This window comes from Kordiimonas pumila (genome assembly GCF_015240255.1).
Taxonomy (GTDB): domain Bacteria; phylum Pseudomonadota; class Alphaproteobacteria; order Sphingomonadales; family Kordiimonadaceae; genus Kordiimonas; species Kordiimonas pumila.
This window is the reverse complement of record NZ_CP061205.1, coordinates 2,060,244-2,117,914: the sequence shown is the minus strand read 5'-3', so window position 1 is coordinate 2,117,914 and position 57,671 is coordinate 2,060,244. Positions and strand designations below refer to the sequence as shown.

Sequence of the window (57,671 nt, the reverse complement as noted above, 5' to 3'; positions counted from 1 at the left end):
ATACATTCAGTACTCCCGGCTATAAAACGCCTGCAAGATTTATACAGCAAATGCAACCTGATGGTGGCGAAATTATGTCCCATATGACCTTAAATCATGTATAACACAACATGCATTTGCCGTGTTTGGCGCCACAATGAGCTAAAAAGACACTTGAATCAATCCTGTAACCGGTGTAGCGCCAACATATGTTTACAAAAATAGACCGATATCTCTTGCGTCAGGTAATGATGCCTTTGTTGTCTACCTTAGGCGTAGCGGCTCTATTGTTGATTCTTGAGAAAATGCTCAAGTTGTTTGATTTTGTCGTTAATCAAGGCGGACCCGCGAACATTGTCTTTCAAATGCTGGCAAACCTAACGCCGCACTATTTAGGCCTTGCTCTGCCTGTTGGGTTATTACTGGGCATTTTACTCGCATTCCGAAAAATATCACTATCAAGTGAATTTGATGCCATAACATCGTCGGGTATTGGCCTGATGCGGTTGATGCGCCCTCTTTTATTGTTGGCCATGTTCCTTGCCGTTATTAACACTATTCTTGTCGGCTGGGTTCAGCCCTATAGCCGCTATACATATAGAGGTTTGGTCTTCGACCTAAGAAGCGGTGCCCTTGGTGCCAGCATCCGTGTTGGGGAGTTTATCGACCTTGGTGACGACATCACCTTGCTTGTTGAAGAATCCCATAAAAAAGGTGCTGAACTGCACGGTATTTTCATGGAACGGCGCAATGAACGTGGCAGCATGGCAATAACCGCCGAACGAGGTGGTTTTTATGCGACAGGGGACGATCAAACCATTCTGTTACGCCTTTATAACGGTAGACTTGTAGATTTAAACGAACGACAAAACAAACCACGTGTCTTAAGCTTTGATCGACAAGATCTTAAAATTCACCTTCCCGCACGCGATAGTTTTCGCGAACGCGGCGGGGAAGAGCTTGAGCTAACCTTGCCCGAATTATATGTGGAGCGAAATAACCCTCTCCAGTCAGCAGAAATGCGCGCTGCCTTTAATGGTAATTTCCATTGGCGCCTAATGCATAGCTTATCCTTTTTTGTTATTCCTTTTCTGGCAGTACCTATGGGTATTACCAATAAGAGAACAGGCCGGGGAACGGGCATAGTGATAGGCCTGTCACTCTTGATTGTTTACAACGAATTTATGGAAGCAATGGAAACCGCCGTCCATCATGGTGCCTCGCCTTACTCGTCTATATGGCTTCTGTTTGCTGGGTTTGCAGGCCTTAGTTTCTTCTTTTTCCATATTGCTGCATTCAGAGCAGGCGGGGAACCGCTCGCCCTTATTGACAGCATATGGGGAGCTATCAGTGGGCCCATTAAAAAGCTTAGTAAAAAAATCATGGGGATGGATGATTTATGACCCTTATCCGTCAAATAAGACGTCTATTTTTCCCGTCCCGTACCATCGCTCGCTATATGGTGAAAATGTACCTTGGCCGCTTTCTGGGCATGCTCATTGGCCTCACTGCAGTTTTGCAATTCCTCGACCTGCTCGCCACCTCCGATGATATCATGAAGGCAGACGGTGCCACATGGACCTCGCTTGTCTCATACGTAAGCCTCAGAGCCCCGCAGTTAATCTCACAGTTTTCACCGTTCACTGCATTGCTGGCAACACTTCTCACCTTGGCGACACTCAACCAGCACAGCGAAGTTATTATTATGAAAGCGAGCGGGCTATCTGCACACCGTATTTTGCTACCTCTGGGCCTTGCCTCCCTTATTGTTGCCCTGTGCCATTTTGCCTTTAATGAAACAATTGTCGTCAAAGGCAATGCTGCGCTCGATTACTGGCAAGATAATAACTACGCCGTTGACCTTCCCCCCAGCACCGCGCTTTCTGGTCGCGTCTGGGTTAAGGAAGATAATAATATTATTATGGCACAGGCTGTAAGCCGCCACGGCGAACGCCTTGTACTCGATAAAGTATTTATCTTCGAGCGCGACCAAAACCGCAAACTCACTGCCATGGTTAGCGCTGATTTTGCATGGTATCAGGACCGTGTGTGGACCTTGCACGAAGTGCGCAGGTTTAATGCAGACTCCCACGAACTAACAATACACCCCACCATGACATGGGATATCAAAAGCCAGCCAGACCGTTTTCTGGCCCTTACAGTAAAAGCTGACCATGTTTCTTTTGTTGGGTTGTGGCGATCCATGAACCGGCTGAAGCAAGAAGGCCTGCCAACAGACAGGCTGATGTCGAGCTTTTTGCAAAAATTTGCAGGCCCGGCCTCAACCCTACTGATGCCTTTGCTTGCCGCTGTTGCAGCCTTTGGCATTCAGCGCGCTGGCAATCTTGCTGTCCGGCTGGTGTTTGGCATGGCCTTAGGCTTTAGCTTTTTTGTCGCTGACAATTTCATGCTGGCGATGGGAGAATTTGGCGTTGCACCACCATTTCTAGCATCATGGGCGCCGTTCTTCTTATTCCTGCTGGTTGGATACTCGGTCATCTTTCATACCGAAGAAGGCACCCGTCCAAGAGGAAAGCATCACGCCTCCCATGACTGACCCCCTAAACAGCGCCCCCCTTAAAAGCCACGAAGAACGAATTGCAGGCGGCGCGGGCCTCGCTTTTGTCGGCCGCATGGGGGCGCTTATTGAAGTTGCTTCCGTTATTGCTTTTACATGGGCATACGGCGCAGCCACCTTTGGTCTCTATGCCGTACTCTGGAGCTATATAAAGGTCGCGACGGGTATAGCCGAGGCTGCAATGCCAACAGCCTTGCAGCGTTACATCCCAAAAGCAGGAGCAGATGCAGACAACATTACAGGCTTTGCCCTAAAAATAAGCTTTTTCTTTGGCTGCATTATTGCGCTGCCTATAACTCTTTTTGCCCCCTACCTTGCCGGTTTCATTAGTGCCGCTGATGCAGACGCTGAAAAGCTGGTCACTGTCATGCGCCTCTATGCATGGGTTTTGCCGTTCTGGACTGTGGTTGAGGTAGCAACCGCTGCTGTGAGAGCAACACGAAACTTTGGCCCTGAAATCAAGGTGCGTATTTTTTATGAACAGGGCATACGGCTTGTTGCAGCGATGGCGTTTGCAGCCCTTGGGCTTTTCACATACGGTCTTTTTCTGGCACACCTTCTCAGTGTTATTGCCGCCGCCATACTTGCGCTCAAACTTGTCGCAAAACATTATAACTTTAGAGCCATTATAAAAGCCCCACTGCAAGGCGAAACGCCAAAGGAAATATTAAAATACTGCTATGCGATTATGCCGGCAAACCTTATCAAGCGTCTGTTTAGTGAATTCCCTGTTATGTTCCTGAACTTCATGCTGCCGGGGGCACAAGGTGCTGCGGCTGGAGGTTATTATTCTGTCGCTCGGAAAATAGCCAGCGCCCTGCAAGCTGTTAGAATGACATTTGAATATGTTATGGCACCGTTAGCGGCAGAAAAGGAAGGCCACGGTGACCGCAAGGCACTTGATAGCATGTATGGCTATGCCACCCGGCTTTCTGTTACAATAGCGCTGCCCTTTGGCGCTGCCCTTATTTTGGCCCGGCATGATATTCTAGCTGCCATGCGCCCAGAATTCGAAGCCGCGACAGCCGCTATTGCCATTTTATGTGCAGGCCGTGTGTTTGAAGCAGCCACAGGCCCCTCGTCTTCCATCATTGAGATGCTGGGTCACCGCCTGTTACCACCCGCAAATGGTATGGCTGGCCTTATTGTGATGCTAGCCCTTGGCTTTCACCTCATTCCACTTTACGGCGTTACTGGCGCAGCAATCGCGGCAGCCTGCGGCCTAAACACCACAGCAGGCCTTAGCCTTATACAAGCCAAATTTCTCTTTGGCCTTACCCCTTATAATCGCCAAATGCTGCGCCCCATGGCAGCAGCCATATTGCTTTCGGGCATCTTGCTAGCGCTTGTGCCCTACAGCTTCCAGTGGCAACCACCTTACGGCATCGTTACAGCCCTTTTCCTGCTCCTTGTGGGCCTTGTTGGCATAATAAGATTTGGGCTAGCGCCTGAGGACGCAGCCGCCTTGGGCAAAATTGGCAAACGTAAAAAAACTAAAAAAACATCATGACCACAAGGCGTTTTATAACTTGCAAAATTTCTTGGCTTCGTTATCCAAGAGTACCAAAGAATAAACTGGGAAGGATACGCCCGTGGGCGAACTGACTATCAGGCAAATAACCGATAAAGATGATCTAAAACAATTCGTTCTGGTGACAGAAACGGTTTATAAAGATGATCCAAACTGGATTCAGCCCTTGATGATAGAACGCATGGACGTTCTACTTCCCGAAAACAACCCCTATTTCAAGCATGCTGATGTCGCCCTTTTTCTAGCAGAACGTGACGGCAAAGCCACTGGCCGAATTAGCGCACAAATCGATTCACTAGCGCAGGAAAAGTGGGGCCCTAATCTGGGGCATTTTGGCTTTTTTGAAGCAGCAGACCAGGAAACAGCCGGCCTCCTTCTGGAAACAGCAGAAAAATGGCTAAAAGAACGCGGCTGTGTTCGCATGCAAGGGCCTTGGTCTTTTTCTGCCAACATGGAAACCGGTACGCTTGTTAAAGGTTTTGATACCCCACCTTGCATACTCATGCCGCACGGCTTGCCCGCTTATGACAGTTGGATCAAGGAAAACGGCCTTGAAAAAGCAAAAGACATGTTTGCCTATTCGCTTGACCTGAACATCCCTCTGCCTGACCGTGCCAAACGCATTGTTAAAATGGCCCAGAAAAACCAGCGAGTAACCTTGCGGCCTATCGATATGAAAAAATATGACGCCGAGCTAAAGGTGATCATGGATATTTTCAACGAAGCATGGCAGGACAATTGGGGCTATGTGCAGTTTACTCAGGAAGAAGTAGACCATACAGCTAAAAGCCTAAAACAGATTGTAAAACCTTACCGCACTTATATCTGCGAGTATGACGATGTACCCGTTGCCTTTATGGTTACAATCCCTGATGTGAACCATAAAATCCGCGATTTGGGCGGTAAGCTATTGCCCTTCGGCATTTTCAAGCTTCTGTGGCGCATGCTGAATGGCCGTGAGGACCGCTGTCGCGTGCCACTGATGGGTGTGCGCAAAAAGTTCCAGCGCGGCCCTCTGGGCGCAGCTATGGCCATGTGGATGATAGATGAAAGCCGCAAGCATGTTGAAAAACGCGGCGCTTACTTCGGCGAACTTGGCTGGATTCTGGAAGACAATGACGGCATGCGCTCTATTCTAGAAGAAATCGGCTGCGTTATTTATAAAACCTACCGGGTGTATGAGAAAAAGATTTAAACGAGATCACATGCCCGCCTAACAGCATCCTCGTATCTGTCAATAAATAGAACATCCAGTGCAGTGGGGCGGATATCGGCCTTTTCCAGAATCTCTTTTGGCTGTGCTTGAAGCCCCGTAAAAATAATCACTGTGCCCTTAGTTTTATAATGCGCCACGAGGTTACCAATCACCCGCACCCCTGCCACATCCATATAAGGCACCAGCTTCATCCGCACAATCAGCACCTTTGGCGCTGTCACCATAGACTGAAACTTATCTGCTAACCTGTCAGCCATGCCAAAAAATATAGGCCCCATAAAACGGAACACTTCAACACCTTCAGGTAACGCGTCCCGCTGGTGAACATCCTCTGGTATCAAAGCCTCATCATCACGAATTTTTCGCCCCTGTACATGCAAGCTTTCAGATTTACTCATCTCATACAGGAACTGCAAAGATGCCAGTGTAACCCCCACCCCAATTGCAACCGTCAAATCAACCAGCACAGTTAAAAAGAAGGTCAGCAGTAAAATGAAACGGTCATTACTCGGCATTTTCAGAATATGCACAAAATGATGCACTTCGCTCATATTCCAGGCGACCACGAATAAAATAGCAGACAATACCGCAAGTGGAATAAAACCCATCACATCACTAGCCAGCACCACAAAAGCAAGTATGAAGGCCGCATGAAACATGCCTGCAATAGGGGTTTTTGCGCCCGATTTAATGTTCACAGCTGTCCGCGCAATTGCCCCTGTTGCGGGTAATCCTGCAAACAGAGCTGAGACAATGTTAGCAACGCCCTGCCCCACCAGTTCCTGTCCCGGCCTGTGCCGGTACCCTGTCATCCCGTCCGCCACCATAGCCGACAAAAGCGCCTCAATCCCAGCAAGGAAGGCAATCGTAAAAGCAGAGGGGATAATTTCCAAAAACTTTGCATAATCCCACGCGGGCAACTGCGGCGTGGGCAACCCCACCGCTATATTCGGGAAACGGTCCGCGATTGTTTCCACCGGCATATGAAAAGCATAAACCCCAAGGGACACAACCGCCACAGCCACCAAATTACCGGGAACAGACGGTGCCCATTTCCTGAACCCCAAAATAATGAAAAGGGCTGAAAGGCCAACAACAACAGCAACCATGCTCATGCTGGGAAAACCATGCACATAAGCAGCCCAGCGGCTCAAAAACTCAGCGGGCACAGCATCAAGTGAAAGGCCAAAAAAGTCCTGAACCTGCGACGAGGCAATAATGACAGCAATACCCGCCGTAAAACCAGTTACAACAGGGTACGGAATATACCGTATAACCTGTCCAAAACGGGCATAACCAGCCAATATCAAAATAAAACCGGCTAGTATTGTTGCCAACAAAAGACCGTCATAGCCATGCTCGGCAATCACATTAAACACAACCACAATGAAGGCCCCCGTTGGGCCACCAATCTGCACACGCGAGCCCCCGAGCAGGGAAATAAGGAACCCGGCCACAATCGCTGTCACTAGCCCCTTATCGGGCGAGGCACCGCTTGCAATCCCAATGGCCATGGCAAGCGGCAAGGCGACCACTGCAACGGTCAGGCCGGCTGTAAAATCCGCCCGCAAGTTTTGCATGCTGTACCCACCGCGCAGAAGCGTCCATAATTTGGGGGTAAAGTCTTGCGAAGCCATGTAAAGATCCATTTTATGCGCGTCAGTATGTATAATTTAAAACCAAACCACTGCTCTCAGCCCTAAGCACTTAGCCCGTACCGGCATCCAGCTTGCGCAAATCGCCAGCAAGCCGTGCAGGCATATCCATTTTTTCATGGAGAATGGCAAGAACCCCCACTTTCCTCGAAGGCAGCTCCCTAAAGAATATAACATGCTTGCCGTAACGGCTCATATATACATCCATATCCAGATCAAGCGGCACGACTAGTTTGCGCGGCAACACGCGCCAAACATGGCGCTTTTCTGCAACAGCACCCAAGTGCGTCATCATCTCTCGAACATAGGTTTCAGCCTGTGCCCTGCCCCATTCAGCTTCTGTATACTGCCAGATTTTATCAAGCGCCTTATCGGCAATTGGTGAAAAAACAAAACGTGCCCCAGAGCTTACCACGGGGCCTAAACCTTATTGCGGCTAATCACGTCATCAGCGCTCACGCTGACAAAATCCTCTTCCGCAAGCCGCAGGGAAGGCTCAAGTTGGCCTTTCAACCACTGCCAGCTTTCCTTGGAACTCATCAGGTCTGCCCGAATAAGGGAGCGAATATATTCACTGGCGTTTTCATAAAGGCCACTTTCGCCAACCTGTTGCTGCAAATGATTTTTAAGCTCACCCGTAACCCGTACATTCACACTGTCTGACATAGTCAACTCCTTCTAATGGATATAGAATACTATGTGTAAACCATATATTCAATATTATTCACAATTAATCCAATGAAGATGCAGAAGGGGTGTGAGTATGTAAGAGATTGCATCCTTAACTATTCATCTTGGTGTTAAATATAGTTACTAGATCATTTAAAAATATCTAACTTCGATCAATATGCTCAACACTAAAATTCATTGTGTAACCTGCAGAGTTTATATTTGACCAATCAATACGGCTTACCATGAGCTTCTTGTCATCAACTTTCTCTTCTTGACCTTTCCCAGCTAAAATGGCTGCTCTTATGTTAAGAGGCATGTCACGCTTTATAGCTTTTGTAGTTAGTAACTCTGATGCCTCTAGTAATCTTTTTTTTGCCTCATCTTCCCTATGTATATCATGGATACTTGTCATAACTTTTAGATTTTTAGCCGCCTTAAGATCACCGGTTATAAAATATGATATACTATTAGACTTTAAGCGATCGCCAAACTTTAAAGGCGGAGATGAAGCACCCCACTCTTCTTCATAATAATATGTGTAACTATTTGTTTCCAAACCTACTATTGAGAGGAATTTTTGTGCAAAATATGGTGACCAACCATCACTATGATGGATAAAGTGCGGCTGCTGTTCGTGTTTATGTAAGACGAACTGTTCATTAATTAACATCATAACTTCTTTTTTGGTAGTCAGCCTACGCAAAACAACTGAATTGCTCCAACGGTCAAGGAGGAAAGTATCAAATTTGAACGCCTTTATTGCCTCTATACATGCCCATCTTCTGAGCTTGTCTGGCATAGTATTCCCTATACGTATCAGAACAATTTCATAAACAACATAAAACCTCAAAATATAAAGAAACGGTAAGAACAACACTGTCATCATTAATGGAAAAACTAAATCATATGCGGTTTCAAGCACTAAACCTGCCTGTTCTTGGTGAATTATGTAATCAACTGAATGATAAAATGAAACACATGCCCATATTAAAAGCAGTGTAATCATCAAGTTTTCTACGGACTTATTTTTGTGATCCTGTGCTGCAACAGCATACCATACCGATATGACTACAACTAAAGGAAATACAATTAGTTCTATACTCAAACTAAATGGCTGAAATGCAACTATATACTCAAACAAAGTAACGGCACTAACATTTGCCCACACTTGTTTTTTAAAAAACTGTTCATCGGTGCGTATTGCGTCAGTCTTGCTACATACCACTATACCCGATGTCATAACCCATAGGACCGTCACTTTTAAACCGGAGGATTCCCACAAACCTATAAGGCTGAGGCCATATACTAGCAGAGCAACATAAAGGCATATGAGCAACACCAACTTAACTAAGGTCGGTGTCATAGCACTTTTAAGAGCAGCCCAAATACTGTGACGAATTTCAGTTTTAGCGAGGCAACAAAGTAAAAAAATACCCAGCCAAATGACTAAAGCTAATTCACGATTATTAAGTGTAAACACAACTTCATGCCCCAACATACACTAAGATTTAGTAAGTAAGCTAACCAGACCCCATCAATCTTATGCCTTCATCGCGCTCGAACAGATAGAGCAAATGCCGCAACGCCTTGCCGCGCTCCCCCTTTAACTCAGGGTCTTTTGCCACAATCAGCTTAGCATCGTCGCGGGCCATGGCGATCAGGTCTGCGTGCTCGGCAAAGTCCACCATTTTAAATTCCGGCAGGCCGCTTTGCTTGGTGCCTAAAATTTCGCCGCCGCCGCGCAGCCGCAAATCCTCTTCCGCAATCAGGAAGCCATCCTCTGTGTCGCGCATAATCTGCAACCGCGCCCGCGCCACCTCGCCCACCGCGTTGGTGCGCAGCAAAATGCAGCTTGATTTATCTGTCCCTCGGCCCACACGGCCCCTTAGCTGGTGAAGCTGCGCAAGGCCAAAACGCTCTGCATGCTCAATCACCATAATGGTGGCCTCCGGCACATTCACGCCCACCTCAATCACGGTAGTGGATACAAGCACGCTGATTTCGCCGCTGGCAAACTGCGCCATAACAGCATCTTTTTCTGTGCCCTTCATTTTACCGTGCACAAGGCCCACACGCCCGCCAAACAGCTTTTTAAGGGCAACAAAACGTTCTTCCGCAGCCGCGACATCCAGCAGTTCGCTTTCTTCCACTAAGGGGCACACCCAGTACACCCGCGCACCAGCGCTTATTGCACGGCTAATACCCGATACCACATCAGAAAGCCGGTCCAGTGACACAACCCGCGTATCCACCGGCAAACGGCCAGGTGGTTTTTCGCGGATAAGCGAGGTGTCCATATCGCCGTAAACCGTGAGCGTAAGGGTGCGCGGAATGGGGGTTGCTGTCATCCCGAGCACATCAATGCCCGCCGTTGCTTTCGCTGACAAAGCCAAACGCTGCTGCACCCCAAACCTGTGCTGCTCGTCAATCACCGCAAAACCAAGGTCTTTGAACACCACATCATCCTGAATAAGGGCATGGGTACCAATAAGTATATCAATGTCACCATTTGCAAGCGCCTCTAGTATGGCTTGCCGGGGCCTACCTTTATTGCGGCCTGTAAGCAACGCTACTTTAAGGCCTCCAGCCTCTGCCAGTGGCTGAATAGTGGCTAAATGCTGGTTTGCGAGAATTTCAGTAGGGGCAAGAATAGCAGACTGTACGCCTGCTTCCGTGGCAGCGGCGGCGGCCATAAGCGCCACCACCGTTTTACCACTGCCCACATCACCTTGCATAAGGCGCAGCATGGCACGCTCGCTTTCCATATCGCTGACTATCTCTGCAAGCGCTGTTTGCTGATCACCTGTAAAGTTGAATGGCAGGGCCGCCATAATTTTTTTGCGGATGCGCCCATCACCTTTCAGCACCCTACCCCGTTTACGGCGGGTACGGTCGCGCACCACCATAAGCGCAAGCTGGGTCGCAAGAAGCTCGTCCGCCGCAAGCCGCCTGCGGGCCAAACTGTTTGGTGCAATATCTTCTAACGTATCAGGGCTGTGAAGCTGCTTTAAGGCCTCCAGAAAACTTGGCCACTTTTCCCGCGCCAGCAAGGCACTGTCATGCCACTCAGGCAGCGCAGGCACAGTTTCAAGCGCTGCCAAAATCGCTTTTCGCAGCATTTTAAGCGAAACACCCGCCGTTAAAGGATAAACAGTTTCAAGGAGCGGCAGATCAGCCGGACTATTCGGGTCTACCATATAGTCAGGGTGCGTGATCTGGGCCTGATCACCGTAATGTTCCAGTTTGCCACTAATGATGCGGGTTTCACCTTCTGGTAGCTGTTTTTTAATCCAGTCTGGCCGGGGATGGAAAAAAACAAGGATCACATCACCGCTACTGTCACGGCATACCACCCTGTAAGGTGTGCGCTTGTTCAGTGCAGGTCTGTGTTCAACGACAGTAACCTCAAGTGTAACAATTGACCCCGGCACAGCATCTGCAACTTTGGGCCGGTAGCGCCTGTCAATGAGCCCCACTGGTCTATGGAGCAGCAGGTCAACTGTTCTGGTACCGGCAAGACGCTCCAACGCAGGTTTCGTGCGTTTACCAATACCCGGCAAACGTTCAATATCCGCAAAATAATCAAACAGTAATTCAGGCCGCATGCGGCATTTTCCCCAAAATAGACAAAAGTTTCGCTTTAATGATGCATGACCATAGCCTATGGTGTGCCGCCCGAAAAGAAGCTAGATAAGAAATACGATAAACTGGAAAGAAATAATGGTTACTCCAGACTATAACCCCCACGGTGAACTTGACCTTGAAAACCGCAAGCGCAGGCTTTTGTTTCGGTCATGGCATCGCGGCATTAAAGAACTGGACCTTATTTTTGGTAACTTTGTCGAGGCCAACCATGCAAGCTTTACCCATGAAGACTGTGAATGGTTTGAAAAGCTGTATGAAGAGCAAGATCATGAAATTTTAGGTTGGGTTACCTCTGGCGAGAATGTACCACAAGAATTTCAAGGTGCGCTGATGGACCGCCTGCAAAAGCTTGATTTCATGATCCTGAAGGCAAAGTAAAGTTCCCTGCCCATGCCCCTAGACGCATTTATTACTGAAGATTACCCACTTCTGGCGGGCGGTATACCCGGTGGTTATGATGCTATGCTGCTTGCAACCAGCGCTGGCCGACTGTTCGCCGACAAAAAACTCCCCATTCTGCATATCGCCCGCGATGATGCGCGCATGACGGCCCTTGAAAGCGCTATACGGTTTTTTGACCCAGATATAGATATTATCAGCTTTCCCGCATGGGACTGTTTGCCTTACGACCGGGTTAGCCCGCAAGGTGATATTGTTGCCCGCCGTATGGCTGCACTTTCAACCCTTGCCAGCAGCCGACAAAAAGGCCCGCGCATTATTCTCACCACCGTGAATGCAGTTTTACAGCGCGTACCACCCCTATCCGCCGTGAGAGATGCAACGTTTGATGCCAAACCCGGTGATACAGTTAGCATGCAGGCACTGGCAAGCTTTCTGGCGGCAAACGGCTATAACCGTACAGGCCAAGTTATGGAGCCGGGCGAATTTGCCGTGCGTGGTGGCCTTATTGATATTTTCCCTTCAGGCTACGAACACCCTTTAAGGCTCGATTTTTTTGGCGATGATCTGGATACTATCCGCCTGTTTGACCCGCTTGACCAGCGGACCATAGGCAAGGCTGACCGACTTCACCTGAAACCTGCAAGCGAATATGCTCTCTCGGAAGATGCTATCACGCGGTTTCGTAAAAACTATACAGCCACATTTGGTCCTGCCAAGGGGAACGACCTTCTATATGAAGCCATAAGCGAAGGCCGTAAATTTCAGGGCGCTGAACACTGGCTGCCTTTTTTTCATGATACTATGGCCACCCTGCTGGATTACGTTGGTAACGCGCTTCTTAGCATGGACCATCAGGCCGATGAAGCGGCCCACGAACGCTTCAAAGCGCTTGAAGATTATTACACAGCCCGTAAAAGCGCCCATGACATGCACAGTGCACAAAAGGCACAACACAGTGCCATCAGTGCGCCGCCTTATAAACCAGTGCCTATCAGAAGCCTTTATATACAAAAAGGCGAGTGGGATAGCTTCCTTGAAAAGCTTAATGCGCGCCGGTTTTCACCATTTGAAGAGCCCCCAGCACTTGGTGTTGTTAGTTTTGGCGCACGGCAAGGCCGCAGTTTTGCACCAGAACGTAATGCCCGCGATATAAACATCTATGATGCGGTTCGCAGCCATGTAGAAGATACCCGAAAAACTGGCAAGCGCGTTGTGTTTGCCTGCTATTCTGCGGGCTCTGCCGACCGGATGAAAGGTGTTCTGGAAGATCACGACCTAACGCCTGTTGGCATAGCGGCTACTTGGCAGGATATTCGAACGGCGCCAAAACATATTATTGCCGTAACCGTCCTTCCTCTTGAAACTGGATTTGAAACCAATGATTTAACTGTTATTTCAGAGCAGGATGTGCTTGGCGACAGGCTTGTTCGAAAGTCACGCCGTAACAGAAAAGCCGATAATTTCCTAAAAGAAGCCTCTGGCCTTAATCCCGGTGATCTGGTTGTTCATACCAGCCACGGCATCGGCCGGTTTGAAGGCCTTGAAACCGTAACGGTATCAGGTGCACCGCACGACTGCCTGCTCATAACCTATGCGGGCGGTGACAAGCTTTTTGTCCCAGTTGAAAATATCGAAACCCTATCCCGCTATGGCAGTGAGGATGCTGAAGCTCAGCTTGACAAACTGGGCGGCGTTGCATGGCAGGCGCGAAAAGCACGGCTTAAAGAGCGCATCCGCATTATGGCAGACCAGCTTATTAAGCTTGCGGCTGAACGCGCCCTTAAAGAAGGCCTAACCATCATAACACCTGAGGGCATGTATGATGAGTTTTGCGCCCGCTTCCCTTACACAGAAACCGATGATCAACTTCGTGCAATCGCTGATGTTGCAGGTGATTTGGCATCTGGTAAACCGATGGACCGGCTGGTGTGCGGTGATGTTGGCTTTGGTAAAACCGAGGTCGCCCTGCGGGCAGCCTTTCTTGCTGTTATGGCCGGGCATCAGGTCGCTGTTGTTGCCCCCACCACCCTTCTCGCTCGCCAGCATTATCTTAATTTTACCGAGCGTTTCAAAGGCTTGCCTGTGCGCATTGGCCAACTTTCCCGGTTGGTTTCTGCCAAAGACACCAAGGCAACCAAAGATGAAATGACCAAGGGCACGGTTGATATTATCATTGGCACTCATGCCCTGCTTGCAAAAGGCATTGAATTCCGAGATTTAGGGCTTTTGATTGTTGATGAAGAACAGCATTTTGGTGTGGGCCACAAAGAAAAGCTTAAAGAACTAAAAGCCAATGTGCATGTTCTAACCCTGACAGCCACACCAATTCCGCGCACGCTGCAAATGGCCATGTCGGGCATTCGTGACCTCTCTCTTATCGCAACGCCGCCTGTAGATAGGCTTGCTATTCGGACCTACGTGATGCCATTTGATCATGTGGTTGTGCGTGAGGCCTTGCTGCGCGAACATTATCGTGGCGGCCAAAGCTTTTATGTCTGCCCCCGTATTGCCGACATTGAAGAAGCCGCTGCTTATCTGCGCGATCATGTGCCTGAGGTAAAATATGTTATCGCCCACGGACAAATGACACCAACAACAATTGAAGACGTGATGACAGCCTTTTACGAAGGCCGTTATGACGTGCTTTTGTCTACCACTATTATCGAATCCGGCATTGACATACCAACTGCCAACACCATGATTGTACACCGAGCAGATATGTTTGGCCTTGCTCAATTGTACCAACTTCGGGGCCGAGTGGGCAGGTCAAAGACCCGTGCATATGCTTACCTCACAACACCGTCTGGTCGCATTTTAAACGAAAATGCTACCAAGCGTCTTCAGGTTTTATCTGCTCTCGATACGCTCGGTGCAGGTTTCACTATTGCCAGCCATGATATGGATATTCGGGGGGCTGGTAATTTGCTTGGTGACCAGCAATCAGGTCATATCCGCGAAGTGGGTGTTGAGCTTTACCAGAAAATGCTTGAGGAAGCCGTTGCTGAAGCACGCGCTGGTAGCAGCGATGATGATTTGATGGATAGTGACTGGTCACCGCAAATTAATCTTGGGGCTACGGTTATGATCCCGGAAAAATATGTGCCGGACCTCACGCAGCGTATGGCCCTCTATCGCCGGCTTGCTGATTTGGTTACCCGAGAAGATGTGGATACCTTCTGCGCTGAGTTAATAGACCGTTTTGGCCCGCTTCCGGGTGAAGTAAAGCAACTTGCCGCGGTTATGATCATTAAAGGCTATAGCAAACGTGCCGGCATTGAAAAGCTGGAAGCGGGCCCCAAGGGCGTTGTTATCAGCTTTAAAGATGATAAATTTGAAAACCCGGCATCCCTTATTGAGTTCATATCTGCAACAGGAAATACCGCAAAAGTTCGCCCAGATCAAAAGCTGGTTTATTATGCTAAAATGGAAAAAATTGGTGTCAGATTAAAGACCATTGCAGCTTTAACCAGAAAGCTGGCTAGCATAGCAGAAGAAAACCGTTAGCAACTATACCGATTTTATTTGAAAAACGGGTGTTGCATCCCAATATGGACATTACAATATTGGGAGATATCGATGAAATTGAACTTATCCGCTGATGCTATCAGTGGACTGATGCTTATTGCAGCAACTGCTTTAGCCCTAATCCTTAATAACTCAGCCGCCGCCCCGCTTTATGATTCCCTGCTTGGCATGCAAGGCACTATATCAATTGGGAGTTATGGCCTTTCAAAGTCTTTGCTGCTGTGGATCAATGAAGGCCTTATGGCCATTTTCTTTTTACTGGTTGGCTTAGAACTAAAAAGAGAAATGGTTTATGGTTCGCTGGCGAACCCTAAAAACATCATATTACCTGGTATGGCCGCAATTGGCGGCATGGCAATTCCTGCACTTATCTATTGGGCTGCTGTTGCCGGTGATGTTTCAGCTATGGCAGGGTGGGCAATTCCAACAGCAACAGATATAGCATTTGCTATTGGCGTTTTGGCCTTCCTCTCAAAACGCGTCCCAACTGAGTTAAAGGTTTTTCTGTTAACGCTTGCTATTTTAGATGACCTAGGCGCGGTTATAATTATTGCAGCTTTTTATACAGATGACCTGTCAACTTTGTCCCTTACCCTTGGGCTTGCTGGCTGCGCAGCCCTGTTCCTGTTAAATCGGTTTAATGTACGCAGCGTTCCGGCCTATATGTTTATTGGTATTATTGTTTGGGTCTGCGTGCTCAAATCAGGTGTGCATGCAACGCTTGCTGGCGTTGCTGTTGGCTTTGCCATTCCCGCCTGTAAAGACCAAGAGGGCCATTCCATTCTGGAAGATCTGGAACACAGCCTCCATGCACCTGTTTCCCTAATGATACTACCTCTGTTTGCGCTCGCAAACGCAGGAATTTCTCTTACAGGCTTCAGCTTCGCAAGCTTAGCGGAAGGTATCAGCTTTGGTGTTCTAACAGGGCTTGCTATCGGCAAACCCATAGGTGTATTAGCGGGCTCCTTATGCGCTATATATCTTTTCAGAGCAGCTCTACCTGGCACTCTGAAGCTTCGCCACATCTGGGGGGCTGGCCATCTAGCCGGCATTGGTTTTACCATGAGCCTGTTTATCGGCAGTCTTGCTTTTGAGGCACCTGAAACAAATGCGGATGTACGCATTGGCGTACTGGCAGCCAGCACCCTATCCGTTATTCTTGGGTGGGTTGTCCTTTCTTGGAAAAAACCAGCTACTATAACCTAAAGTTATAATGAAATATCAATACCTTAAGGAGGCCTAGCGCCTCCTTTTTTTATGAATAGATCTCTGTTCATCTACCTGCCCTAATATGCCTTAATGTTTCACTTTTCTGACACATATCCTCCTCTCCACCGCCTTAGTTCGAGGCCAAATTCTGTTTTGTCGACACCGGAAATTATCGCTGGGTCGCATTAACACTGGAGGAATCTATGTCTATTACAAAAACAATTATTGCAGCATCAATCGTCTCTTTGACTGCAGCGACAGCCACACTTGCACAAGACGGCAAATACTTTGATGGATCATATGTTGGTATTGAAGGTGGCTTGGACTGGACTGAACTCGCAATCGATTCAAATAGCGACAACAGCCTTTATTACGGCGGCGTCATAGGTTTTCGCAATCAAATGGATAGCGGTATTGTGACCGGCATTGAAGGTAGCTTCGGTGACACAGGCTACAAGAACGACCTGACTGGCACACATTCTAATTATGAATGGAGCGCTTCCCTAATACTTGGTAAAGCATTCGGTCAGGACGGCACAAACCTACTATATGGTAAAGCTGGTTATGTACGAACAAATTTTGACGCCACCCCTGCTGATGATGACAGCTACGGTGAAGGTGGCTGGCGCTTTGGCGGCGGCTACGAGCGTGCTGTTAACGAGCGTCTAAGCATGCGTCTTGGCGCTGATTATACAACATACGGCAATGATGAAAATGCGTGGCAAACAAAAGCTGGCGTATTGGTAAGCTTCTAATATGAATAGCTCTCAATTCACTATGGCCTGCGTTTTGAGTATGTGATTTGAGAAAGAGGATGGTGCAAGCCATCCTCTTTTCTATTCTTTAAGCTTATCTATCATATCTGTAATAGCATCTACCCCTTGCGCCCCTGAAATGGCAGCCTTACCGTCAATGATAAACACCGGCACTCCCTGCACCCCAAGCTTGCGCGCCTGTGCAATCTCACTTTGTACCAAGTCATTATCTCTCTCCGTATTTAAGAGATCGGCAACAACCTTGGCATCCATGCCTGCTTTTGCAGCAACGTCGACCAGAAGCTCATGCGCCCCTAAAAAAGCGCTATCTTCAAAATAGCGCTGCATTAAATCTGTTACCACAGCATCCTGCACGCCGTCTGCTCGCGCCCAGCGTATCAGACGGTGCGCATCAAGTGTGTTGGCAATCAGGCACTCTGATTCAAAATCAAATGTAATGCCCAGTGATTTGCCTAAATCGCTTAAGTGTTCGCGCATCTGGGCTAACCGAGCTTGGTCGGGAAACTTTTTGGCATAATAGCTTTTCCTGTCGATACCTTCTTTGGGGGTATCTGGTCCTAACTGATAGGGCCGCCACCATACATCTGCCTTTAGGGAAGGTCGCGCCGAAAGCGCAAGGTCAAGCTGGCGCTTACCAACATAACACCAAGGACATACGACATCGATCACAGCGTCAATTTTCATGGTTTTGGCCTCGCAGGGTACATTAGATAAAATTGTATCTATATTTTTACAGCTTTTTCAGGGGTTGAATCTATAGTAGTTTCCTGTAACGGGGTAAAGAAGATGCTTGATGCACTGAAAACAACCACAACTGGTCTATTGCAGTCTGAAAGACGGGCAACTGATATTGCCAAGGAAATTTTAACCGCAAGTGCTGCAGCAGCGTCGTTCACGCTTGAAAGCGATGTACCAAACACGCCCACCTCCACTATTACTGAAACAGAATCAAGCCAGGCTTTTGGCCTCAACACTGCATCTGCAGGCTACGGCGATATTCTACAGCATCTTGTCGATTTAAGAGCCGAACAACAGGCTTTCAAAGCAAACGCCGAGGCCTTTAAACGCATAGATGAAACACTAGGCACCCTTCTGGACGATAATGGATAAGTGAAACTTATGTCTGAGCAATACATAAAGTAATTCTATCCATCAATTATACAGCAATATCTTGACTTCCTCCCTCAGGATGCTGACATTAGCCATATGCCAGACAATGCCGTAAATATCAAATCGCCCAAAACATTACGTGACCAGTTTGGTCGCAAGATTACCTATTTGCGCCTTTCTGTCACGGACCGGTGCGACCTTAGATGCACATACTGCATGGCAGAACAAATGACCTTTCTACCTAAGTCAGAAGTTCTAAGCCTTGAAGAGATGCTAGAGCTATGTACAGCCTTCATTGCACGTGGTGTTCGGAAAATCCGTCTTACTGGCGGCGAACCACTTGTTCGCAAAAACATTCTCTGGCTTGTTGACCGCCTTGGTTACTGTGTTGGCAATGGCTCGCTTGATGAATTAACACTTACGACAAACGGCACACAGTTACCCAGCATGGCGGTAGACCTCTATAAAGCAGGTATTCGCCGCGTGAATATTTCACTGGATACATTGCAAAAAGATCTGTTCCATAAAATAACGCGCCGCGATCAGTTGGATACTGTACTAGACGGTATTGAGGCCGCGAAATCTGCAGGTCTTAAAGTCAAAATCAATACCGTTGCCATGCGCGGCATGAATGAAGATGAAATTCCCGATATTCTTAATTGGACCAGCCAAAACGGTATGGATGTAACCCTTATTGAAACCATGCCCCTCGGTGACACCTCTGACCCACGCGAAGACGGATACCTGCCGCTAACTGCCGTAAAAGAAAAACTTGATACAGTGTTTGACCTGACACCAAGCGACAAACGCACAGGCGGGCCTGCTCGCTATTTTACCGTTGGTAACACGGGCCAAAAACTTGGCCTTATTACACCGCTGACAAATAATTTCTGCGATGGCTGCAACCGTGTGCGCGTTACATGCACAGGGCGTATTTATATGTGCCTAGGACAAGATGATCACGTTGACCTTCGCGCAGCCCTTAGGTCGGATGCCCCCGAGCAGGCCTTATCTGCCTGCCTCGACCTTGCCATGGGCCTAAAACCCAAGGGCCATGATTTTGCCATGTCTAACGGTAAGATGATAGGCAAGGTGAACCGCCATATGAGCCAAACTGGCGGATGACCCCCTACTAAAATAATCTACTCGCACAAGTTAGCATTTCAATTATACTGTCCGCCAATAGTAGGAGCGACACAATGAAAATAGCTATTATAGCTAGTGAATTTGGTGAAGGATCACAGGCTGCAAAAACACTGCGCAGCCGCTACCGTGCGGTTAGTGCACGTGAAGCAGACGTGATCGTAGCGCTTGGTGGTGATGGTTTTATGTTGCAAACGCTGCATACCTATATGGGGCATACCAAACCTATCTACGGCATGAATAAAGGCACTGTTGGTTTTCTGATGAACTCTTTTTCTGAAGACAACCTTATTGAACGTATTGAAAACGCTGATACTTTCACGCTTCACCCGCTAAAAATGCGGGCAACACGCTGCGACGGCGAAGTCGTTGAATATCTGGCTATCAACGAAATTTCTCTTCTCCGGGAAACCCGGCAAGCTGCAAATATTCGGGTCGCGATTGACGGCAAGGTACGCTTGCCTGAATTGGTTGGGGACGGTGTTCTTGTCGCGACACCTGCCGGTAGCACCGCTTATAACCTGTCCGCGCACGGGCCTATTATTCCGCTTGAATCAAACCTATTGGCCTTAACGCCGCTTTCAGCTTTCAGGCCTAGGCGCTGGCGCGGAGCTTTGCTGCCGCATGACGTAACAGTTGAGCTAACGATAAACCAGCCTCAGAAACGACCTGTTTCAGCCGTTGCTGATATGCACGAAGTGCGCGATGTGCGCCATGTTATTATTGAAGAAGATAGAAGCAAAGACCTACCCATTCTGTTTGACCCAGAACATACACTGGCTGAACGTATCTTTACCGAACAGTTTGTATATTAACATCTTCTCCTCGTTCTGCCTGAAATCAAACAGGCCTCCGCACAATAAAGTACGAAGGCCTGTTCACCCGTCCCTTATGGGATTATTTTTAAATAAAGTTGCCATCCCCTGCTGTTCCATCCGCAAGAGGGACCGTTACAGTAAACCTGCTACCAGCACCTGCCTTGCTTTTAACCACAATATCGCCCCCCATCATGCGGGCAAGCTCACGTGATATATGCAGCCCAAGGCCAGTGCCCTCTTGTGTACGGGAATATATATGCTCTGTTACCTGATGGAATTTTTCAAAAATATTAGACTGATGCTCTGGCGGAATGCCAATCCCTGTATCCCAGACTGTTACAGCGATTTGGTCGTCATCAGCGCTTGAAACCTCCATACCAATAGCGCCGCCTGTCGGCGTAAACTTCACTGCATTGGACAATAGGTTTACTAAAATTTGTGTCATCCGGCGGTCATCAACCTTAACTAAAGCCTCGGTTTTCACAGCTAAGGCATCAACACTGATACCCTTGCTCCGCGCAGCAGCTATATTCATTTGCGTTGCTTTAAGAATAATCTGGTTAAGATCCAGCTCATCTACCTGCAAAGAAAGGCCGCCACTTTCAATAACTGCAACATCCAGAATATCATTGATCAATTCCAGCAAATGCTGCCCTGATTTGTGGATATCCTCAGCATAACCAATGTATGTTGCATCAAGCGCACCAAAAGTTTGGCGCACAAAGGCTTCAGCAAAGCCAATAATAGCATTAAGCGGCGTCCTAAGCTCATGGCTCATTGCTGCCAGAAATTCATTTTTGGCACGCAGAGCACTGGTTGCCTGCTCGCTTGCAATATCGAGCGCCATATTTTTACGTGTTAGCTCGGTTAACAGTGCTTCAAGATTAACCCTAACAGCAGCAGCTTCATCAGCCTGCTTATACCGTGTGGTTACATCCATCCCAACACCGCGATAGCCCCGGAAGTCGCCAGATTGCCGGTCAAAAACCGGAACGGCTGACAAATGGAATTTCAATTCCTTACCGCTTGGCTCTGATACAATAAATAGCTGCTCGCGAAACGGTTTTCGCATTTGAATAGCACGAGGGCCTTCCTGTTTATCGTTGAGGTTTTTCTCTAAACGGCCAAATTGCTCGAACCGCGAACCAATAAACAGGGATGCAGGCTGGCCAACGATCGCTGTAAAACGCTCAGAAAGGGAACGGATACGCATATCGCTGTCGCATTCAAAAAACCAGTCAGAGCTTGCTCGGGTAAAATCCTGAAATTGTGCCTGAGTTTTATTCGCTTCTTCAATACCCCGCACCTGTGCGGTAACATCTTCATAAGTACCCGCAATCGCGATCATATGGCCTTCACGATTTCGTACAGGAGAATGCCGCCCCAGAAAAATACGGTCCCTGCCATTTATGCGCACAACCTCTTCTGCGCGCACAGTAGTATTACATGCTAGAACATCATCAATCACGGGCATTAAAGATGGAATCTGGTGTTTGCCCGCGTGCGCTGCGCTTCCTGCAGCCAACGGCTTATCCACGAGTGCGGCATCAAGTACCGTATAATGATCATTCACATGAATAACTGTACCATCAAGGGATGCCATATAAAACGGCAAGGCCTCGTCAACCACAATGGTTTCAAGCATAGCCAATATAGTCTCATTGGCGGCTACAGCGTGGCCTGCAAACCGTTGTATGGAAACACCAAATGCTTCCCGGTCTGGCTGCCCTTCAGCTCTGTGGGTTGCCAAATCCACAACCTTGTCATCTTTCATTGGTCTTTCAACCATAGCGGGCCTCCCTACAACCCTCGTCACATATCTGTGATCGATTAACTCACCTTATCCAGTTCTTCTATTGCTTCCTGATAGGCATAATCCCGCTGCCACACCTGCAAAGCCCCCTTCGCATTTTCCTCAGAGGTGGAATCAAAAAGTTCAAGAATCTCTTTCAGCACACCGGGGGCTTTCACACTGCCCCCTTCTCTCGCCTGTACAACAAGCAAATAAATATTAGTAAACTGTGAGCGGTCTATACCCACCGCCTTCGCCAAAACGGCAAAGCTTTCACCGCCTTTATCAGAAAAAATACGCCATGAAACACGGAAGCTAACGCCCGAAAGTTCAGCCATTCCCGCCACAAAAACTGCAATCCGTTGCTGTCGCAGTGCCGTTAGCAAAAACTGCACACTCAGTTCGCCGTTTTCCAGCATGCGCCTAACCAGTTTTTGTGCCCGAATATAGGCACTTTGATCGTCCATTTGCTCAACCATCGCTGTACGCGCGGCTCGCTTCACGGCTGTTTCAAAAACAATCGGGTCAACATTATATTCGGTCAAAATCTTTTTTCTGAGCGCGGCTGAAACCCACCAATACATTCGGAAAGCCAAATCGCCCGGCAAATCAGTGCGGTTCAAAAGCGGCTCCTGAAACCTGTCTACCCGGCGAGATTCCGCAACCAAATATTCCATCGCACGTTTCGACAGATTACTGTCATGATTATTAAGAAGCGCCTCGATGACATCTTCACTACCATACTCAACAAGAGCATTACTTACCTGTTCAGAAACTTCATCCCGCATAGCGATGACCATCCGGTGCTCATCTGTCCGCATGCGAATGATTTCAATAAGTTCGGGGTCTTTTAAAAGATTACTGCGCTCCAACAGAGGGCGGGCAATTTCTATTTCATCACTCGCTAGAAACTTTGCAATTTCAGCAAGTTCAATATCGGAGTTCGCAAGTGTATGAGCAAGCTCTTTCCTAATCTCAACCTCAACCTGGCTAACAAGCTTACCAAGGATGTCTGACATTAAGGCGCGTTCATGCTCACTCAGACGACCATCATCTGATAAAAATAGATCTGTAATATTCTCTACAAGACGTGACCTGGCATCCGACGATTTTTCTTTCGCCAACAACAGTAAATCCTGCAGCTCCTTACTGACCACGGGCCATCTCCTAGCCGGTTAAATCTGCTTCACGGGTTCCTTTTAAACCCGCTTTTACCCCTTCACCGGACACGTAACTCTATAGTTTATAGATTCTATACTAAGAATCAACACTTTAGCAAGGTTATGCACAGACACCCTGTGGATAACCTTGTCGCAAAACACAAGATATCGAATCTATTTGATTCGCAGAGTCAACATATTGCGATTCGAAAGGTTAAAAAAAAGATTAATTTTTTATTAAACATGCACTTTTTTGCACGTAACCGACAAATATTAGGAAAAATTGGTCATGGTTGCCCAGTCACCATCCAAATAACAGAGCGGTGTGTCACCGGAATTGCCGCCAACAACAATAGAGCGGATTAGGCCAATAACAATGCCGTGACTGCCGGCATCTAAAATGCTCTCAACTTCACAGTCGAAACTGACAAGAGCGTCAGGCAATAGCGGTGCACCACCCACGCCAACATTCCATTCAATCGAGGAAAAACGCTCAGTTTCCGGCTGCCCACTTAACCCTGCAAATAGAATTGCCAGATCTTTATGCTGAGTTCCTAGAACATTAATCGCAAGACTACGGCCTTTTGAGATGGTTTCATACGTTACACCAGCCCTGTTAATGCAGGTTAAAAGTCTTGGAGGCTCCGCAGAAAGAGAGGTGACGGCGGTTGCTGTAAGGCCTGCATATATACCTTCATGGGCGCTGGTTACAATATTAACAGCACCGCCCAAGCGGCGCATCCCTTGGCGAAATTGCTCTGCATTTACAGTCATTATTTTAGGCTCCAGACTAACGTCGCAACAATTTAAACAGGTTAGCTGGAAATACAACGCCTTTCATCAAGTGCAAGCCGTGCTCGTGAATACTGTTATAAAAACTTCAACAACGATAGATTACTAAGAGAAGAAATTGCTTGATAAGAGGCTTCAAGTGCAACCTGATCGTTATTGAGACGCGTAACAGCCTCTGCAATATCAACATCTTCCATATCAGCAATAAAGGTTTCAAGAAAAACAAGGCTATCAGCATGCTGGTCAGCCACGACATCAAGACGCTCATAAGCAAGACCGTTTGACACCTGAACCTGCCGCACATCATCAATAGCAGCGCTAAGCGATGTTAGCTTGCTTTGCAAAAAAGCAAACTGGGTCGCATCAAGTTCACCTTCATAAGGGCCATTAGGGCCATTAATTTCATTGTAAATGTCGAGCATTTCTTGAAAAGCAGACCCACCCACTTCATTGGCAAGTAACCCAAAATCAAGACTAACACCGTCTGCAATCCGCGCTTCAAAAGACAAGGAAGCATTATCGAAAGCCTCATTTACAGAGCCAAGCGCCGCCAGTTCAGAAAGTGACGTAATATTCACTGGCTTTGTGCCAGTTTCCGCACCAGAAAACAGATAGGTTCCATCAAAATTGGTATTGAGTGCATTAACAATAAATTTAAATGTCTGATCCAGCGTTTCAGCAAAACCTTCAGCCTGATTATTAGCAAGGCTATCCTGAATAGTTTTCTGGAAAGATTCCATACTTCCAATAACGCCGTTGACCTGAACATCATTAGCATCCAGCTTCCCGCGAATAGTAGCAATGGATTGCTGATATGTTTCTATACGTGACATGAAAGAGCGCGCACCAAGCACAGTGTTTGTTTGCCCTGCCAAGCCACGGTATTCATCGGTTTTTTTACCCGTTGAAATTTGCCGCTGTGCTTCAAAGACGCTTTTCTGATTATCCATGATGGACCGCAGAAGAACCTGTTGTTGACCAAAACTTGATACTCTTGTCATTTCACTCTCTCCTTACACTGCAGCCAGCAGGGAATCGTAAAGTTCTTGCACACTAGACAGTATGCGCGCCGCCGCGTTATAGGCGTTCTGATAAATAACCAGATTGGCAAGTTCCTCATCCAGATTAACCCCCGAAACATCAGAGTTGCGCTGCCCAATTTCTTGAAGCAATGCCATGTTATCTTCTTCAAAGTTTGAAGCACGGCTAGCCTGCAACCCAGCATTACCCAAAAAGCGGGATACATACTGGGTTAGTGTAACGTTCGATGCCTTAAGTTCACCAGCATCACTGAAACCAACAAGGGTTGTCTCCAGCGCCTGCAAGGCAAGAGCACCGCGTTGATCACCGTTTGTAAGCACGATATCACCGACGCTGCCACTTAGATCAAAAACGCTTAAAGCTAAAAGATCAGGGTCTTCAGCAATAGCTTCAACAATATTAATGTTTCTGGCAGCATTTACTCTGTATTGATCACCAACACCAAAGGCCGCTGTAAACGACAAGCCCGTGTTTGCAATCTGTGTGGTGTCAGAAGTAACCTCAAGCTTTATAGAGCTATAATTACTATTGGCTGACCATGAAAGCGCACCTGTGCTGCTATCGAGCGCAAAACTTCCATATGCCCCAAGCCCTGTTGACAGGTTATTTAAGGCGCCAATCATATCGTTATATGTTGTACCGGTAACTGGCACTGTTACCGTTGTAACTTCACGGCCGGACGCATCTGTTAGTTTGAATTGAATAGTTTCACCAGACCCCATACCGTGGGCCTCTGTGCCGTCTAGGCCAGTTTCATATATTCCGGGCACATCTGATGTAATGAGGTCGTTCATGCCGAAGAAGTGGCTGAATGTGCGCCCCGCTCGGTCGCTTGGTGTATCAGGGTCGTTGGCAATCACAACGCCGTTAGATGCATTTGTTGCGGTCAGAGACATCACACCATCAACAAGGCTTAAAGTGCCATTGCCGCCAAGGCCTGCATTTACTTGCGCCACAAGGGCATCAAAGTCTGCTGGGGGGCTACTGTCAAAATCTACTGTAGTTGTTGCCACCAGTTCATTATCACCGTCAACCACAGCAAAGGTCACAACGCCGGTAAAGTTTGTTGCGTAGCTACCATCCACCAGTGTTTGTTTGCCCGTTAAGCTATTTGGGGGTGGTGCTGCAGAATATTCATTCTGAATGGCGTTAAATTCATCAGCAACATGGGCTGCAAGTTCGCCCAAGGAAACAGAAAGCTCCGTCAACTGATTGTCTCTCATATCAAGGAGACCCGCCAACCGGCCTGATTGTATGTGCGCACTAAGGTCTGTCACAGAAGATATAGCCTCTAATGTATCTTTATCCACCCTACTAACCGTGATGGGTGGGAAAACAGTACCTGCACCCACAATACCTGGCGCATTATATTTAAGCTGGGAAAGTGTTGTATCCACAAGCGGATAGCCACTTGCCGTAGAAATATACAAAGCGCCCGTTGGCTGCTTATCAACCCTGATATCGATATAAGAAGCAAGTGTGGCGAGCGCATCAGACATCTGCCCTTCAACACCCCCCGTGTCCTGCCCTAAAGCCTTTTGCTTAACCAGCAAAGGATTAAGGTCGTTAATACGCTGCAGTTGCTCGTTAATGGCATCAACAGTTTCTGATATCTGCTGGCTTGCTTCACCGCGTAAGTTCTGCACTTCCGAATGGAAAAGCTTCAATTGATCCAAAAAGCTTTGCGTTTCAGATAAACTTTGTTGCCGCCGCAGAACATCAGCCGGGTTCAGGCTTAAATCAGCCACGCTTTGGAATATCTGATCCATACGCGCCGAAAGTGAACTATCAGCAGCAGGGTCACCAAGTACACCTTGTAATCTGTCATGGAACTCGCGCTGGGCAGAAAATTCAGACGTGTTTGATTGGGCCTTCCGGTAAGCTGTCGATAAAAACTCATCAATAACCGCTGAAATATTGGCAATGCCAACGCCCGCAGATTGCCCCTGTGTAACAAGCGCCTTTTGTTCAATCACCGAACGGGCATAGTTTGGTGTATTGACGTTTGCAATATTGTTTGATGTCACCTTCATGGCAGACTGATTTACAAACAGCCCGGAAAGCGAGGTGGAAATAATATTACTAAGCGACATATTTTACCTCCCCGCAGTTGCACACATATGCTGAGATCGTTGGCACATATTGCCGAGCAGCCTGAATAGGAAAGGCGGTAGCGGTAAAGAGAAACCCTTCACCCTTAAAACTAACATCGTCAAAACTATATTTTAATTTCAATATGTTAACCCACATGTACCTTACCTGACCGCCTATTATTTTTCGGGCGCTATCGTTATTTCTCACCCTAAATAAGCAAAGAACATGCCAACACAACCGAAGCTTAAAATTAGTAATTTTTAGCCTTTTCTTTTGCCCAAACAGTGGCATAATAAAGAACAAAAGGAGAACAAAATATATGAAACACATAATCCCTGCTTCGAGAATAACACCTTCATATATGCCCGCTCATAAAAGCATAGGGCAACTGTGGCAGCATGGGGCGCCGCACAAATCAATGTTTAGTTCACACAAAGACCTGCCCGTACTTGGCCGCGCTCAAGGCGGCGACAATGGCAACCTAACGATTGAAGAAAACCCGATTGACTGGACCTTTCGCCCTGCAGACCTGCAAGGCGTGCAAGGCGCTTTTGCCGTTTTTGTCACAGGCGATTCAATGGCCCCTAAGTATAAAGACCAAGACCTTGCCTATATTCACCCGACAACCAGCCCTAGAAAAGGCCGTTTTGTTCTGATCGAAACCGCAGAGCATAAAGGCCTGATAAAACAGTTTGTAAAATGGGAAGGTGAAACCCTTTGTCTGCGCCAATTTAACCCTGACAGGCTGCTGTATTTCAAGCGCAGTGAAATCAGGCAAATCATGCTGGTTATTGGCAGTCTCGATGCCTAAAATAAAACAATAGTTTAGTTTTAAAGCCGCCCCTTGATATATGTTATATTATACTATAATAACCGCATAAGATATAAATATCCGTGCGGGAATAGGTAGTAGTGACAAGCGTGCAGCGTAAAAACATTGCATCAAGGTGGCGGCTATACAAAAGCAAGAACACGCTTTTTGTTGCCGTTTTTCTGCTTGCCCAGCTAATTGGCGCGTTTCACACAGCGGCTTACGGTGAAAGCCGCCACAGTCACGGCGGCCAGCCCTGTATTATTAGTGCCACCTGTAGCCAAATACAGCAGCTTGATATTACACCCGCTATTACACTACCCCCCATTGAAGCTGACAATTTTCTCTATGAAATAAGCACTTCTCTACCCCCGCATGTTGTTGTGGCATTAACCACACCCATTCGCGCACCTCCTGCCCTTTCACACCCAACACCATAAAAACAGTCATATTTACAAACACATACATCTGTATGTGGCATGAGCATTAGCTGCATAACCAGCTACGTAATGTTCATGCGTTTTAGGGAACAGGAAACATTATGTTCAGCACTTTTTTTCATATAAAGCGTACACACGCAAAAACCATTCTTGCCACTTCCACCATATTGCTTTCTGGCGTTTATGTGCCTGCACATGCCATAGAAGCCCCACCTAAAAGCAAACAGGTTGAAGAAATTGTTGTATCTGGCGCTTTTGAGGGTCGCAAAGTGGGCGAAACAATCCTTGGTGCCACCGTGATGCGGCAGGAAGAAATTGAACGCCAGCTTGACGGGTCTATTGGTGAAACACTGCGCCGCCAGCCCGGTATTTCATCCACCTTCTTTGGGCCGGGCGCTAGCCGCCCCATCATTCGCGGCCTCGGCGGCGACCGTATCCGCATACTGGATAATGGCCTTGGCTCTATTGATGCCTCTTCCACCAGCCCTGACCATGCAGTTGCGGTTGAGCCTGCCATGGCAGAGCGTATCGAGATTTTACGCGGTACAGCCATGCTTATGTACGGCAGCAGCGCTGCAGGCGGCGTTGTAAACGTGATTGATGGCCGCATACCAACAAGCGTGCCGGAAAACGGCGTCGAGGGTGCCATTCGTTACGGCCACACCACCGTAAACAACGGCGACGAAGTATCAGGTGCTGTGAATGCGCTTTTAAACGAAAAAGGCAAAGCCCAGTTTGTTATTCATGCTGATGGCATGTACCGCACCACTGACGACTATGATATCCCCGGTTACGCTGAATCTGCACAATTCCGCGCTGCAGAAGAAGCAGAAGAAGCCGACGAAGGCGGTGCCCACGAAGAGGAAGAAGAAGCTTACGGCACAGTGCCAAACACCGCCACAAAAACCAAAGGTGGTTCGGTTGGGCTTTCTGCCATCTTTGATAATGGCTTTATCGGTTTTAATGTTCACAAGCTGGACAGTAATTACGGCGTGCCGGGCCACAGCCACGAAGAAGGTGAAGAAGATCATGCAGAAGAAGACCATGAGCATGAAGAAGAATCTGTCGCGATTGACCTTAAGCAAACCCGCTATGACCTGAACGGCGAATATGAGGCTGACATGGGTCTTTTCAAAAAGGCCAAGCTGCGCTTTGGCTATGCTGACTATAAGCATACAGAGCTTGAAGGTGATGAAATTGGCACCGTCTTCCTCAATAAGGGCTATGAGGGCCGCCTTGACATGATCGAAAAGGATCGTGGTAACTGGGGTGGTGCAACAGGTGTGCACGTTAAGTACCGCGATTTTGAAGCGATTGGCGACGAAGCGTTTGTACCTGCCACCATTAGTCGGCAATACGGCCTCTACAGTGTGAAAGAATATTCAACAGGCCCGTGGCAGCTTGATGTAGGCGGTAGGTTAGAGCACACCAAACACACAGCAGACAGCATCAATACAAGCCGCGAGTTCACAAACTTTAGCGCATCAGCCGGTGCAGGCTACGACCTAAGCGAAGCAGCCTTTATTGGCATTACAGTTTCACGCACAGAACGCGCACCATCAACCGAGGAACTTTTTTCAAACGGTGCACACCTTGCGACAAAATCATATGAACTGGGTGATGCAACGCTTGGCAAGGAAACCGCCCTCGGTGTCGAGGCAACCTTTAGCTATGTCGCTGGCCCCATAAGCTTTGTGGTAAATGGCTATGTCACCTCATATGATGACTTCATCTATGAAGCGAACCTCGGCACACAGATAGACGGGCTGGATGTGTTCGAATTTACAGCAAGCGACGCAACCCTCTATGGTTTTGAAACCAAAACAGAATATCACGCAGGTACAGTAAGCACCGAAACACTGGGCGATATTGATATACACCTCGACGGACAGCTTGACATGATACGGGCCAAACTGAAGGGCACAGACGAGAACCTGCCCCGCATTCCCCCCATGAGCGCCTTGTTTGGCGTGGAAGCCCGCACAACCAGCGTTGATGTGCGCACCGAGCTGGAATATGCCGCCAAGCAAACCCGCGTGAGCGACTATGAACTGCCAACAGATGATTATCTGCTTCTGAACGCCTATGTAACGGTGCGACCTTTTGAAAGCCGCAACCTAAGCCTTGAACTGCGCGGTTCGAACCTGACAAACGCTGAAGCACGCCAGCACACCAGCTTCCTAAAAGAACTGGCACCCTTGCCTGGCAGAAATATTAAAGTTTCCATGCGCATGGAATTTTAGACTGCGCTGAAGCTTTATATTTAAAAACTATAACAGGGCTGGGAAACCAGCCCTTTTTAAATAGGCCGTATAAAATAGGTAAAGTTTCTTTGAAGTGGTACCCGCGACCAGCGGGTCAAACAAGAAAGGTAAATTGTAGTTATTTGTATTATTTTCAATAATTTCAAATAGTTACATTTACACACCACCCTCATCTACTAGTATTCTCTATTGAGTCTAAAGCGTAAATATTTGGTCGTATTACGCCAAAATTACGCCAAGATTTGATAGGAGAAAACAATGGCAACGTACAGGAAACGTAGCAACAAATGGCGAGTAGAGGTTCGTAAAAAAGGCCAGTTTGTATCTGCATCCTTTAACACAAAAGCCGAGGCTGTAGAATGGGCAATAATAAAAGAAGCAGAAATTGTTGCCGGAAAAACCTCAAGCATGCCAAAAACAAAAACAGTCAGCGATGCCTTCAAACGATATGGAGAAGAAGTATCCCCTACTAAACTTGGGGGACGATGGGAACAAGTACTCTTTCGATCCATGCAACGTGACCCACTCACCAAGGTACGCCTACACGAACTTACCACCCAGCACGTAGCCGACTACCGTGACCGCCGCTTAAAGAAAGTAAGCCCCGCTACGGTTAATCGTAACCTGAATACAATTTCAGCAGTCTTTACCAAGGCTCGCAAAGAATGGGGCTGGTTGGAGAAAAACCCTGTATCCGAGCTTGATCGCCCCAAACAGCCGCGCCCTCGTGACCGCCTCATCATGCAGGATGAAATGGAGAGGGTCACTCTTGCACTTGGGTATAGCTCTGACGGCCCTATTCAAAATAGTACACAACTGGTCGGGCTTTTCTTTCTGCTAGCGATTGAAACCGGCATGCGACTTGGCGAATTATGTCGTATGGATCATACATCTGTACACCTATCCAAAAAATACATTCAACTTCATCACACCAAGAATGGAGATCGTCGACAGGTACCGCTCTCTTCCAGAGCGATAGAACTCGCACAGCATTTTCTTGAAACAGACCAACGAGTATCGTCTCCCACTGCCTCTGCCTTATTTCGTAACGCCGCACGGCAGGCTGAAATTAAAGACCTTCATTTTCACGACACACGGCATGAAGCCATTACGAGACTTTCCAAAAAATTGGATGTGTTGGCCTTAGCACGGATGGTGGGGCATAGGGACATCAAGAACCTGATGGTCTATTATAATGAAAGCGCGACAGAACTGGCGGCGATGCTGGAGTAAAGTATTAGTAATAGGAGCTAGTGATAGTGCTCTGCATCAGGGTTTCGGATATAGAGGTGTAGAGCGTAATCATCTCGATCAATGAACGGTAAACTTTCTTTCTGGAGCTCTATGACTTTTCCCTGCATATAGGTTTTAAAGGGTTTTCCTGCCTTAATACCCTTTAAAGCTTTAAGGGGAATCTCTTTCATAAATGCCTGAAGAAAAAGGATTGATGATAGGGCGAGATAACGCTCCTTTGCTTCCACTTCAGTCTCTATGTTTTTTATGTAGAGGGATAACTTGAGGGATGTGACGAGGAATTCCGTCCCTGAAACATAATAATATAAAGTACTTTTCGGATATCCGCTATTCTCAATGTAAACTGTGTTTGATCCACTGCACCACCCGAATTCACCGTCCATAACCGCATGGTAGTAGTCTGTTTCAAAGCCACATTCATCAAGATATCGTCGGGCCTGATAAGGTGACCAGCCATCTTCTATATCTATCGGCGAGCTGTTTTTTTCTGCTTGCAGCAGCTTCTTAATTTCTCGAATTTCTTTGGTGATACCTTTTATTGATGAAGCGGCATCTACAGTGAGGTTTGTATTAAGTAACTTAAACGCTTCTTTGTTACCTCTAAAGGATATCAGTGCCTGCCAGAATATGTAATGTAAGGCCGCTTTTGTGTATTCAGTGTCATCTGGTAAGTAGCGTTTGTACTGACACATAAGGGAATCATATTTTAGATATAAGCTTGCTGTATATACAAAAGGTAGAAAAGCAGTTGAGAGCACAAGGGGGATTGTGAACTCGTTTGCCGTATTTTTGGTGAAAAACTGATCTGTATTATTCCATATGTTGGACAACGCATTATAGAATAAAAATATCCCGAAAGCAGTAAATATGAATGAAAGCAGTTTATCGAGACTTTTGCTTTGATCTTTCGCGTGATTATATGCCTGTAACATGGCTAATATTACTGTCACAGGCACAAGTATTAATTCGGTAATGAGTGAGAATGCATATAGGTGGGTTATAAACTCTACTATAGTAATAATCTTAAAATTCTCGATGATAGCTCCCCTAAAAGCACCTCGCTTTTGTGCGAGGGGCTGTATTTTAGAAAACAACACCCCCAATGCTGTCAGAGACCACATTAGTGTCATTTTAAGAAGTGTGATATCCCAATAGCCAACTTTCCGTAGCACTAAAATTACACACAGAATATAGGCGGTCGCTAGCATGATCGTTGTTATGATTGCTGGTTCAAACAAGCTTTGTAGAAATGAGAATACACTCTCAGCGACATCTCTTTTCGTTAAGGCCCAACCCAAGAGAATTAATATCCAAATAGCAATCGCAATTTCGCGGTTATTGAACGTATCTTGTATCTGACTAATCACTGTCACTATGTTCATCGGGAATATCTTCCCCTATAAATTGTCCAGAGATGGTGCCTGTGTATGTTTCTACAGGTGATACGAATATGCCATGTTGCAAAAAGAGTTCGACGATTTGGAGCTGCATTTTTTCTACTACGTGAAGGTAGAAAAATACGAGATCTTGAAAGTCCCGATTCTCAAGGGAAATCTTTTCGCCTGCTGAATAAGTAACTTTACGAAATTTACTCAACCAGTTAATTTCAACTTTGCCATACTTTTCACTTAAAAAGGGCTTTGAAACTCGATTATACGGAATTTTTTTGCCTGTATCTCTTCTCACTAAATAGTATTTGTTCACAGGCCACTGTATTTGCAGGTTTTTGACATTGTTGTAGTGCTTTTTCTCAACTAATCCGTTGGCGTGAGCAAGTATATTTCTTGCTTCATAGAGGCTTAGAATTTCCTTCTTGAAAGGGATACTGATCTGAAACTCTTTGTGCAGCCTTTTTAGCCTATCTTTTATACTGGCTCTTTCAAAGCTTAAAACTTCTTCTTTCGCTAGTGAGACATCATCTTCCGAAAGTTCTGTATTATGCTGTTTTAACAGTACGCATACTTCGTAAACTTCCAGCAGGTGAAATGCGAAATACTCGCTGAAATCCCGCAGTATTTGTCCTGATAGCCATGAAGAAAAATCACCATTTTTTGTGATGGCACCACCTTCTTTCAAGGCATTAAAATCATGAAAATAAAAGTTTACAGTATCGTCTCTAGAGGGGCTAGGTACTTCATTGCTGTTGGATATGGTATGTTCCCATGCCGCACCATAAGACAACAATGATAAACGAGAGAAGGCTCTGTAAAAAAGAACTTCAATTCTATTTGAAGCACTCTTGGAATCGAGATGATAGCGGACTGCTCTTCTGCTAGGTTCAACAGCAGACGCAGATTTGTGTATTAATAACAAACTATCGAATAAGTGCTCAACTCGTATCATTTATATGTCCATTTAAATCCGTTATAAGTCACATAGACGGCCTAAGCGAAACTGTGAATCGCTATCGCTGTCTGACGAAGCATATACTACCTCCACTTCATACCCAGCTACCTTGGAACTGTTCCTCGGCTGTGCCTTATACCGCTTGAGCCACGTTGTGACCTCCTTTGGCGATCCGAACAGCACCTTGGACCATTTGTCCGCTGCCAGCCTGTCACGGATATGAGCTTCCAGCTTTTCAAGGTGTGCTGCATCAGGAGCCACCATCCAGACGGTGTCAAAGCCAGCTTCAAGAGCCTTCTCCATATTAGAAAGTTCATAGTCTTCTCGGTTGGTAACAGACACCTCGACAGCCACTTTTTGACCATGGCCGAATAATGCCACATCGATGCGTTTGTCATCCGGCAGCAGATATTCCACGCTAGCCACAAAGCCATGTTTTTTGGCTTGTCTGGCGATATCTTCCTGAAGGGTGCGATGGCCTGCATTTTCTGTTTCTGAAGCACTGTCAGCCGTTTCTGTGGCCTCAGTGGGCGGTTCTGGCTCTGGGACTGCCTGCGGCACATCGTCCTTGGCAGGCTTGTAGGTCACATGTTCCCGGTTGGCAGCAATAAGGCTTTCATACTCTTCTGGTGTCAGCGTTGGTTCTTTTTCGAGTAGCCCGAAGTCAATCTGTGTTTTCACCGCATGCCGGGTCAGGTTACGGACGGACAGGGCGAACTCACTGCCGCTCTCATGCTTCCTCATGGAAAGTAGCCTGTCTGCTTGGGTGCGCATATCATTTGCAAGCTCTCGTGCGTCACTGTTGCTGATACCGCCTACCAGCTTGATACTGGTGTTTGCCATCAGAACAGCTCTGAGCCGTGTCGTAAGTTGTGCAAGGCTCTGGTGGGCAAGGATAAGGCCAAAGTGCTGCTTCCGGCCCTGCACCAGTAAGGTCTCGATGGTTTCATCAAAATAGTCTTGCGCTTCGTCCACATAAAGGAAGGTAGGGGTGCGTTCACTTTCCTTGAGCGTAGCTCGCTCCATAATGGCATGTTCGATAAGCGACAGGATAAACCGCCCGAAGATAGCCGCCCCATCTGTTTTAAGAAGGTCTTTGGCGGTATGCACCAGAACAATAGACCCAGCATTCAGGGTATCAAAGAAGTTGATCTTTGACTTGGGGGCGGAGAAAAGCCGGTCAAAGGTCGGGATAGAGAGGACCGTATAAAGCCGCTGCTTGATCTGCTGGCGGACAGGGTTGTAACTTTTCCTTGAGAACTCCTCTTTAAAAAACTGTCTGGCAGTTGGATCAAGCTTCTTAATGTAGGCTTCAAAAGGGCGGATATCATCCATCAGCTTTATCATCGTATGGATGGTGGCTCCGTCAATGGTCAGCATCAGGCGAGCGATATAGCGAAACACTGCACCCTGCCGGGCGGTCAGTTCAGCCCCGAGTAGCGCCCCAAAGAAACGGCCATAGATATCCACGAGGGAATTGAAGGCCAACTCCCGCTCCCGTGGCGTATAGTCTTCCATCCGCTCCAACCCTGCATCAAACAAGTTGAGGGCTGGCGGATGTTCAATATCTGTTGGATCGATGATGATAAGCTTGTCAGCCAGAGATGCGTCTTCACCCTCAGTGCTGAAGAGCTTGAGGTGGGACAGATTCCGGATCAAATCCCCTTGACTATCGATCACAATGACAGACGTTGTCTCTTCTTTGGCTGCCACGATGTCCCGGTGAATAAGCTGCTGCAAGAGTTGTGTTTTGCCGTGGCCTGTGCCGCCAAGGATATGGGTATGCTCAAAGCGGGTCTGCTGCGGAATGGTCACAACCACCTCATCATCCATGAAAGGAAGAAACGGCGTTCCGGCAAAGTATGTCCGTGTGAGTTGTTTCGGGTCTTTGATAGGCGACGCTTCCGGATATTTACCGGACGCTTGCTCAAGGTTGCTGTCAAACCTGTGCCGCAGCCGACTGAACAACTCTTTCTCGGTGATATCCTTATCATAGAAGGGAAGGATCATACCTTCCACAATAGCGCCGCAGTCTGGCAGGCTATCGAGCAAATCAGCATAGAAGACCTGTCCGCCCGTTCCGTCCCGCTTGGGAGATGGGGATGGTGCAGAATAAAGGGCATTCAGGGACTCTGTTATTACATCCAACATACGCTGGTAGGTGGCCTTAAAGTCCTGCACATAGCCAAGCTGGGTACGGATTTGCGCCCTCAAGTCAAAATACTCTGCTGTTGTATGCGGCATCCCCCAGTCTATGTGCGGGAGGAGAAACAGGTCTTCATAGTCCAATATCTGAGCCACCAGTTCTTCAAGTTTCTCCCGGTGTGGATGGTCTTCTGACATACCAAAACCATCTGCTATGTCGCTAGCGAGCATAAGTGCGCATCCAACACGGCCTAACTGGTCCTCAAGGCCCTGCTGTTTAAGCCTCAGCAGAACCCTGTGATACAGAAACCATGTCTTGCGCTCCTCTGAAGGCCGAAAGAGGCCATTCACAAAGGCATGAAAACGGGCAGCAATATGCAGATACATTAGATGCCCTTGATAATGATCTGTTTCGCTTCATCCTTTGGTAGGGCTTCAATAGGTACATGGGTTGCTCCATCCCAGTGCTTGGCGCTTTCCATCACCTGACGGAGGAAGGAGCAGATCAGTTCCAGCCATGCTTCCTTGCGGGCCAGTTCCACCACGCTTTCGCATAAGAAATGACGACCATGCATCAGGTCACGGACATAGATGGTCTGGCGGTTCTGGTGATAATACCAGTAGCCAAAACCACCGCCTGTGATAACTGCTAAGATAAGGGCAAAGTTTCCGGCTTCAAACATGAAGAAATAGAGAAGCCACGAAAGCACCAAAACACCCAGCCCCCTGAGGGCTGATTGTTGTAATAATTTAGGTTGATAGGATTCAATAAGAACAGCTTGGTCAAACTTATAGCGTTTGATGAGTTCCTGTTCTTCTTCACCAAATTCCAGTTTGCCAATAAGTTTGAAGTAAACGCCGCCAAACTCACGCGACCCTTGCTCGCGCTCGAACAGTAATTCCATGATAACCCCCGTTATGTGCATCAGTTAAGGTGTGGACTCAAAACTGCACAGAAACTCTACAAACAATAGTACCCACAGGGCAATAAATATGTATTGTTGAGTCATTATAGTTGTGAACGCCGTATAACTATTTGATTGGGGGAACATGATGAGATGCTTTTTCACACTGCTGTCTTCTATATACTTGGCTGGCACAGTATTTACTGCTGCACAGGCGGGTGATTACCCTGAAATGGAACCAAATGGATGCACATACGAAGCATGCGGCTATGTTTATAGGTCTCAGAAGTGGACCCCTGAATTCGAAGAAAAAATGAAAAAGGCCATCGAGGGAGAGTTTTTATCAAGATTTCCTGGAGGGCAGATGAAAGAATGTAAAAATTTTGTTCACCTCGCAGCTGGCACGGCAAACGGCAATCACAGTTATGGAGCTACTTGCGACGTCGCATTTAATGACCGATTTGCGAGATACACAATGTGCACCTCTCAAATGGTTGAACATTTCGCCCTCACCAAACGCTACTTCAATGTAGATGAAATCGCAGTCTTCACTTATTTACATTGCACAGGCGGATAAAGCGTTACTGAGAAGACCTGCTTACAGAATGGGACCGGTTAGATTGAAAAAAACATTAGCAATTTTTGCAAGCTTTGTTGCAGTTGCCCTTCTTATAGTTTTGACTACAGGTAAAGGCTTTTTGATCTGGCAAGATAAAGAAGTCGAAACTTGGGAAGCATCAGAATTAACACCAACCATGGATGATCCATTTAAGATAGCTTTCATAACATGTAAATATTGGATGGGCTTTGACATACTTGAAAGAACCTATGAGTTTAACACTCGCTCTGCCTATAAAATGGCGCGGTGTCCTCTCCGAAGAAAAATTGTCAAAAAGGGGGACAAATTACGGTTTGAAGAAACATACAAAGGCTATCTAATACAGTATAGGCAGACAGGGGTGTTATCTGCAACCATTGTGCCGCCTAACAGTAAGTTCAATCTGCCTAAGATATACTATGTCACTCTCGAGGAAGGTCATGACATTTTGAAGGCCCGCGTCCGAAAAGCAATTGATGACGACATTGAAAAATCTAAGTGAATCAAAGGACTATTTGGTCCAGATTAAGAACGATTGGGGAATATTTATGGATATTAGTAAGTTAAGTGATAACGGATTACAGAGCCTTCATCTCGCTATGCGTGATTGTGTGATTAAGGATGAATCTACTCCCGAAGAGGAAAAAGTATATCGGGTACGTGCCACTTCCGATTGGAAGCAACAATCTGATGAATTTGAAGCTGAGTTGAAAAAAAGAGGACTGCCATTCGATGCAGTCCCTTGGTAATCACAACAAGGGATCCTTTATTAAAACCCCATTGTCTCAGCACTGAACGGCTTCGATGGCACCCCGTCAATCATCAGTTTTAGGTACATTTGGTAATTGGGCAGCCCTGCAATATCTTCCTGAGAAAACACCGGGTGAAACTCACGCGCCATATAAGGTGCGTCCTTTGCTCCCACCCGAAACGATATCAGCGTTCCCACATTCCCAAGTATCGCACTGTGAATACGCTCAGGCACCTGATGCAAATGTTGATGGGCAAGGATAAGCCCAATACCATACTTCCGTAGTTCTGACACTGCATCCGCAAAGCTTTCTGTTGCAAAATTCTGGAACTCGTCTGCATAAAGGAAAAACGGAGTGCGCTGTTCCTCAGCCACATCTGCCCGACTGAATGCCGCCAACGTCACCATAGACACCAACAGCCCACCAAGCAGGGAAGAGGCATCTTCCCCAATTTGGCCTTTTGCCAGATTAACCACCAGCACCTTCTTTTGATCCATAAGGGACCGGAAAGACAGCGGTTTCTCTGACGCTGTTAACACACGGTAGAGCATGGGGTCTGCCAGAAACGCTCCCACCTTGTTCAGCACGGGGGACAGGGCAGCAGGACGGTCAAAGCCGCAGGCGCTAAAATCCCGCCCCCAAAACACCTTCACCTGTGGGTTGGTAATCTGCTCTATCACTTCTTCCCGAAATATCTTGTCTGTTAACAAGCGGGGAATATCTACCAGTGTTGCATGTGGCACTTCTAATAGTGCTAACAGGCAGTTCCGCAGAATATGTTCCATATTCACACCCCAGTTATTTCCACTCCATAGTTTTTTGAACACTTCAAGCACACCAGACGCCACCAAGGGCCGTTTTTCAGGAGATACATACCGCAGGGGATTGCAGCCGTAGGGCATATGTGGGTCTGTCGTGTTAAAATACACCATGTCTAAACGACGGTGTTGCGGCATACTCTGAGCGACCTTGTTTGCCAAGTCGCCATGTGGATCAAGAAGAACGAGACCTCTACCAGCTTCTATGTCCTGCTTGATGAGGTTAAACAGCAAACTACTCTTACCTGTACCTGTTTTCCCGATGATGTAGGTGTGAGATAGGCGATCAGGCTGTTTAATTCCGAACAGGGTTCGCTTATTGCGGAGGGTGGCATGAGCGATGTGAGTGACTTGGGAAAACATTCTTTAATTATTATTGAATAACATCCCTCCGCTAGGGTCTGAAGTCACGTACAGATATATCTTTTGTCTACCGGGTTAATTGTAGCCACAGCCTAGTTTTTGATTAGCAACTTTAATCCATTAGTTTTTATTATCTTTCCTTTCACCAAACCTTGTCGAGGAGATGCTTCGCCAATATATTTTGCAAACTCAACCCCAAGAACAAACTCACCTTCTATGTATTTTCCATTTTCGCTCGCATACTTGTTTAGCAACGTAACAAATCCCAGTTTTACATCAAATCCTTCAGCGGGAACCGCACAATAAACGTCAGCATCAGAGCCATCGTGCATTGACTCAAGCGTATCAACTAAGAACTCTAATTCGTTCGTATGATAATTATCTATCAAACCAGTATGATTTTCTCTTACGTGAGTAATCATAGGAGGAGTCTGTTCCCTAGGCATTTTAATTGGGGCGAATATGATATTTCCTTTTAATAAATGCTTATAAATATCCTGCAAAGTTGAAGGTTTGCGATTCAAATTCATCACAGCAACTGGTTCAGCATCACCACCAAACTGAGTTACCCTCACTGCCACACGAAACTTTTCTTGATCACTTAAATTCTGGGTAGCTAATGACTTTGCTTGCCTAGTTGCCCAAAGTGCAAGTTTATCGCCCGCGATAGAATTACGAGCTGATCGTATGGGACCAGATGGATGATACTCAATTGCACCTACGAAATTCTCATTTGGATTTTGAAATGCATGGTGCGCAACTAATCCGCCGACAGTTTTAGCTCCAATAGTGAGACCAAGTGAGATACATGCTCTACCAAGGAAAGGGTTATTTGGGTCGATCAATTCTAAATTTTTCGCAGCAAACTCTAATGCACTTTTCCTTTTTTCTTCAATATTTTCTCCCCTCACGCCTACAACCTCTGAAGGAAGCGTAATTGAATTTAACCAGACCTCTGGGTCTTGAGTTTCCCAGTTTTGGTCATGCGCATGTTTGCGGTCACCATCTTTCTCGACAAAAATATCTACATCCAACATCGGACAAAGTGCAGATACTAATTTATCTAGAGGTGCCTCCACACCAGAGTCATACATATCCCTATGACTTAATAACTCTGAAAACTTCTTACTAGATAACTTTACAGAAACACGCGTAGAGTTGTTGGCTCCAAAGTTTTTTGGGATTTTAGATTGTAGTATAGGCCTATGTTTATACCCATTGCGAAATACCAGTGTTTTAGCACTATTAAGCCCAGTATCGAATGGCTTTGACGTCACCTCAACATAATCACCCAACATAAAGGTTGCAAAGAAACCTATTCCATATTTACCCGCTCGTCGCAACTTTTGCCCCACTAAGCCTGGGCGCTCCGACTTGACTAAGGCTGATGATAAATAGCTGGACCCAAAATCTAGAAGTGGCCCAACCAAAACATCTTGTGACATTCCTATGCCATCATCATCAACATGCAGCCAAACATCATTCTCTTCATTATTTATAGGTTCAAGAGTTACAGTAATCTGGCCTCGGTAACTGGAACTAGAGGCATCTAGTCCACGGCGCAACCTGACAGCGTCAGCCGCATTTTGAATAAGTTCACGCAAAGCAACATATGGTTTATGACCATATAGCTGCTCTCCTCCGAACATATCTACCATGCGACCAACATTTGAAACTTGAAGCTTCGCCCTTACAGGCTCCCATCCATCTACTCTTATATGATGAGCCATACGCTCAGGTGAATTCGCATGACTTACACGATTGATGGCAAATGAAGGTAAATTTACATCCTTTAGCAAGGCATTTGAATTTGAAAGCTCATTACTAGCCATATTGATTGCATCATATGCAATCCACCAAGCATCAGAGTCTGCTTCCAGATATGGTTTTGTTGACGTAAATAATATTGCCGAGGTGTCATCTGGATCAGGCATGGGAGCAGCTATTCTATTTTGTGCTCTCCAATGTAATTCTGAAATACCCTCAAGTTTCAATAACCCATACAAAAAATCAGGTGCACGAGATTGATCCAGTTGTATTGCATCTGCACAACGAATAAGACATGCAATCAAAACTGGGCGAACAATCCACTCATTAGGGAATCCCGATGGCGCACCTATACGAGACTGCATCCTACGAGGTATATCCTCTATATCCCAATGATGACTTGCTGCCACTTGCCCTATTACATTACCGAAATGTGACCGCAACAAATCGTCCTGCAATAAATAAAAAGTCTCGCTCCCAACTTTTACATGCATGCCACATAGGCTTTCTGCCTTTACCGCATGCAAATGCCGAAGTGTCTCTAGTAGAATGGTTTGTTGCTTTTTGTCATTATCACTAGAGTCTTCTTCATCGGAGTATCTTGCTTCATAACTAGCTACAGCATCACTCCATTCAGGAGTATTACTTATCTCATCTATTCCTCCATCAAATGCAGCAATAGAATTCGCTGCATCATGAATAAGGACAGCTCCTCCAAATATAAATGTTTCAACAGGCGTTAATTCAAGTCTTTCTCCTGCAATAAGGTCAGCGCACCTCCACAATGCTTCAAAATGTTGTTCATTATGCAATGTTAAATGAGGTAAGGATTTCTGTATTTCATTAGACAAGACAGTGGCATTTTTCCAGAAGTCTTCATGTGCGCTTCGTAATTTATCACGAGCACCATTGAATGGGTCATTTTCTTGAACTTTAAACGCCTTCTCCCACAACTTTGTATATTTTATACTCATGCTATCCCCATAAATGTATATTACTTTAATGGCCTTGACTGCGTTTAGTTTATATATTCAATATACTCATATTCTATATATTTATCGTGATATTTTCCGTGTGCTTTTACGGTCTCTATTAATATGTGAATTCATCTAACCTAGGTCCTTTACTTGTAATGGTACACTTCCATATCTGATACTTCTAGAAGTAGGCAGTATAAAACTATATGTTATCTCAAGAAAATCTCGATGTACTCACAGAACTAGCCCTACTGGTACATAAAATACAGATAGAGAATAAAGTATCATTTCTCCCAATAGAGATGGCTGAAGGGATGGTCTTTCCTGAACCTCAGAAACCGAAGCGCGGACGTCCGAAGAAGAAGTCTGTGGCGGAGTTGAGGAGAAAACGAAGGAAGACTTTATAGAGATTTCATCCACTTTGTGTTTCAATATTATGTGTGCGATAACTGTAACTCTTTAACCACCGCACTGTAGAGCATATGAAAAACTATTTTCCATTCACCGACTATGATTTCTACGCTTATCTAGCAAGTGGAGGGCTTTTTCTAGCCATCATCGACTTTACTCTGAATGACTCCACATATTTGAATATGAGGGAGTGGGGTTTTGCTCAGATTACAATAGCAATTGTCGCTGCTTATATCTTAGGGCATTTGATTGCGATGCTAGCGCAGACGGTCTTAGAGACATTTATAATGTCCCGCTGCCTTGAAAAACCTATGACACTTCAATTAGGAACAGTAGCCCCCAACTGGTTCGAACGTATCCTCGGGTCATTAGTTGGTCGATACTACGAGCCGCTTCCTCTACGGACACGCACAAAAATTTTAGAGTGCGCCGCTTCTGAACTAGGGGTTACTGTGGCTGAGGTGAATGATGCTGAAGATGTTTTTCAAATTGCCTTTCGCAAGTCTTTTTCAGTGGACGGCGTAAGACAAAGAATTGACGAGTTTCGCAACCAATATGGCTTCTGTCGCAATATTGCGTTTGTAGCTCTCATTGCTACAGGGTTACTGACATGGAAAGCATGGTGCACTGGTGATGCATTGTATTGGCAATTAACACTCGTGTCAGCAGTCGTGTTCGTAGGAATGTTTGTGCGGTTTGTGAAGTTTTTAGGGAGTTTTCAAGCTGAGATTATTCGAACTATTAAATAGAGAAAAATTATGAATCTTAAAATTTTTGACGTCGAGCATGGAGCATGTGCACTACTAACGTGTGACGACAATACTCGGTTAATGTTGGATGCAGGTCACAACGCTACCACCGGATGGCGTCCTGGCGATTATTTGGTAGCTAACGGAATTCATCGGCTCGACATGCTTGCCATCACCAATTATGACGAGGATCACGTTAGCGGAATTGAGAACTTGCTAGACCAAGTAGATGTCTCGTGGCTTTCTAGAAATGTCTCTGTCTCGACAGGCAATCTAAGAGAATTGAAAAGCGAAGATGGGATGGGAAATGGAATGGCGAAATTATGTCAGGCAATTGACCATACTTTTACAGGAGATGGCTCAAGCCCACTTCCGACTTTTTCAGGTTTACAAAGAGAGAAGTTTTCTTGTTCCTATCCAAATTTCGATGATGAGAACAATCTAAGCCTTGTCAATTTCCTTGACTGTAATGGCACGGGAGTCCTCTTCACGGGAGACTTAGAGCGTGCAGGATGGGAACATCTTGTTCAAAAAGCGTCATTTAGAAATGCGATGGCAGCAACCAATATCTTAATTGCACCTCATCATGGACGCATTAAAGAATCTGATCGAGACTTTTTCCGAGAGTTTTATAGGAAATATTTTCCCAATGTTTACTATGTAGTTATCTCGGACAAGGGTTATCAGCATGACACTCAGCAGACTCTACCCTTGTTCCAGTCCTTCGCGAAAGGCGGTCCTTTCAGAGATGGCACTAGAAAGGTGTTAACCACGCGAAAGGATGGTTTGATAGAATTTCGCCTAGAAGATGGTTCGTGGGGTCCATTTTAGAAAGCTGGGAAGCTTACCAAATTAAGTTGGCTTATTGAAACCAAACAGTGAGGGCAGCGTGGGGTACTAAAAATCTTTAAGTACCTTCTCCAACGTCACAACACTTTTTCTCACCGCACTAGGGTATGAAAGTTCAGAAAACCATTCAGTGGGTCCGCCCAATGAGTCAGAACGGCTTTCAAACGCCTGAAACCCTTTTTTAGCCTTATAACTCAACGTATTTTCAGAGAGAGAAAGTTCAGAAAACACTATTCCGGCAAAACATGCTTTTTGGAAGGAATTTGCTGAAATATAGCAGAAATACGCCCTTTTCAGGAGTTCAGAAAGTTTAAGGAGGTCTTTCAAAATTTCCTGTTCTTCGGCTTCATTTCCCTTATCCACCTCCTGTAATTCAAGCAGACTGCTTTTCAGTTTATTTTCCTCCGCAACAAGGCTTGCTGCGTCATACACACCGTTTTTTAGCAGCATCAGTTTGTTGTCTTGCAGATAAGCCAAGTCTTCACGCACCTTACACTGTTTACGCCCATTCTTCTCTTTACGGTGACGTGCTTTCTCTTCATGCACGGTATGTTCGTTTAAAACCCGATCATCCAGTTCTGCATGCTCTTCATCTGTCAGAGTAAATCCAGAAAGAATATCCCCGATCTGTTTCTCCACCTCCGCCACTTTGTAGTTTCTGACAGAGTTCCCGCAAGTTGGCGCGCAGTGAACAGATAGATAATGCACACCCTTGGTTTTATAGGGTGTGAACGTGCGACCACACTGACTGCACCGTATCATCTTGCGGAACGGCATGTCAGCTCTCTGGGCATAGTTGATATTCGGGCGCTTTTTCCCTAACAAGCCCTGCACTTGGTAAAACAGCTTGTCACTCACCAGTGGTTTGTGGCTTTTGCTTTTCACATTCAGGCCGTGATTACCCAGTGTTTGGCCGATATAAAACGGGTTTGAAAGAATACGCTGTACAGTACCTCTGCCGACAGGCAAGCAGACTTTGGGAGGGCGCGTTACCTCGTCTCCGTCATCCAGCATTTGCTGTTGGGTTCTGCGTTTACGCATCGGGTATGATGTCAGCCCTTGCTCGTTGGCCCAACGAGTCAGTTCAGATATACCGATGTTCCCCTGTGCATAGAGTGTGAACATCTTACGGATGATAGGCCCACGTATAGGATCAATCGGTTTATCATTGGACTTGCCAATATTGAGATACCCAATGGGCGCTCTATGGGTGCAAATACCCTGTTCCCGCAAATTATACTGTGTGATGCGTACTTTCTCACTGGTCACACGGGAATGGTGGGCTGCAAACATACCATCAATATCCATATGCAACATGCCTGCACTTGTATTGTCATACTGTGCGTAGGCAAAGCGGACATCAATCCCTGCCCGCATGAATTTCGAGATGATTGCGTTATCAGCCTTGTTGCGGCTAAGCCGATCCCACGACAGGCATATAATGCCTTTAAAATACCCTCTGCTCAGAAGCGTTATAAGCTGTTTGAACTTGGGGCGTGCGATGGTGTGTTGCACCATGCCCTTTTTATTCACATTAACTGTCGTGTCTTCCTTAAAGCCTGAATGCCGCTCTGCGATAATACCCTGTGTGCAAAAGCCTTCAATGGATAAGGATGCAACAGAAAGACCCGACTTTTCCGCAAACCTGAGGTTTTCCGCGCGCTGATAGTTCAAGGAGTTTTTCTGGTTGTTGGGTTCGTCAGTGCTCTTGCGGTTATAGATAAGATAATACTCACGAAACGCGCCTGCCTCTATCGTCCTTAGTGTTTTTGTATCTATTGTACAATTCATCACTTTTCTGGAGTTTATCGGGCTCATGAAGCGCCTGATAGGCGCGCACTTCCCGTATGAGCAGAGCCAGTTCCGTAAGAGCTTCTATGGATTCTTCCGAAAGAAGGTAGTCCTTGGTTTTAGCAGGGGAGTGATTCTGAGCCTCGTGCATCATAACGCGCTATCGTCCAAATTACGAATCGACCGAGGGGGTATGTCAAGTACCCCACCCCCCGCCCCACTATCAGAAATCTGTGCAGGATTTGTGGGATATATATACTTGCGCCGCCGGTTACGGGGGTCCGGTTCTTCGGTAATTAGTCCCGCTGTCTCCAGCATTGGCAGGATTTGCTGGCGAAGCTGTGTGGCATCCAGCATACGACCATAAAGGGCATAATGCTGAGACAGCACCTCTGACCGCAGCAAACCAATCTGCACCTTGCGGCCTTCATTCTTGGTATTCCAAGCTGGCAGAATAACGTCCCGGTACAGGGTATAGATATAGGGCGGCAAGTTCAGTTCCTGTGCGGCACTGATCTCAGACCAGAGGACATAGGCTTCCGCAAAGTCATCAGGGTGTACAGTGATGGTTTGCTCCTTATGGTCCCGCCACCAGAGGTTCAGTAGGGCAAAGGCTTTCATGAGCGAAATAAAGCGTTTGATGTCCCGCTGTGAGCGTGGCTTCAAACCCTTGCCCTTACCAAGAAAGACCCGCTTGATCTCGGATTCCAGTTTGGGGTCAATCTTGATGGTTTTAATGCCAGCAGCCTTGATAGCAGCAATGCGCTTGATAAGGTGTGCCCTGCCCGCATGGGATGCCAGCATACTCTCATATCCAACACGGTCTGTTTCCCGCTTGATGGCCTCGGTAATGCTGTGCCGGATTTTATCCTGAGACACCTCAGGCGAAAGCAGGAACATTCTGGTGGCTTCCTGCTCATCAAGGCATAATCGGGCGGTTGCAAAAACAATACTCGGGTAACCTTTCAGAAGGATATCCTTGGTCCGAAGGCCCTGTTTCTGGCTCTTGTCGGTAATCTTAATATTGATAGTTTTACTATCGTGAGACAGAAGGGGGCGTAGCCGGGTCAGCAGATCATTATGAGGTTGATCAAGGAACACTAATATGCGCCTCGATAAGTCTACGACCACCCGGCCCCTCTTCTCCTTATCCGGTTCTCCCACATCATGGAAGAAAGCCGTCGGGCTGCAATACCCCATTTGCATCACGTCTTCCTTGGGGAAGAGTTTGACGATCTCTGTGGGAATATAGCTTTTCCCGGTTGAGGATGGGGCGTTGTAGGAAATATTTAGCTGATCATCCTCCGTGTATGCTGACAGGGCACATAAGAAAGTTATCAGTTTGTTGGTTTTGTCATGCTTGATGGTTAGATCAAGGATATGGGCAAGTTCCTCGGACTTAAGAGGCTTAAAAGCTGGTATATCTGACATAAGCGTTGGTTAGCGAATATGCCCTTTAGCATAGGGAAGTGGTGTGTTTTCCATAGGAGAGGAAACCTGCCGGGGGCGGCAAAAAATAACAACTGCTGTTTATTTATAAAAAGGTATAATCATCCAAAGCGATAAAGCACGGGGAAATGAGATGATCAGAGACAATATGCGCCATGGTTTTTCAGAACAACAATGGAATGCTGCAAAAGAAGAAATGCGCCACTTGTTAATCAACACGGCAAAAAACCTTCAAATGATTACTTATTCGGATTTAGTACATCAAACACAAACAATCAAACTTGATCCACACGATGTTAGATTAGCCCACATGCTTGGTGAAATATCGTCAGAGGAAGACAAAAAAGATAGGGGACTCCTCACTGTTATAGTTGTGCATAAACATGGCGATATGGAACCCGGCCCAGGCTTCTATGAATTAGCTAAATCGAAGGGTCGAGATATTAGTGACAAACAAAAGTGCTGGATTGATGAATTACATAAAGTTCACGCAATATGGAAACAGTGAGACATAGGAGTTTCATGGTATAACACACCGTATATCAGACATGCGCTGTCCTTGTGGGGGACACGTAATCCGCTTCACTGCACAGGTTGCCGCACCCGGCAGGTTTCTATCCCTACATCCGCCGACCATTCGGCGTTTTTATATATGTGGTGCTGTTTGTTGCGCACAGACACCAATAACACCTCATACCCATGTTCTTCACCACGCTTCGCTCACAGCGTAAAAGCTGCCATTTTACTCAGGATGAAGTTGCCTTTCTGCTTGGCGGTGTTTGCGGCACAAAAGTTACCCGCTACGAACGCGGTACCCGTACGCCACCTCTTGAGACCGTCCTTGCACTTGAAATCATATATGGTACATCAGCAAGAGACCTGTTTCCTGACCAGTACAGGACCATGCAAAAGCAGATCACAAAGCGTGCTCGAGCACTTCTTAAAACAAATAGAGGCAGTCCATATAAACGGCAGCACCTGAAGGCCATTATCACATAACCACCATGCTTTATGACCACATCACACAAAGGGCCAGACCTGTTACTCACCGTATTTCCAACCCGCATCGGCTTTGGCTATTCCGTGCATTCAAGCGCCGACACACTGCTGGACTGGGGTATAAAGTGGGCAACGGAAGATAAAAACAAGGTCTGTACCCGCAAATTCATTACCCTCATAAACTATTACAAACCTGCCTCCCTTGTACTCGAAGAAATCCCGTCAGATGTGGTTGAAGCCCGCCCCCGTGTTGCGGACCTAATCAGGTCTCTGGCCAGCATTGCCGCCACACAGAATATACGTGTGTATCTCTATAGCCGGGATCAGATCAGGGAAGCCTTTAACCCGTTTGGAGCAACCACTAAGCATGAAATTGCCGGAAAGACCGCAGAAGCCTTACCAATCCTGTCATCTCTAGTGCCACCAAAACGAAAGCTATGGGACCCGGAACCTGCGGCTATGTCTTTCTTTAGTGCGGCTTCCCTCGGGCTGACACATTACCTCACTTCGGCACAACGAAGCTCTCACCGCTGAAACACAGCGGGAAGCCCGGAGCATCGCTCTTGGCTTCCATCTGTTCTTTCAACAACAAGAGAGGTTTCTGTCATGAAATCACAGGAGATATACACGTCTGTTACCAACCGCATCATTGAGGAACTGGAAGCAGGCACACCGCCGTGGGTAAAACCGTGGCAAGGTGGAAACGCAGACAAACATGTCTTTCCCCATAATGCAGTGACCGGACGACCCTATAGCGGCATCAATGTCCTGCTTTTATGGGTTCGGGCGTCAGAGCGAAACTACATCCGCTCCGGCTGGCTCACCTTCAAACAGGCTCATGCCCTTGGAGCCTATGTCCGCAAGGGTGAAAAAGCCGTCCGCATTGTCTATGTCAAAGAGATCAAGGTTACGGATGATGAGGACGCTGAGAAAGTCATTCCCGTTATCCGTTCCTATGCTGTCTTCAACCTCTGCCAGTTAGAGAAACTACCGGACGCCTACACTACACCGGATGAACCGCTGCCAGATCATGAGTGTATGCAGGATATAGAAGGCTTTATTGCTGCAACAGACATTGACGTAGCCCACGGCAGTGACAGTGCTGCCTATAACCCACGTCATGACGCCGTTGTCATGCCCTTGCCATCACAGTTTGAAAGCCCAGACCATTACTATGCAACGCTCTTTCATGAGTATGGGCATGCAACAGGGCATACCAAGCGACTAGGGCGTGATCTCACGGGTCGGTTTGGGACGCAGTCCTATGCGGCTGAAGAGTTGATAGCCGAGCTGACGTCAGCCTACCTGTGTGCCTTCTTTGGTATAGAGGGACAACTGCGCCATGCATCATACATAGAACACTGGCTTGCCCTGCTGCGCTCCGACAATCGGGCTGTCTTCACCGCTGCCGGTAAAGCACAAGAAGCCATGACCTTCCTGCTAACGGGAGCAGGCGTTCCAACATGAGGACAGAAACACATAAGCCCCAGTCTTGCGACTGGGGCTTTCTGCACCTTGGCAAACATCCCCGCCTGCCAAATCTAAGAAGGTGTGTGAGAGGATTGATAATACAACCCTCTCACGGCGGCGCATACATACTTTGGGGGTCGTATATACGCCGCGAATACTTAACCATCACATACATAGGGCTACAGTCAAATCATATCTATTTGATATGGTGAGGGACTGAACGGCACATCCAGCAGCCCCTCGTCCTCAGCACAAGTCCTTGGGAGGTTATACACTGAGGAAACTGATGTATCCTGTTCCATATATAAAAAGCGGCAAGGGATGTTTCCACCCCTTACCGAGTTCTCCCTTGGAATACTAACGCAGAGGAAATGCATTTTAGACAGTCCAAGAGCAATACTATCCTCAGTCTGGCTGCATGTTTTTAGCAACCAGTATCCGTTCTGCCCACATATCGCCTGCCACCTGCTGTAGTTCGCTCTCTGTTGGCTGTATCTTGCCTTGCTCTACAATGAGAGCCATGCGGTCTTTCCATGTCACAGTGTTTTCAGTACAGGAAAATACTAGCAGATGCAGGGTGTAGGTTGTTGCGGCCCTGTCGATGGATAGAAGATTTTTCTTCTTTGATACGTCTTCATCTGTTGCCGCAAAGATAAGGTCTGCCTTGCTGGTCTGGCAGGCAGCCATGAAAGCATCTGCCATGTCTGCCTCAGTGTTGGCTTCTGTCTTTGGCAATGAGTGAATGGTAAACGTACCAGAGGCACGGAGGGCTGCGATAAAACGCTCTTCTCGTTCTCCATTCGACCAAACGGCAACCGTGCTGCCGGACGGTAGTGACTGTGGTGGGGCTTCTCGTCCATCAACCGCAGGAAAGGCAACCTTAATCTCTCCGCCGGACTGTGTTTGCACTACTTTATGTACTGCAAAAGTGGCTGCCCCCACGCCAACCAGCATGAGCAGTGGTACAGCCGCACATCCCGACAAGGATAAAGCGTACAGACAAAACAGGAAGGACCGTGTTCTGTGCTGTATCCACTTACTGTTGCACACAATGCACCCGTTTCATCATATCATCTGCGTCACAGCGGTACACCCGACCGTCTTTGACACGGGCATCCCATTTGACAGACAACATACCCCTGTCGATATTGAGGACGGTTATGGCTTCCGGTGACACATCACCAACAAAACGGGCAGTTTCCCGCTCCAGACTGCTAGACGTGTTCACGCAGCCAGTAACGGTAAAAGCAAGTGTAAGCATACTGAGTGTTTTCTTCATGTCTGAAATCCTTATGGAAGATGTGTTTTAGAACTGGTAGCCCACCCCAAGGCGGAAACTCTCAAGCTTTGTGACGGCCTCTGCGGCCTGCACTACTGGCATGTCGATAATCTCTAACTCGTCCAGTGTTACAGGTGCCGTGGCTGTTCCCAGTTTGGCAAAGGTGTATCTGGCAGTGATAAGCATATGCTTTCCCACCTTGGCAGTTGCCCTGATGCCATATGTCCCACCTATCTGGTTTGAGGTATCACTGTATGAAGCCCAGTGTTCCCTGATGGTGGGGTCAAAGAAATTGTATGGACCGTAGATGTCACCGGAGACTGAAGTTGTAGCGAGCGTAAAGCCTGCCTCACCACCAATTAGGAAGTGTTTGCCAATGGGGACTTCCACTGTGCCAACCATACGGCCCTTGGGCTTCACACTGACGGTTGCTTCTGAGGATAGGGTGAGAAAGTCAGGAGCATCTTCAAACAGCAGACCATCGGTACTATCCGCTATAGTCCTGCCACCACCAAAGATGCCTTCCAGTTCCGCTCCCAAGACAAGCTTGCCAAACTCCTTGCGGAAGCCAAACTGTATCGCACCTGCCCAGTCTGCTTTGTTGCCACTGAGGTCTTCAAGATTATCAAACAGAATGATGCCTGACGGGTCTGGGTTTACTGATACTTTGGCTTTGGTGGTTTCTATACCTAGACCCATGTAGAGGCCGGTCCAGTCTGCCTGTGCTTCTTCAGCCGCTTGTGCCGCCGCTGTTACTCCAAGTGTACCTAATGCAATGAGTGTTCTTTTGAACATATGTTACCCCCTGATTTGAAAAAATGTTCAGGAGAAACACAATTCCTCTTGAACAGAATTACGCATTCTGTTCATGAATCTTTAGCCGTTATATCGGTCATAATTGATAAGACTCGTGAGAAGAAATAATGTGCGTGATGTTTGATTAGGGGCTTCATTGAACTCTTTTTGATAAGTTAACGCCCATTGAGAGACTTTTTTATACAAGTCTTTTAAGAAGGCCTCAAGTTGCTTTGGGTTTTGAAATCTAGCTAACACGCGATTCACTAAATCAGGATTCTCACGAAAACGCTGACTAATATCTGAAGTTGAGATTGACAGAGTCAGAGTAGCATTTCGCTCAAATTCAATACATTGAAGTGCATCAGATGCTTCTTGCAATAAATCTTCGAGTATATAGGCAGCATCTGCATCATGTTTTAAATAACTATCTAATCGAGAATAATTAGCAGCTCTAGCATTAATAGCGATCAGCAGGTGCGGACCGTTAATTAGTATAAGTTTACGAGTCTTTTCCCATTCAATATTTTCTGTAAATTGAATAGCAGTCTTAGCAACAGGACTTTGTGTAAGATTTTTTTGTAACTCTTTTGAAGAAGTCAGCTTAGGTCTCTCAATATACCATCTCGCATATCTCTCAACCTCTACTAACACTTCAGAATATCCGTCAGGTTTCAAAGTAACCGAAGGTGTAGCACAAACTCGATCAACAACACATGGGAGAAATTGTATATAGGAAGGAAGAGGGAATCCTATTTGCAATTGCACAGCATCTCTAAATTGTCTCGAACATATAATGTTTTCACAACATATAATATATAATGGCTTCTTTATGTGTCGTTTAAGCCTATGAGACAGTGCTGCACACATTAATGAAACAAACGAGGGCTTCAAAACTGCCTCTTTTAATGCAGTTGTGATTATATACGTATTCGGATGAGCAATAGCATCAAAGAACTTATCTTGTTCCTGATCATAGAAAATCAAGTCGGAAATTGAAACTATATCGCCCTGCTTGTGCTGACCTTGAGGTACAACCCTGTATTGCTTTTGATTTTTTATCAATAAATTGCGGTTATAAGAGCGCGATTGTTCAGAGCGATTTGCCAAGATAACAGAAAACTGGAGAGTAGAACACAACCATACAGGGAGACCTAGCCCTAGAGCGCCTGTTCCAATATGAATATGCTGCAGTTGAGTAATTCTACGCTTTAAAAGTTTCTGAGAAAGTGTCTTCATTTGTTTTGGCATCAATATATCCAAACAAAATAAAGCCACAGCATTCCTGTGGCTTTAAACTATTCTTGGTAACCTCGCTCCAAAATATCGCGTAAATACCTAGACTTTGATTTTGTATCATCAACCTGGCGTTTACAACGACCACACTCACTAAGATGCTTTTCAACTTGTTCTAACTCAGTGGTAGAGAGCTTTTCTGGATATAAACAATAATTATCTATCAAGTTTGTATCCGGGTGATTAAATGCTTCTTGTTGAGACTGATATGTAAGAACAGGCCTTTTACGCGATGTTAAAGCCATTTGTTGATACCTTCCTAGTTTATGAAGGTTCATAGCTTCCATCTCTTCTTCGATGGAGCTAAACTCCTTCGAAGTGATAGGTTTGATTTTTTCTCTATGTGCACGGTTTTTTTGAAAACGTTGCTCCACAATTTGTACAGCAACATCTGACCAGAGCACAACTTTGCTTCTTATCAAGTTAGGAATAAGCTGCTTACTAGCAGACTTCATAAATTGAAGAGATTTATAAGGCTGGCGGGACAAATATATACCTTAAATTTACTTAACCCATTGCGAATCCTACCATTCAAGATAACTTAATGCAATGTTTCTGAATATTAGCGTATTTGGATTCTTTAGTATGTAATTGTTATACTGGTTAATCTTAGAGATAAGACCACATCTTTTTTGCAATTCTTTGCTCTTCTTCACCAACAGCATTCGCATATAATGCAGTAGTTTCAATATCTGCATGGCCCATCCACTTTTGGATCATATTTAATGAAATACCACACTGAACTGCTGAAACAGCAAATGTATGTCGTAAACCACGAGATGTGGCAGAAATACCCGACAAGCCAGCCTTAGCCATAACTTTAGATACCTTATTCCAAGCTGTTGTCCTGCTCCAAGTCCACAGTTTTCTTCGTTTCTTAGAGTAATCGTTTCTCAAGTCATGTACGCTATCAAGTGTTAGCAAAACATCTGTTGGTACTGGTACAGCTCTATAAACGACTCTGTTCCTTTTTTTCAGGCATTTGATAATTATACATTGAAGTGAGAAATCTATGCTCTCAAGTGTTAGGTTTCTTACTTCTGAAATTCTCGCCCCAGTGTAAGCGAGCACCATGCAGAATGTCATGACATAAGGATCAGCGCTGTGAGCCGCTAACAAAAATGCCCTCCTTTCTTCAATAGTAAGGTATGTTCTATTTCCGTTTCTATCAAACGGGGTAAAACCTTGATCAGATTTCATATATTTACTCAAAACAAGTTGACATTACTGCTCCCTTTTGAACAGAATGCGTAATTCTGTTCAAAATGGCTAAAACAGTAGTCAAGTCTTATAGTTACACTATATCACAAACCGTAATGTTCTGAGTTCCTACGCAATACCGCTTAGAGGCACTCAGAATGGCAACCATACGAACTGGCCCCGCGCCATATGGATATAAAAGGGAAGAAGGCCGCCTTGCCCTTGTGCCTGACGAAGTGTCTGTCATTCAGTATATCTTCGAGCTTTTTGTAAAGCATGAGCGCCGTAAGATAGTCTGTGACATTCTCTATGCTGAAAAGAAGACAACCCGGTCAGGCTCCTCGTTTACCTCACCCTCAGTGACCCGCATTCTTGAAAACAAATATGTACTTGGTATTGACGGCGAAGCAGAGCAAATCATTTCAGATAATCTCTGGAAAAAATGCCAGTTGATCCTCCAGTCTCAGGAAGGGAAAGGTGGAGCACCTCGCAAGCCCACCAATCTGTTCGCTGGCATCACCCATTGTGGTTGTGGGCAGAAAATGCGTGTGCCCACCAATACGGCTACCAAAAAATACGTATGCTCAGACTGCACAACCAAAATCCCCTCGGATGCACTGGAAGAAATATTTGTCGCCCAGCTTGAAAGCTATCCACTGCCTGAAGTAATCAGACCAAGGGGACAAACCTTGCTGGATGTCTGGACAGGTTTGGAAGATTTTGAACAGAAGCGAAAGCTTGTTGAGTCTATCACCAAACGCATTGATGTTACTGAAAACAAGGTAACGTGTTCGCTTATATTACTCTGAAAAACCTACCAAAAGAGTAACAAGTTTCCTGACATTTCCTCCTGTGCAACCTCCTGGTACAGCTCAGTCCAAGACTAGAGCCACAGGGCATACTCACATGTTTCCAAACAAAGTGGTAACACGTTTCCCAATTGTTATGGCTACAGAATTCCAGTGCTTGCCACTGTGCTCCTCGGTTTCAACAAGAGGAGAAAAACCATGCACTCAGCAACAGCCATACGACCACAGGAGGACACTCCTTCCGGTCGGGCATTCACAGAAGTATCGGGTCTAAGACGCCCCATTAGCTGCTCGTCACTTATCCAGAGGCCAGCAGCCCCCATACGCTATCTCAGTCTGTTTTCAGGAATAGGAGGATTTGAACATGGTATCGAACAGGCATTCAACACAGTTCAGGACAGTGGCAATATTGCCAGAGACACACAAACCGAAGGGGAACTATCTGCCACGGGAACGGGTGCTGTCAGCAACCGTGGCACGGGCAGTGACGACCAGCTACAGTCAGATGCCGTGGTATGCGTTGGATACTCCGAAATCGATAAACACGCAGTCGGGGTCTATAAACGACACTACCCCAGCCACCACAACTTCGGAGACATCACAAAGGTTAACCCGAGCCACCTGCCAGACTTTGACCTCCTTGTTGGCGGCTTTCCCTGTCAGGCTTTTTCAATCGCTGGAAAACGCAAAGGATTTGCTGACAGCAGAGGTACACTCTTTTTTGATATCGCTCGGATTATCAGGAAAAAGCAGCCACGTCTGCTTCTCCTTGAAAACGTCAAAGGGCTTTTATCTCACGACACGGGACGTACGTTCCATACCATCCTCACCGTGCTTGATGAACTGGGGTATGACTGTGAATGGCAGGTGCTTAACAGCAAGGATTTTGGCGTTCCCCAAAACAGGGAACGTGTGTTTATTGTCGGACATCTTAGAGGAACACCCCGACCCCAAGTATTTCCTTTCACCAGAACGGCAGGCACAGGCGCTATCGAGCCTAGCTGCTCTGGAGGCGCCATAGGCAAACCTGCCAATGACAATAAGCCCCTTCCTGTCATCCGGGTACGTGAAGCTACAAAGAAAGGGTATGCCGAGGCAACAGTCGGACAGGTTATCAACTTTGCCTATATCAACAGCCATACAACCCGGCGAGGACGTGTCTCATCCATCGCCAAAACACTCGATACAGGGATGCGGCAGCATACGCTTACCATGGAAGGCCGTATACGCCGCCTTACCCCAACCGAGTGTGAACGGCTGCAAGGGTTCCCTGATGGCTGGACAGCGGGAGTATCTGATGTGCAGCGATACAAAATGCTCGGTAATGCTGTCACCGTCCCGGTTATCACAGCAATCATCAGCAGGATGCTTCCGCTAGAAACACGGCAGATAGGAGAAGCGGCATGATGACTACTCCTAGCATTATACCGGGCGTGGCAGACAATGGAGAGGGAGGTGAACGCCTCCTGACCACAGCACAGGCAGCCCAATACCTGAGGCTTGCGTCTTCCACCCTCAACAAATGGCGCGTTTACGGAACAGGCCCCAAGTTCATCAAGCTCGGTCGAGCCGTGCGTTACAGGCACACAGACCTTGACGCCTTCCTTGCCAGCCAATCCCGATTATCAACGACATCACAAGGAACATTATCATGAACCAGCTTACCCCTATTACACCTACACGCCCTGCGGCACCCTATATCGGTGGCAAACGACTGCTGGCCGCAAAAATTATCAAACGTATCGATGCCGTTTCGCATGTCACCTATGCTGTACCCTTTGTGGGCATGGGCGGTGTCTTCCTGCGCCGGGACAAGGCTCCTCGTGCCGAGGTCATTAATGACTATAGCGGTGATGTTGCCACCTTCTTCCGGATACTCCAGCGCCATTATCCACATTTTATGGAAATGCTAAAGTTTCAGCTTACCAGCCGCAAGGAATTTGAACGCCTGCGGAAGGCCAACCCCGACACGCTGACTGATCTGGAACGGGCAGCC

General features: G+C 46.7%; 54 protein-coding genes (2 of these 54 cut by a window edge). 28 read left to right on the top strand and 26 right to left on the bottom strand.

From position 1 onward, the window contains the following. Nucleotides 1-6: the beginning of a DUF2141 domain-containing protein gene (locus tag ICL80_RS09140; RefSeq protein ID WP_194211589.1), read on the bottom strand. Its footprint begins 570 nt before the window's first position; only the first 6 of its 576 coding nucleotides appear in the window; it begins with the start codon at nt 4-6; its stop codon lies off the left edge, out of view. Nucleotides 7-188: 182 nt separating this feature from the next. Between ICL80_RS09140 and lptF the strand changes: the two genes are divergently transcribed. From lptF to ICL80_RS09120, 4 genes are all read left to right on the top strand, one after another. Continuing rightward, nucleotides 189-1,382 carry an LPS export ABC transporter permease LptF gene (lptF, locus tag ICL80_RS09135; protein ID WP_194211588.1) on the top strand — a complete coding sequence of 398 codons (1,194 nt, stop codon included), beginning with the start codon at nt 189-191 and terminating at the stop codon, nt 1,380-1,382. Further along, nucleotides 1,379-2,536: an LPS export ABC transporter permease LptG gene (lptG, locus tag ICL80_RS09130; protein ID WP_194211587.1), complete on the top strand. Its 1,158-nt coding sequence runs from the start codon at nt 1,379-1,381 to the stop codon at nt 2,534-2,536. Before lptF ends, lptG begins: the two co-directional genes overlap by 4 nt. Beyond that, nucleotides 2,529-4,067 (top strand): lipopolysaccharide biosynthesis protein, encoded by a 1,539-nt coding sequence (locus tag ICL80_RS09125; protein ID WP_194211586.1) that lies wholly within the window; start codon nt 2,529-2,531, stop codon nt 4,065-4,067. Before lptG ends, ICL80_RS09125 begins: the two co-directional genes overlap by 8 nt. Before the next feature lie 82 nt (nt 4,068-4,149). Next, the gene (locus ICL80_RS09120) at nt 4,150-5,283 is read left to right on the top strand and encodes a GNAT family N-acetyltransferase (RefSeq protein ID WP_194211585.1); all 1,134 of its coding nucleotides are present in this window, start codon (nt 4,150-4,152) and stop codon (nt 5,281-5,283) included. Here the strand turns inward: ICL80_RS09120 and ICL80_RS09115 are convergent. From ICL80_RS09115 to recG, 5 genes are all read right to left on the bottom strand, one after another. Next, nucleotides 5,280-6,941: a SulP family inorganic anion transporter gene (locus tag ICL80_RS09115; protein ID WP_194211584.1), complete on the bottom strand. Its 1,662-nt coding sequence runs from the start codon at nt 6,939-6,941 to the stop codon at nt 5,280-5,282. The two genes, ICL80_RS09120 and ICL80_RS09115, sit on opposite strands and share 4 nt — an antisense overlap. A 70-nt stretch (nt 6,942-7,011) precedes the next feature. Continuing rightward, nucleotides 7,012-7,374, bottom strand: coding sequence for a type II toxin-antitoxin system RelE/ParE family toxin (locus ICL80_RS09110; RefSeq protein WP_194211583.1), 363 nt, complete (start codon nt 7,372-7,374; stop codon nt 7,012-7,014). A gap of 5 nt (nt 7,375-7,379) precedes the next feature. Beyond that, entirely contained in the window at nt 7,380-7,625 is a 246-nt protein-coding gene (locus ICL80_RS09105; protein WP_194211582.1) for a ribbon-helix-helix domain-containing protein, read from the bottom strand. A 166-nt stretch (nt 7,626-7,791) separates the two neighbouring features. Next, nucleotides 7,792-9,111: a hypothetical protein gene (locus tag ICL80_RS09100; protein ID WP_194211581.1), complete on the bottom strand. Its 1,320-nt coding sequence runs from the start codon at nt 9,109-9,111 to the stop codon at nt 7,792-7,794. A 40-nt stretch (nt 9,112-9,151) separates the two neighbouring features. Next, nucleotides 9,152-11,236, bottom strand: coding sequence for an ATP-dependent DNA helicase RecG (gene recG / locus ICL80_RS09095; protein WP_194211579.1), 2,085 nt, complete (start codon nt 11,234-11,236; stop codon nt 9,152-9,154). Nucleotides 11,237-11,351: 115 nt separating this feature from the next. Here recG and ICL80_RS09090 point away from each other — a divergent pair, with 115 nt between their 5' ends. From ICL80_RS09090 to ICL80_RS09075, 4 genes are all read left to right on the top strand, one after another. Beyond that, the gene (locus ICL80_RS09090) at nt 11,352-11,654 is read left to right on the top strand and encodes an FAD assembly factor SdhE (protein ID WP_194211577.1); all 303 of its coding nucleotides are present in this window, start codon (nt 11,352-11,354) and stop codon (nt 11,652-11,654) included. A gap of 12 nt (nt 11,655-11,666) precedes the next feature. After that, nucleotides 11,667-15,182 carry a transcription-repair coupling factor gene (gene mfd / locus ICL80_RS09085; protein WP_194211575.1) on the top strand — a complete coding sequence of 1,172 codons (3,516 nt, stop codon included), beginning with the start codon at nt 11,667-11,669 and terminating at the stop codon, nt 15,180-15,182. Between the two features lie 72 nt (nt 15,183-15,254). Further along, nucleotides 15,255-16,409, top strand: a complete 1,155-nt coding sequence (gene nhaA, locus ICL80_RS09080; RefSeq protein ID WP_194211572.1) for a Na+/H+ antiporter NhaA — start codon at nt 15,255-15,257, stop codon at nt 16,407-16,409. A gap of 206 nt (nt 16,410-16,615) precedes the next feature. Beyond that, nucleotides 16,616-17,167 carry an outer membrane protein gene (locus tag ICL80_RS09075; RefSeq protein ID WP_194211571.1) on the top strand — a complete coding sequence of 184 codons (552 nt, stop codon included), beginning with the start codon at nt 16,616-16,618 and terminating at the stop codon, nt 17,165-17,167. An 81-nt stretch (nt 17,168-17,248) separates the two neighbouring features. Here ICL80_RS09075 and ICL80_RS09070 read toward each other — a convergent pair whose 3' ends face one another. Then, nucleotides 17,249-17,872: a DsbA family oxidoreductase gene (locus tag ICL80_RS09070; RefSeq protein WP_194211569.1), complete on the bottom strand. Its 624-nt coding sequence runs from the start codon at nt 17,870-17,872 to the stop codon at nt 17,249-17,251. Between the two features lie 102 nt (nt 17,873-17,974). Here ICL80_RS09070 and ICL80_RS09065 point away from each other — a divergent pair, with 102 nt between their 5' ends. The 3 genes from ICL80_RS09065 (at nt 17,975) to ICL80_RS09055 (ending at nt 20,256) form a co-directional block, all read left to right on the top strand. After that, nucleotides 17,975-18,298: a hypothetical protein gene (locus tag ICL80_RS09065; RefSeq protein WP_194211567.1), complete on the top strand. Its 324-nt coding sequence runs from the start codon at nt 17,975-17,977 to the stop codon at nt 18,296-18,298. A 96-nt stretch (nt 18,299-18,394) separates the two neighbouring features. Continuing rightward, a complete protein-coding gene (moaA, locus tag ICL80_RS09060; RefSeq protein WP_194211565.1) occupies nt 18,395-19,423 on the top strand; it encodes a GTP 3',8-cyclase MoaA in 1,029 nt (342 codons plus the stop codon). A 74-nt stretch (nt 19,424-19,497) separates the two neighbouring features. Next, nucleotides 19,498-20,256 carry an NAD kinase gene (locus tag ICL80_RS09055; RefSeq protein ID WP_194211563.1) on the top strand — a complete coding sequence of 253 codons (759 nt, stop codon included), beginning with the start codon at nt 19,498-19,500 and terminating at the stop codon, nt 20,254-20,256. An 88-nt stretch (nt 20,257-20,344) separates the two neighbouring features. Here the strand turns inward: ICL80_RS09055 and ICL80_RS09050 are convergent, their stop codons facing one another. The 5 genes from ICL80_RS09050 to flgK form a co-directional block, all read right to left on the bottom strand. Beyond that, nucleotides 20,345-22,048, bottom strand: a complete 1,704-nt coding sequence (locus ICL80_RS09050; RefSeq protein WP_194211561.1) for a PAS domain-containing sensor histidine kinase — start codon at nt 22,046-22,048, stop codon at nt 20,345-20,347. Between the two features lie 41 nt (nt 22,049-22,089). Beyond that, a complete protein-coding gene (locus tag ICL80_RS09045) occupies nt 22,090-23,208 on the bottom strand; it encodes a DUF2336 domain-containing protein (protein ID WP_194211559.1) in 1,119 nt (372 codons plus the stop codon). A 276-nt stretch (nt 23,209-23,484) separates the two neighbouring features. Further along, complete coding sequence (locus ICL80_RS09040; protein ID WP_194211558.1) at nt 23,485-23,985, bottom strand: flavin reductase family protein; 501 nt, start codon at nt 23,983-23,985, stop codon at nt 23,485-23,487. Nucleotides 23,986-24,080: 95 nt separating this feature from the next. Next, nucleotides 24,081-25,004 carry a flagellin gene (locus tag ICL80_RS09035; RefSeq protein ID WP_194211556.1) on the bottom strand — a complete coding sequence of 308 codons (924 nt, stop codon included), beginning with the start codon at nt 25,002-25,004 and terminating at the stop codon, nt 24,081-24,083. 12 nt (nt 25,005-25,016) lie between these two features. Then, a complete protein-coding gene (flgK, locus tag ICL80_RS09030) occupies nt 25,017-27,137 on the bottom strand; it encodes a flagellar hook-associated protein FlgK (RefSeq protein ID WP_194211555.1) in 2,121 nt (706 codons plus the stop codon). 419 nt (nt 27,138-27,556) lie between these two features. On the opposite strand from flgK, the gene ICL80_RS09025 reads away from it, so the two are divergent. From ICL80_RS09025 to ICL80_RS09010, 4 genes are all read left to right on the top strand, one after another. Then, nucleotides 27,557-27,949, top strand: a complete 393-nt coding sequence (locus ICL80_RS09025; RefSeq protein ID WP_194211554.1) for a S24 family peptidase — start codon at nt 27,557-27,559, stop codon at nt 27,947-27,949. A 110-nt stretch (nt 27,950-28,059) separates the two neighbouring features. Further along, nucleotides 28,060-28,389: a hypothetical protein gene (locus tag ICL80_RS09020; protein WP_194211553.1), complete on the top strand. Its 330-nt coding sequence runs from the start codon at nt 28,060-28,062 to the stop codon at nt 28,387-28,389. Between the two features lie 101 nt (nt 28,390-28,490). Beyond that, a complete protein-coding gene (locus ICL80_RS09015) occupies nt 28,491-30,632 on the top strand; it encodes a TonB-dependent receptor (RefSeq protein ID WP_194211552.1) in 2,142 nt (713 codons plus the stop codon). A 279-nt stretch (nt 30,633-30,911) separates the two neighbouring features. Further along, nucleotides 30,912-31,886: a tyrosine-type recombinase/integrase gene (locus tag ICL80_RS09010; protein WP_194211551.1), complete on the top strand. Its 975-nt coding sequence runs from the start codon at nt 30,912-30,914 to the stop codon at nt 31,884-31,886. Nucleotides 31,887-31,903: 17 nt separating this feature from the next. Here ICL80_RS09010 and ICL80_RS09005 read toward each other — a convergent pair whose 3' ends face one another. The 4 genes from ICL80_RS09005 to ICL80_RS08990 are packed head-to-tail and all read right to left on the bottom strand — an operon-like array spanning nt 31,904 to nt 37,303. Then, nucleotides 31,904-33,289 carry a hypothetical protein gene (locus tag ICL80_RS09005; protein WP_194211550.1) on the bottom strand — a complete coding sequence of 462 codons (1,386 nt, stop codon included), beginning with the start codon at nt 33,287-33,289 and terminating at the stop codon, nt 31,904-31,906. Further along, the gene (locus ICL80_RS09000) at nt 33,267-34,250 is read right to left on the bottom strand and encodes a hypothetical protein (protein ID WP_194211549.1); all 984 of its coding nucleotides are present in this window, start codon (nt 34,248-34,250) and stop codon (nt 33,267-33,269) included. The genes ICL80_RS09005 and ICL80_RS09000 overlap by 23 nt, the downstream gene beginning before the upstream one ends. A 21-nt stretch (nt 34,251-34,271) precedes the next feature. Continuing rightward, on the bottom strand, nt 34,272-36,785 hold the full coding sequence (locus ICL80_RS08995) for a type IV secretory system conjugative DNA transfer family protein (protein ID WP_194211548.1): 2,514 nt from the start codon (nt 36,783-36,785) through the stop codon (nt 34,272-34,274). Next, entirely contained in the window at nt 36,785-37,303 is a 519-nt protein-coding gene (locus ICL80_RS08990) for a hypothetical protein (RefSeq protein WP_194211546.1), read from the bottom strand. Before ICL80_RS08990 ends, ICL80_RS08995 begins: the two co-directional genes overlap by 1 nt. Nucleotides 37,304-37,448: 145 nt before the next feature. Between ICL80_RS08990 and ICL80_RS08985 the strand changes: the two genes are divergently transcribed. From ICL80_RS08985 to ICL80_RS08975, 3 genes are read left to right on the top strand one after another with little or no spacing between them, the layout of a single operon-like run. Further along, the gene (locus ICL80_RS08985; protein WP_194211544.1) at nt 37,449-37,880 is read left to right on the top strand and encodes a hypothetical protein; all 432 of its coding nucleotides are present in this window, start codon (nt 37,449-37,451) and stop codon (nt 37,878-37,880) included. A 43-nt stretch (nt 37,881-37,923) separates the two neighbouring features. Then, a complete protein-coding gene (locus ICL80_RS08980) occupies nt 37,924-38,403 on the top strand; it encodes an SH3 domain-containing protein (RefSeq protein ID WP_194211542.1) in 480 nt (159 codons plus the stop codon). A gap of 46 nt (nt 38,404-38,449) precedes the next feature. Then, a complete protein-coding gene (locus tag ICL80_RS08975; RefSeq protein ID WP_194211540.1) occupies nt 38,450-38,650 on the top strand; it encodes a hypothetical protein in 201 nt (66 codons plus the stop codon). A 20-nt stretch (nt 38,651-38,670) separates the two neighbouring features. Here the strand turns inward: ICL80_RS08975 and ICL80_RS08970 are convergent, their stop codons facing one another. Further along, nucleotides 38,671-39,834, bottom strand: a complete 1,164-nt coding sequence (locus tag ICL80_RS08970) for a type IV secretory system conjugative DNA transfer family protein (protein WP_194211538.1) — start codon at nt 39,832-39,834, stop codon at nt 38,671-38,673. Between the two features lie 92 nt (nt 39,835-39,926). Beyond that, nucleotides 39,927-42,575: an HD domain-containing protein gene (locus tag ICL80_RS08965; RefSeq protein ID WP_194211536.1), complete on the bottom strand. Its 2,649-nt coding sequence runs from the start codon at nt 42,573-42,575 to the stop codon at nt 39,927-39,929. 485 nt (nt 42,576-43,060) lie between these two features. Between ICL80_RS08965 and ICL80_RS08960 the strand changes: the two genes are divergently transcribed. Continuing rightward, entirely contained in the window at nt 43,061-43,738 is a 678-nt protein-coding gene (locus tag ICL80_RS08960) for a hypothetical protein (protein ID WP_194211534.1), read from the top strand. Between the two features lie 9 nt (nt 43,739-43,747). Beyond that, nucleotides 43,748-44,569, top strand: coding sequence for a ComEC/Rec2 family competence protein (locus ICL80_RS08955; RefSeq protein ID WP_194211533.1), 822 nt, complete (start codon nt 43,748-43,750; stop codon nt 44,567-44,569). Between the two features lie 66 nt (nt 44,570-44,635). Here the strand turns inward: ICL80_RS08955 and ICL80_RS08950 are convergent, their stop codons facing one another. Continuing rightward, the gene (locus ICL80_RS08950) at nt 44,636-46,378 is read right to left on the bottom strand and encodes a recombinase family protein (protein WP_194211530.1); all 1,743 of its coding nucleotides are present in this window, start codon (nt 46,376-46,378) and stop codon (nt 44,636-44,638) included. A gap of 150 nt (nt 46,379-46,528) precedes the next feature. Continuing rightward, nucleotides 46,529-47,809, bottom strand: coding sequence for a hypothetical protein (locus ICL80_RS08945; protein WP_194211528.1), 1,281 nt, complete (start codon nt 47,807-47,809; stop codon nt 46,529-46,531). 151 nt (nt 47,810-47,960) lie between these two features. Between ICL80_RS08945 and ICL80_RS08940 the strand changes: the two genes are divergently transcribed. The 4 genes from ICL80_RS08940 (at nt 47,961) to ICL80_RS08925 (ending at nt 50,293) form a co-directional block, all read left to right on the top strand. Next, nucleotides 47,961-48,335 carry a hypothetical protein gene (locus ICL80_RS08940; protein WP_194211526.1) on the top strand — a complete coding sequence of 125 codons (375 nt, stop codon included), beginning with the start codon at nt 47,961-47,963 and terminating at the stop codon, nt 48,333-48,335. 191 nt (nt 48,336-48,526) lie between these two features. After that, complete coding sequence (locus ICL80_RS08935) at nt 48,527-48,826, top strand: helix-turn-helix domain-containing protein (RefSeq protein ID WP_194211524.1); 300 nt, start codon at nt 48,527-48,529, stop codon at nt 48,824-48,826. A gap of 12 nt (nt 48,827-48,838) precedes the next feature. Next, nucleotides 48,839-49,360, top strand: a complete 522-nt coding sequence (locus tag ICL80_RS08930) for a hypothetical protein (RefSeq protein ID WP_194211522.1) — start codon at nt 48,839-48,841, stop codon at nt 49,358-49,360. Nucleotides 49,361-49,432: 72 nt separating this feature from the next. Continuing rightward, nucleotides 49,433-50,293, top strand: coding sequence for an ArdC family protein (locus tag ICL80_RS08925; protein ID WP_194211520.1), 861 nt, complete (start codon nt 49,433-49,435; stop codon nt 50,291-50,293). A 408-nt stretch (nt 50,294-50,701) separates the two neighbouring features. Here the strand turns inward: ICL80_RS08925 and ICL80_RS08920 are convergent, their stop codons facing one another. From ICL80_RS08920 to ICL80_RS08895, 6 genes are all read right to left on the bottom strand, one after another. Then, nucleotides 50,702-51,346: a hypothetical protein gene (locus ICL80_RS08920; protein WP_194211518.1), complete on the bottom strand. Its 645-nt coding sequence runs from the start codon at nt 51,344-51,346 to the stop codon at nt 50,702-50,704. Continuing rightward, entirely contained in the window at nt 51,333-51,575 is a 243-nt protein-coding gene (locus tag ICL80_RS08915) for a hypothetical protein (RefSeq protein ID WP_194211517.1), read from the bottom strand. The genes ICL80_RS08920 and ICL80_RS08915 overlap by 14 nt, the downstream gene beginning before the upstream one ends. A gap of 27 nt (nt 51,576-51,602) precedes the next feature. Beyond that, nucleotides 51,603-52,370, bottom strand: coding sequence for an outer membrane beta-barrel protein (locus ICL80_RS08910; RefSeq protein ID WP_194211516.1), 768 nt, complete (start codon nt 52,368-52,370; stop codon nt 51,603-51,605). Between the two features lie 81 nt (nt 52,371-52,451). Beyond that, nucleotides 52,452-53,621, bottom strand: a complete 1,170-nt coding sequence (locus ICL80_RS08905) for a mannitol dehydrogenase family protein (RefSeq protein WP_194211515.1) — start codon at nt 53,619-53,621, stop codon at nt 52,452-52,454. 47 nt (nt 53,622-53,668) lie between these two features. Further along, complete coding sequence (locus tag ICL80_RS08900; protein ID WP_194211514.1) at nt 53,669-54,154, bottom strand: hypothetical protein; 486 nt, start codon at nt 54,152-54,154, stop codon at nt 53,669-53,671. 121 nt (nt 54,155-54,275) lie between these two features. Then, on the bottom strand, nt 54,276-54,866 hold the full coding sequence (locus ICL80_RS08895; RefSeq protein WP_194211513.1) for a tyrosine-type recombinase/integrase: 591 nt from the start codon (nt 54,864-54,866) through the stop codon (nt 54,276-54,278). Nucleotides 54,867-55,024: 158 nt separating this feature from the next. Here ICL80_RS08895 and ICL80_RS08890 point away from each other — a divergent pair, with 158 nt between their 5' ends. The 4 genes from ICL80_RS08890 to ICL80_RS08875 form a co-directional block, all read left to right on the top strand. Next, nucleotides 55,025-55,675, top strand: coding sequence for a recombinase family protein (locus tag ICL80_RS08890; RefSeq protein ID WP_194211512.1), 651 nt, complete (start codon nt 55,025-55,027; stop codon nt 55,673-55,675). Between the two features lie 198 nt (nt 55,676-55,873). After that, entirely contained in the window at nt 55,874-57,082 is a 1,209-nt protein-coding gene (gene dcm, locus ICL80_RS08885) for a DNA (cytosine-5-)-methyltransferase (RefSeq protein ID WP_194211511.1), read from the top strand. Next, complete coding sequence (locus ICL80_RS08880) at nt 57,079-57,330, top strand: helix-turn-helix transcriptional regulator (protein ID WP_228073371.1); 252 nt, start codon at nt 57,079-57,081, stop codon at nt 57,328-57,330. The genes dcm and ICL80_RS08880 overlap by 4 nt, the downstream gene beginning before the upstream one ends. Next, nucleotides 57,327-57,671, top strand: partial view of a DNA adenine methylase gene (locus ICL80_RS08875; RefSeq protein WP_194211510.1) — the beginning only. It continues 498 nt past the right edge of the window; 345 of the gene's 843 nt are visible here — the first part of the coding sequence; it begins with the start codon at nt 57,327-57,329; its stop codon lies beyond the right edge, outside the window. The genes ICL80_RS08880 and ICL80_RS08875 overlap by 4 nt, the downstream gene beginning before the upstream one ends.

Excerpts from the sequence above, each read along its gene's own strand:
- lptF (WP_194211588.1), top strand. The coding sequence starts at position 189 with ATGTTTACAAAAATAGACCGATATCTCTTGCGTCAGGTAATGATGCCT.
- lptG (WP_194211587.1), top strand. The coding sequence starts at position 1,379 with ATGACCCTTATCCGTCAAATAAGACGTCTATTTTTCCCGTCCCGTACC.
- ICL80_RS09125 (WP_194211586.1), top strand. The coding sequence starts at position 2,529 with ATGACTGACCCCCTAAACAGCGCCCCCCTTAAAAGCCACGAAGAACGA.
- ICL80_RS09115 (WP_194211584.1), bottom strand. The coding sequence starts at position 6,941 with ATGGCTTCGCAAGACTTTACCCCCAAATTATGGACGCTTCTGCGCGGT.
- ICL80_RS09105 (WP_194211582.1), bottom strand. The coding sequence starts at position 7,625 with ATGTCAGACAGTGTGAATGTACGGGTTACGGGTGAGCTTAAAAATCAT.
- recG (WP_194211579.1), bottom strand. The coding sequence starts at position 11,236 with ATGCGGCCTGAATTACTGTTTGATTATTTTGCGGATATTGAACGTTTG.
- ICL80_RS09090 (WP_194211577.1), top strand. The coding sequence starts at position 11,352 with ATGGTTACTCCAGACTATAACCCCCACGGTGAACTTGACCTTGAAAAC.
- mfd (WP_194211575.1), top strand. The coding sequence starts at position 11,667 with ATGCCCCTAGACGCATTTATTACTGAAGATTACCCACTTCTGGCGGGC.
- nhaA (WP_194211572.1), top strand. The coding sequence starts at position 15,255 with ATGAAATTGAACTTATCCGCTGATGCTATCAGTGGACTGATGCTTATT.
- ICL80_RS09075 (WP_194211571.1), top strand. The coding sequence starts at position 16,616 with ATGTCTATTACAAAAACAATTATTGCAGCATCAATCGTCTCTTTGACT.
- ICL80_RS09070 (WP_194211569.1), bottom strand. The coding sequence starts at position 17,872 with ATGAAAATTGACGCTGTGATCGATGTCGTATGTCCTTGGTGTTATGTT.
- ICL80_RS09065 (WP_194211567.1), top strand. The coding sequence starts at position 17,975 with ATGCTTGATGCACTGAAAACAACCACAACTGGTCTATTGCAGTCTGAA.
- moaA (WP_194211565.1), top strand. The coding sequence starts at position 18,395 with ATGCCAGACAATGCCGTAAATATCAAATCGCCCAAAACATTACGTGAC.
- ICL80_RS09055 (WP_194211563.1), top strand. The coding sequence starts at position 19,498 with ATGAAAATAGCTATTATAGCTAGTGAATTTGGTGAAGGATCACAGGCT.
- ICL80_RS09050 (WP_194211561.1), bottom strand. The coding sequence starts at position 22,048 with ATGGTTGAAAGACCAATGAAAGATGACAAGGTTGTGGATTTGGCAACC.
- ICL80_RS09040 (WP_194211558.1), bottom strand. The coding sequence starts at position 23,985 with ATGACTGTAAATGCAGAGCAATTTCGCCAAGGGATGCGCCGCTTGGGC.
- ICL80_RS09035 (WP_194211556.1), bottom strand. The coding sequence starts at position 25,004 with ATGACAAGAGTATCAAGTTTTGGTCAACAACAGGTTCTTCTGCGGTCC.
- flgK (WP_194211555.1), bottom strand. The coding sequence starts at position 27,137 with ATGTCGCTTAGTAATATTATTTCCACCTCGCTTTCCGGGCTGTTTGTA.
- ICL80_RS09025 (WP_194211554.1), top strand. The coding sequence starts at position 27,557 with ATGTTTAGTTCACACAAAGACCTGCCCGTACTTGGCCGCGCTCAAGGC.
- ICL80_RS09015 (WP_194211552.1), top strand. The coding sequence starts at position 28,491 with ATGTTCAGCACTTTTTTTCATATAAAGCGTACACACGCAAAAACCATT.
- ICL80_RS09010 (WP_194211551.1), top strand. The coding sequence starts at position 30,912 with ATGGCAACGTACAGGAAACGTAGCAACAAATGGCGAGTAGAGGTTCGT.
- ICL80_RS09005 (WP_194211550.1), bottom strand. The coding sequence starts at position 33,289 with ATGAACATAGTGACAGTGATTAGTCAGATACAAGATACGTTCAATAAC.
- ICL80_RS09000 (WP_194211549.1), bottom strand. The coding sequence starts at position 34,250 with ATGATACGAGTTGAGCACTTATTCGATAGTTTGTTATTAATACACAAA.
- ICL80_RS08995 (WP_194211548.1), bottom strand. The coding sequence starts at position 36,785 with ATGTATCTGCATATTGCTGCCCGTTTTCATGCCTTTGTGAATGGCCTC.
- ICL80_RS08990 (WP_194211546.1), bottom strand. The coding sequence starts at position 37,303 with ATGGAATTACTGTTCGAGCGCGAGCAAGGGTCGCGTGAGTTTGGCGGC.
- ICL80_RS08985 (WP_194211544.1), top strand. The coding sequence starts at position 37,449 with ATGATGAGATGCTTTTTCACACTGCTGTCTTCTATATACTTGGCTGGC.
- ICL80_RS08975 (WP_194211540.1), top strand. The coding sequence starts at position 38,450 with ATGGATATTAGTAAGTTAAGTGATAACGGATTACAGAGCCTTCATCTC.
- ICL80_RS08970 (WP_194211538.1), bottom strand. The coding sequence starts at position 39,834 with ATGTTTTCCCAAGTCACTCACATCGCTCATGCCACCCTCCGCAATAAG.
- ICL80_RS08965 (WP_194211536.1), bottom strand. The coding sequence starts at position 42,575 with ATGAGTATAAAATATACAAAGTTGTGGGAGAAGGCGTTTAAAGTTCAA.
- ICL80_RS08960 (WP_194211534.1), top strand. The coding sequence starts at position 43,061 with ATGAAAAACTATTTTCCATTCACCGACTATGATTTCTACGCTTATCTA.
- ICL80_RS08955 (WP_194211533.1), top strand. The coding sequence starts at position 43,748 with ATGAATCTTAAAATTTTTGACGTCGAGCATGGAGCATGTGCACTACTA.
- ICL80_RS08950 (WP_194211530.1), bottom strand. The coding sequence starts at position 46,378 with ATGAATTGTACAATAGATACAAAAACACTAAGGACGATAGAGGCAGGC.
- ICL80_RS08945 (WP_194211528.1), bottom strand. The coding sequence starts at position 47,809 with ATGTCAGATATACCAGCTTTTAAGCCTCTTAAGTCCGAGGAACTTGCC.
- ICL80_RS08940 (WP_194211526.1), top strand. The coding sequence starts at position 47,961 with ATGATCAGAGACAATATGCGCCATGGTTTTTCAGAACAACAATGGAAT.
- ICL80_RS08935 (WP_194211524.1), top strand. The coding sequence starts at position 48,527 with ATGTTCTTCACCACGCTTCGCTCACAGCGTAAAAGCTGCCATTTTACT.
- ICL80_RS08930 (WP_194211522.1), top strand. The coding sequence starts at position 48,839 with ATGACCACATCACACAAAGGGCCAGACCTGTTACTCACCGTATTTCCA.
- ICL80_RS08925 (WP_194211520.1), top strand. The coding sequence starts at position 49,433 with ATGAAATCACAGGAGATATACACGTCTGTTACCAACCGCATCATTGAG.
- ICL80_RS08915 (WP_194211517.1), bottom strand. The coding sequence starts at position 51,575 with ATGAAGAAAACACTCAGTATGCTTACACTTGCTTTTACCGTTACTGGC.
- ICL80_RS08910 (WP_194211516.1), bottom strand. The coding sequence starts at position 52,370 with ATGTTCAAAAGAACACTCATTGCATTAGGTACACTTGGAGTAACAGCG.
- ICL80_RS08905 (WP_194211515.1), bottom strand. The coding sequence starts at position 53,621 with ATGCCAAAACAAATGAAGACACTTTCTCAGAAACTTTTAAAGCGTAGA.
- ICL80_RS08895 (WP_194211513.1), bottom strand. The coding sequence starts at position 54,866 with ATGAAATCTGATCAAGGTTTTACCCCGTTTGATAGAAACGGAAATAGA.
- ICL80_RS08890 (WP_194211512.1), top strand. The coding sequence starts at position 55,025 with ATGGCAACCATACGAACTGGCCCCGCGCCATATGGATATAAAAGGGAA.
- dcm (WP_194211511.1), top strand. The coding sequence starts at position 55,874 with ATGCACTCAGCAACAGCCATACGACCACAGGAGGACACTCCTTCCGGT.
- ICL80_RS08880 (WP_228073371.1), top strand. The coding sequence starts at position 57,079 with ATGATGACTACTCCTAGCATTATACCGGGCGTGGCAGACAATGGAGAG.